This is a genomic window from Blautia sp. AM23-13AC (genome assembly GCF_003435675.1).
Taxonomy (GTDB): Bacteria; Bacillota; Clostridia; order Lachnospirales; family Lachnospiraceae; genus Fusicatenibacter; species Fusicatenibacter saccharivorans.
In genome coordinates, this window is the sequence record NZ_QTUL01000019.1 from 1 (window position 1) to 51369 (window position 51369).

The window sequence follows — 51369 nt, forward strand, 5'->3', positions numbered from 1 at the left end:
TTATGGCATAACTTGAAGTGAATAAAAAGGTACTCAGGTTCTACCGTTTACTTCCCGTCGTTGTGTCGATCAGCGCCGGAACGGTCGTTCTTCCCTGGTAATCATCATCAGCACGGTAATACGCCTCAGAGAGGAACTGATCGCCGAGCACCGGGTCGATGTGTTTTCATTGTAAACGTATTCCCAGCCAAGGTTTTTCTCATACGGGGCATGTTCTACCATATTGACGGAAATCTGATCTTCCAGGCCCTCCAGCTCTCTTACGATCGCCGCGCGGTTGGACCAGTGGCACAGCTTTGCCCAGCCGAGACGGTATCTCTTATTACCTTCTGCCTTCAGATCGTTTTCACCGTCGCCGAACGGAGTTGTGAAGTGATTCGGCTGTCTGCGGAAATAGCCGTTTTTGTCGATCTCCGATACGGTTTCTTTTGGTCTTACGCGGATTTTTCTTCCATTTACAATCTCATAATCATAATTCGCCATTGATTTTCTGCCCCTCTTTCGCGTGTTCTATCGAATGAATTTTCAAATAGGAAAGCTTTTGTTTTCCTATTATTCCGCTATGTTTTCTATGCAGTTATCATACCATATCTGTCTGGTTACGTCTAATTGCTAATTCTTTGGAGTGGCTATAGGATTTTCTTATATTAAAAGGCTAGTGCCGCATTCTCTGCAAATGGGCACTGGCCTTGTTTTCGGCGCTTTTTGTTTTTCAGATTTTTCCTTCCCGGCGCAGATACGCCAGAAAGCCGTTGCATCCCTCCACGACATCGCGGTACGTCGCCTCAAAATCTCCCGTATACCACGGATCCGCAATATCGCGGCCGGAACCGGTGAAGGAAAGAAATTTGTAAACCTTTCCATCCGGATCATTTTTCAGCATCCGGTTCAGATTGCGGATATTCGCGGTATCCATGCCGATGATGTAGTCGGCGCGCTCGTAATCCTTCCATGTAATCTGCTTTGCGTGATGCGGCACGAGCGGAATGTGCTCCTCGCGCAGTTTATTGACTGTCCCGTAGTGCGGCGGATTGCCGATCTCCTCGCGGCTGGTGGCGAAGCTGTCGATTTCAAAATTGTGGGCAAGGCCGAGGGAATTTACTTTGTGGGTGAATACGCTCTCAGCAAGAGTCGAGCGGCAAATATTGCCGTGGCAAATAAATAGTACTTTAATCATCTTTTCATATCTCCATTTAAGTCTTGTATTTCTTCTCAAACGCTTGATATTTCAGGGTTTTCCGACTTTTGAGTTTTCCTTTCTTTTCAAGGTATCTTCTCAAATCTTCTCGTATTTTCTTATATTTTTCCCTGCAATCTTGGTAAATCCGTTGGTAAAGCAAGCGTCCTTACCAACGGGCTTTTTTAACTATTCGCTATCCGATATACTTCTTCCTTTGCATCATCAAAATTCACATGGGTGTAAGTGTTCAAGGTTACACTGATGTCTGCGTGACCCATGATATACTGCAAGGTTTTCGGATTCATACCGGATTTTGCCATATTAGAGCAAAAGGTGTGCCTGCATACATGAGGGGTAACTTTCGGCATCTGGATGCGATAAATTTTATTATATTTCTGAATAATATGCTCCAGATACTTTTCCCAGTGAAGGGCAACCATCGGCATATCGTTTTTATCCAGAAACAAAAATCCTGCATATCCTTCCACCATCGGTTCAACTTTTGGTGTCTTGCGGTTGGCAATGATTCTGCGAAAACACGCTGCGACAGCTTCCGTCATCGGCACATAGCGGATGCCTTTGTCAGTTTTTGGTTCTTCAATTACATACTGCATCTGTGCAGTACGCTGTAACTGATGGTCTACCTTGATACGCATTTCTCCAAACTCGATTTCTGAAACCGTCAGCCCACAGAACTCTGAGATACGAAGCCCTGTGTGAAAAAGAATATAGATTGCATCATAGTATCTGCTAAAATGTTTATCTTCCTGAATAAACTTTAGCAAATCTCTCTGCTGCTTTCGGGTAATCGCTTCTCTGGTAACAGAATCATTGACAATGACGGATGCAAGCTCAAATTCAAATGGGTTTTTACGAAGCAAATCATCGTCTACCGCCATCTGAAATGCTGGTCTGAGGACTCCCCGGATAGAATGAATGGAACTGTATCCCCGCCCATCAATTTGTTGGAGCTTAATCAACCATGCCTTTGCGTCTGACAAACGCACCTTATCAATTCGCAGATTCCCAAAACTCTCTTTTTTCAGCATATTGATGACCGTTTTATATCCGGCAACCGTATTGTGACGAACTCCTGTTTTCAATGAAACGTACTTTTCTACCAGTTCCAAAACAGTATAGTTGCCACCGTTGGTTACGATACGGTCAAACAAATCCGCTTCAATCTGTTTTTCTTTCTCACGCAGGGAAGGCTCCCGCTTCTTCCCTTTTGGCATTGGGTCATTCTTGTCCAAACGCCAACTGTATACATTTTTCTCTTTTCCGTCCTCATCAATATAGCGGAACCGATACCTCCCATCTTTACGCTGGTACTCGCCCTCTCGCAAAATCCGATTACGGTTATCTCGTCTTTTCTCACTCATCGTGAACTCTCCTTTCAAAAAAGAGAGCCAGACTTGCACTCTTATCATAGCACAAATCCAGCTCTCCGCATAGTTATATCATGTGAAATCGGTAAATCTGTCAGCTCTGTTTACACAGCAGTAGCCTGATCCAGATACCGTTCAAATTTCTCACGCTTAATGAGGGCACGATTGCCGTTCATCACATAAAAATCCTCATTGGGATGTGTGTCAATAAGCGTTCTCAGTTTTCCTTCGCCGATATGATAATATCTGGCTGCTTCCTCAATGGTAAGCGTATATCTACGCCACACCGGAATATCTGAGTAATTATTTCCTTCCATGTTCATCTTATTATTTGCCATAGGCAGTTATCCTCCATACATGAAAACAGCCAGACAGAGGGTGTCGGCAACGAAGTCCGGCAACGGGCTTCAAAAGACCTTGCAAACAATCTCAATCTGGCGATGGTTACTATTTATACTTTTCTTTTATTTTTCTGTTGTTTTGGTTGTTATAAAGGAGAAAAGCCCGGAAATAAGGGATTTCCCCTGGCAACCGGCTCGGCAACGGGATAGCAACAGGGGGTGCAACGGGCTGTCCTTTTCAGAAGGGAAGCTCCATCTGTTCTGTGACCTCCACAAAACCGTCCATCGTTTTTTCAGACGGATTGCCGGATTCCGTTGCCGGGTTTTCACGCTCCCAGCCCTTTTGTCTGCCGTATTCGGAAAACATTCTTGGGTTCGGGAAGTACCGCCAGCCAGAAATGCACTGGTTCATAATCTCGTTGATTTCCCGGATTTCCCATTGCTTCGGCTCGTCAAAGGCATGGTTCAAGGCTTCCTTATAGAGCTGCTTGGAGCAGACCATGCTCCCGGTGTACTTATCAAGATACGCCTGTATCATCCCGGCTTTGGTGTCCTCCGGCATAAAATCCCGCTGGTGTTCTTTGAGATACCGCTGCATGGCAGGGCTGAAAGCCAGCTTGAACCTGCCGCTTCTGTAAATTTCCATCGCTTCTGCCCACATCTGCTCGATATAGGCTCTGGAAGCGGCTTCGTCCTCCAAAATGTGAACCTCGGCTTGCTCCGGGTACACCATGACGGGGATAAAGCGGCGGTTGCCGGAACGGTCAAGGGGCAGGAAGTCAAGGGCATTGGAAGTGCCGCCAAACACGCACTGACGGGGGCGGTCTGCTGGGTGGGTTTCATAGGGTATCTTGTAAACCTCTTTCTGTCGGCTTAAAAATGACTTGATTTCCTCAATGCTCTTGGCGTTGGCGGTTGCCATCATTTCCGACATTTCGATAATCCAGTGACCTTGCAGCTTGCGGTACACATTGTCATCGTCCAGCTTCCGCAAATCATCGGAGAACCACTCGTCCCGGACTGCCAGCAGACGGAAGAAAGTGGACTTGCCAGCCCCCTGACCGCCGACCAGACAGAGCATGATTTCAAACTTGCACCCCGGCTGAAAGGCTCGTGAGATTGCACCCAGCAGGAACAGCTTCAATGCTTCATAGGTGTAATCGTCTGCGTCAGCCCCCAGAAAGTGCCGCAGGCAGAAGCGGATTCGCTCTGTCCCGTCCCACACAAGGGAACTTAAATAATCCCGGATGGGGTGGTACTTGTTTTCATTCGCCACAATCCCGATGGCGTTATCAATCTTTTTCTCATTGGTAAGCCCGTAGGTTTCTTCCAGATAGAGAAGCAGATACTTCATATCTGTATCGTTCAGGGCGGTGCTTTCCCTGTGGAAGCCGATGGGCTTTATGATGTCCTTGCGGTCAGTCAGGATGTTGTATGCGATAGCCCCGGAAAGCAGCGGGTCACGCTGGAATACAGTCAGGCAGTTCCGTATGCTCTGACGGACACCGCCTTTCTCGGTAGTTTCCAGCCCCTCCTTGATTTCCTCAATGCTCTGGGGTGGCTGCATGGCGTTCATGGTGTTTTTTAGTTCTTGCTGCGTCTGCGGCGGCAAGCTCTGCCATTCGCTGTTCAAGCTGTATCACATCCTTTCCGTAGTCCGTAATCAAAGCCGCTTTTTCCTCTGTTTCCCCGAACAGCAGCACATCCAGCAGATACTCCACTTGGTCTTGCTTCTGTAAGGCTTCTATAAACCGGGGATGAAAGGCTTCCTCCGGGGAGTGTGGGGCGTAGTCCGTTCTCCATGCCCGAAGCAGATGGAGATAATCGGCAAGAATACGGAAGCAGCGGTTCTTTGCTTCCTGAAACTGTTCCTCCGGGGATTTCTGCCGGGGCTTTGGCTTTTTTTCCTTTCCCGGCGGTTTCCAGTCCTCATAGGAAAGCCCGAAGTCCTGTGCCAGCTGTACGGCGGCTTCTTTCTTTCTCAGCCCATACAGGGTGGCGGCAAAATCAATCACATCCCCATCCGCACCGCAGCCGAAGCAGTGGTAACGCCGATCCAGCTTCATGCTTGGGGTTTTATCGTTATGGAACGGGCAGCAAGCCATCCCGTTCCGACCTACATGGATTCCATAATGCTCCGCAGCCTGTCTTGTTGTGACGGACTGCTTCACAGCTTCAAATACATTCAAATCTATCCCTCCTTGAAAAAAGAAAAGCACCTGACATTCTCTGATTGAAAATGGCAAGTGCCTGTTAAAGTTCCATATCCTGTTGTCTGTGTTTCGTCTGTTCCTGGGCAGTTCTTTGTGCTTTTTTCTCGTCTGTCTTATCCTGCAAGACTTCCTTGATGGGCTGCTTCTTGGGCGGCTCTTTGCTTTCCTCTGTGCCGGGGGTGGCTTTCTGTACCCAGTAGCGGATATCCCGCAGCTTCTTCAAATCCTCCTGCACCTCTGTCAGCGGTACTTTCAGCTCTGCGATTTCGCTGAGAAGTTTTTCCTGCTCCTGTTGCAGTTCCTTTTGGGTGCTGTCCTTATCGTCCGGGTGCTTGGCAAGGTAGGCGGCGGCTTTCGCATACCGGGCGACCTCCGGGTGTTCCTGTTTGAATTTCTCCTTTGTTTTCTTGAAAAATATCTTCTGGTACTTCTCATAGACAGGCTTACATTCCTTGCAGTCTGTCCGGCTGGCAAGAATCCCGTCAATCACTTTGCTGCGGGCTTCCTTTGGCTTCATCTGATTGCGGTAATCTGCGGCTGATTTCCCGGAAGATTCCAGAAATACTTCTAAGTCCTCCACAGTAGAAAGCCCCTTTTGACGGAGATAGGACAGGGCTTCGCTGACTGCCTTTAAGTCCTGTGAAGTCCCCCGGTTCTGTCCAGCCCTTGTCCAGTCCTTCCGTTCTTCCTTTCGTATCTCCATATACTTCATCAGAAGATTTGGAAGAAGTGTTGCTTCCTCCGCCGCCTTTTGTGCAAGCAGCTCTTTCCGTTTTTCGCCCAGCTCGGTAATCCAGCCTTTGAGGTTTTGGATAAGCTGCCGGATGGACTTCATCAGATTGTTGGCAGCTCTGATTTCCCGGTTCAGGTTGCCGATATTCGTCTGGATACCCCGCTTTTCCATCTGCCGGACAGCAGCCCCCTCATGGACAGTAGGGACTATATCAAGCCCCTGTCTGGCATAGGAACGCAAGTCCACACGCTCCGGTCGGTCATTGGCTTCCAGATAGCGGTTCTGGATGACCTCCCATTCATGCCGCCAGATTTCGCAATACTTCTGGTCGTTCCAGTCCACCGTATCTTCTTTGTGGCTTTTCCACCTGCCGGATGGCAGCTTTATTCGTTCCCTGTTTTCATCAAGGGCATAAACCTTGCGGCTCTTGGGAAGCCATTTTCCATGTTCGTCCATTGCCCTCATAGTGAGCAGGACATGGGCGTGGGGATTATGTCCCGGCGGATGGGGGTCATGGATGGCAAAATCAGCAATCATGCCTTTGGAAACAAACTGCTGCTCACAAAACTCCCGGACAAGGACAGCGTACTGGTCGGGCGGTATCTCTCTGGGGATGGTAAGCACCCACCGCCTTGCAAGTTGGGAGTTCCATTGTTTTTCCACCGCTTCGGCGGCGTTCCACAAAGTATTGCGGTCTGCATACTCCGGCGGGGCATTGGCCGGGAGCAGGATTTCATTGTGGACGATGCCACGCTTTTCCGGGTAGTGCTTCACTTGCTGGTCGTATTCACAGAACAGCTTTTCGCCGCTTTGGTAAGCAGCGGCGGCAACAGCAGACTGCCGCTGGCTGCGCTGAACAATCGTGATTTCATTGTGTGGACAGGGCATTTCGTGTCCCTCCTTTCGGTAATTGGTGGATGGGGTGGCGTTTTGCCGCCTCATTTTGGGCAGAAAAAAAGCAGGAGACCTTTTTCAGATTTCCTGCTCGGTGTGCCGCTGTGTGGGCGGCGGGTATTTAGTTGTGAAAGTTCGGGACAAGCTGACCCGATGTGCGTAGAATAACAAACTGGATTTATTTTTCTTTACATTTTATGCCGTAATTTCCCCTACTACCATTTTCGTAGCCCCTATATATTTCATATCTTTTTCCATTTATCTCCACTTCGTCATCGTTAATAAACGTATAAGACTCACCATTTTCTTCACAATACTTTGAAATTGCTTCCATAGTTTTTGCAAGAGTTGGGTAATTGGCACTATCCTCATAAGGAACCCAAAAAGCTTTTTTAAACATATAAAATACCTCCTTCTAATTTGTTAAGTAATCCACGAATTTTCAAACCGTTATAAAATAATAGTATCATACAGCTTCGCAAAAATCCACTTATAACTTCAAATTGTCCCTTACTCTTTTCTATTTATCATGTAAGATTGTAAGCTTTTTTGACAACCCAGATGGCAAGTCCACAAAAGGGTAGCTGGTGGTAGCCAGCGCAGGGGAAGCGTAGCGTCCCCTGTATGATTTGGAGCAGACCATGACTGCGGAAAATCACAGCCCTCCGGCGAGGAGCCTTCGGAGAACGCAATGCACCAACCTCTGGGTGGTGTATAATTGCGCCCTTAGTAAACTAAGGGGTTTCCAGCTTCTCCCGTTCCAGCAGTTTTTTCAATAATTCCTGCGTGTCCTGCCTGTGAAAAATGAGTTTCAACAACAGCATGACATCATCATCTGTCAGACGTTCCGGTTCTTGCAGAAAACTTTCCAGCATACCGCCACGGGTACAGAGCCGGTGCGTCCGCTCCTTCCGGGTAAGCTGCTTTAGCTGGTACTGCAATGCCTTTTCATCATTGATGGCTTTCCGCAGTTTCTTTTCGCTTTTCTCCAACTCCCGGTTGAGTTTTTCCAGCTTTGAGGTATCAGGCAAGGGCAGCGTCCTCCTTTCCCGGTATCAGCACATAAATCATGTTTGGTTCTCCCACGCCCTGACGCACCCGCATGATAAGTCCGGCGGTTTCCAGTTCATTCAGAGAACGCTTGACCGTCATGGGGCTGCGAGACAGGACTGCGGCAATGCCTGTGATAGGGAAGCAGACAAACAGGATTCCGTTCTCGTCCTCCTGCCCTTTGGATAGCATAGCGTCCAGCATCCGGCAGTACATGACCTTTGCGGTGCTGCTGACTGGAAATCCTGTCAATGCTCTGGGAAATGGCATACAAGGCGGCAATGGTGTGTCTATCGTCATAAATTCAAAATTCATTCGGTGTGTTCCTCCTTTTTCTTTGCTCGTTTGGATAAATAACGGGGGCAGTCAATCACAACCGCCCGGAAGCTCTGCCTGCACCCATGCTGGCATTTCCGGCATAATTCGTTGTAAGTGACACGCCCCCGGTCATTGAGGTAAAAGGAAAGCTCATGCTTCCTCTTTTTGCTCATTCTCGGCATATTGCGCTTCCTCCCGTTTTAGTGTATGGTTTCGGGGCGATTTTCGGCAAAAACATAGCCATAGAGCCGCTTAAAATCTCCCGAAGTATCAGCGATAGGGTAGACTGTCCCCCTATCAGATTGTCGTGTTTCGGTATCATCTCGGTGTCAGTTCGCCAGTTCTCCCCGGTGTCGTTCCTCCCCTGAATCTCACAGCGGCGTATCGCTCCCTTTGGTACGCTCGTTTCGGTCAGGGTTCCTCCACATCCCTGCCAAAAGTCATGGCGCTACATCGCTGGGGAAGCATATCCCACACAGGCTGGTCATTCGATTGGAATAATCCATCGATGAACTACCTGTATCATAGAACATTTTTGTGCCCTGTGCCGTATGTCCACAAAGTAGGAATCAGGGGTAAAAATCAGAAATTTCCACGATTGCGGAATTGATATGGTATAATCAATTCAACGGTTATATATGTTGTCAAAAAGGGGGAGCTGCTTCAATGAACGGAGCTACTACAATACAGGAACGGCTAAAAGATTTACGATTAAACAAAGGATTAAAACTGGAAGAACTGGCAGAGCAAACGGGTATTTCAAAATCGGCTCTTGGCAGTTATGAAAAAGATGACTATAAGGAAATCAATCATGGCAACCTTATCCTGCTGGCAGATTTTTATGGGGTGTCCCTCGATTATCTCTTTTGCCGGTCAGAGAACAGGACAGAGATCAACACGCCATTAAGGGAGCTGCATTTGAGTGATGAAATGGTGGCACTCCTGAAAAGCGGTCGGATTAACAACCGCCTGCTCTGCGAACTTGCCACCCATAAGGACTTTATCAAGTTTCTTGCGGACATTGAGATTTATGTGGATGGGATTGCCACCATGCAGATTCAGAACCTCAATGCCCTTGTCGATACCGTCCGACATGAAATCATTGAACGGTATCGCCCCGGCGAAGATGACCCGCATTTAAAGGTGCTGCAAGCTGCCCATATCAGTGATGATGAGTATTTCAGCCACATGGTACGGGATGACCTCAATCTCATTATCCGGGATATTCGGGAAGCCCACAAAAAGGACAGCGAGAGCGCACCCCAAACTACCGTTGCCGATGAACTGAAAGAAAATCTGGAAGCAGTCGAAAATTTCAAGGGCAGTCGGGATGAAAAGCTGGTTGTTCTTTACTGCAAGCAGCTTGGTATCAACTATAAAAATCTGTCAGACGAAGAATTTCGCTGGCTGATTCGGATTCTCAAAAAATCAAAGAAAATGGGAACGCCTATCAGTCAGAGGAAAAAACGGTAAAGAAAAACCGCTGTTGCATGGTTTGTTAGCTTCCATGTAGCAGCGGTTTGTGCTGTGGTTATTCAGTTAAATTTTCAGAATAACAAGTTGGGATTTTTCTTGTTACTTATTTTTTTTGATTGTGGCGTTTCTTATTCCACAGTGAACCTACCAACATACCGATTGCAGAGATTATTGCTCCGGCTACAATCATTCCCAAGTCAGGGGCATTCAGTTTGTTAAAAGCAATGTTGTTTGCCATTTTGAATGTGCCATATTCAGCAAGCATATACATTACGCCAAAGAAAAGAGTGAATGCCCATTTTCCTTTTCCCCAAAAGTTATTTTTACCAATAACAATAGATACAATAAATGTGGATATAGGAAGAATAAACCAAAGAAACATCAAACTGTAACCCATAGCGTCACTTCCACTTGCAAAAAACCAGAACACTATCATTGCAAACGCCCAAATCAAGAGATAGGAGAGAATCGTAATAATCTTGTTTCTGTTGGCATTGCTTTTCACAACATTCGTACTTTCTTCAAGATAATCATAATAGCTTTTCATTTTTTGTTCTCCTTTCAATAGATAGTCAAGAGAGACATCGTAGCATTCGCTCATTTTAATGACGCTGATAATATCTGGATAGGATTTTTCATTTTCCCAATTTGAGATGGTCTGACGACTCACACCCAACAATTCGGCAACCTGTTCTTGCGTCAGCTTTTTTTCAATTCGGGCTGCCTTGATTTTGCATCCAATATCATGCTCCATGCCACTATACCTCCTTGCACTTTTATTGTAGGAAAAACACCCACTATTGTCTACAAAATAGCTTTGACATCACTTATTATGAGTGTCAAAATCCTTTTACATCTGCCAAATTCAAATTTACCTATTTCAAATCAAAGAGGGAGTTTTCATAGTCCTTTACATAGTATCGTACATTTTTACGCCCTTTTTGAATGATGGTGTGTCCTTCTGCTTCTAATTTTTCTTTTTGTGCTTCAATACCATTTGGGTATTTAGCATTTAGTTCTCCGTTTGCTTTCAATGTTCTCCAATAAGGCGTTTCATCTTCTGAACGCTGATAACTCGCCCATGCCACAATAGAAACAAAAATTCCTGCTGTAATCGGTTCTGTAAAATCTGCACTACTTAACTCCGCAAAGTATTCTCGTATTTTCCCGACGGTAATCACTTTACCATACGGAATTTTTTTCATTACTTTGTCATAGTCGATTGGCGGTGCAAAATACATTTTACTGCCACCATATTTTTCAATACTTTTCTGGTCTGTAATGATTTGAAATTTTGGCATATCCTTATTGTCGTGCAACATAGCATTAAAATCTTTCTTATCTTCGTTTGCCATTTCTGCCACCTCCTGCTTTAAGAATAATCTGTTTGTCATTTCTATGCAATGAGGCTGTTTGAAAAAACTTGACAACTTCATATTTGCTTAACTCTTAACATATCATTACGAATAAATCATCTCATGCAAAACAATTTCTTCTGCCCGGTTGTGAATGTTATTGCAACGCTGCACCCATTCCATTTGATGGGTACGCTTCAATTCCTCGGTTACGCCCTCGGCAGTTTTCATCTGTTCCATGATGATGTCTAACCGTTCCTGTGCCTGTTCGTTCAGGTCTGCAAGATATGTCCATAACTCCCCGGTCAATATCAATGTGTTCAATCTGGCTGGGTGGACTTCTCTTAAATATTCCTGATGTAGCCGTCCATACTTCCCAATGGGGCGGTGTTCCTCCGGCAGTTTCAAATCCGGGATGTAGTAATCTCCGACAAGGATATAATCAATTCCGTTTTCCGTTATTCTTGGTTTCAATTTGCTCATATTTTTAATCTCCTCATTCTGGTTTTGCAAGTCTGACTCTCCAGAAATATTGGTAAATCATTGGTAAAATTGAGAATGGAACACAAGAAATGCTATTTATAGAAGTATTTAAGACGATTTGAGACTTTTCATTCTGAACAGAAAATCCTGCCGTGGCAAATAAAAAGTACTTTAATCATAGTTTTATTTCTCCTTGTTTTGCCCTGAAACGCCCTGCTTTGCTAGGGTTTTCGGGTGTTTTATTAAATGCTCTGAAATTACAGATTGTGGCAAATCAGAGTAAGATTGAGCACGTTGCTACTACCTGTTAGTAGTAAAATTGGTAGTAAAATGAAGCTTCTTACTACTAAGCATTCTTGTGATATATCATCCTTATATTTTTAGAACCACATATCGGACATTTTTCTGGTTTCTCATGTATTGCCACATCATGATCTTGCATTAAACAATTTTCACAAAACAGATATTCTTTACTAAACAATGCTTTTCTTTTTGCCGCAAGTTGTCGCATTATTTCCCATTTGCTAGGATTTTTCCCTATAATAAAATCAGGCGTAATAAAAAGTGATGTTTTAACTTTCAAGAATGTATCATCCAATTCTGTTTCAATATATTCATAATCGTCATATAAAAAAATAACATATCTTCTTTCTCTTTCAGCTTTCCATTTGCTATCTTTAACAGAAAGAATCCAATATTGCAATATCTCCTGTAAAAACATTTTCTTATTATTGTCAGATAAATCAAACATGTCTATAACGCTAAATAAGTATTGTAATTCCGTCTTTGCTTCTTCAATGTCATATAAAACATCAAATGTTATTACTTGAGCTATATATGGTCTTTTCATAGTATCTGGCAAATCTGCGTCAGCGTCAGCCTTTTTTGTCAATGTATATAATCCAATAGGTCCAATCAGGTCCACAATTCTATCATTTTTATATCCATACAAACATTCTCCATAACCGTCTTGCATATGGCTATTATTTATTGACTTACTGAAACATGACACATAATAGTTTCGTGTCTCAGAAAAATCAATGTCTTTTATCCAGTCATAATGAATCCATGACATATCTTCAAACAATTCTGGAATAACTTTTTTCTCTCGCTCATCATTAAGCAGCTCTGTTTTCTTCATCCAAATTTGATGATTACTAATACTACTCTTTGCAACTTCTATTGGCAGATATTTACAAATATAATCATTGTTATACCCATTTCTCGATTTTAAAATGAAATTGCTTATCATCATCATAAGCACACCCTTAACTGGTCGAATGTTTGCAGGCTGCTTATTCATTCTAAGTAGTTTTGCTTCTATTGCTAATAATTTGTATAATTCTTCTCTTGTAAATTCCCATAACTTTTCTCTTTTACTTCCATGCATATTACTAATATCCAGTAACATAGATGTATATGAATGAGTCAAGGTATCAATCTCTTCTTCCGTTTGGCAGCTTTTTAACGTTTCCTCTACAATTTCTATTAATTGTTCTGCAAATGACTTATTCTTTTCTATTGTGAACTTTTGATACGCTATGTGATACAATCTCAGTGGGAACATAAGCCCCTGTTCATATGGTATTACACGATATGTATTTTCTTCATCACAATTAATCACAGGATTAAACCAAGAAGTAATTTTCTGTAATCTAGTTACCTGCGTTATAATATTGTATATATATGTTTTTAATGAAGATATTTGATATGCATTACCAACTAAATAGAGAAAATTCAGTATCCCAACTTCATACTCGGTTACACGAACCAATCCAGAATTCTCATTCAAATTCAAATCATGCTCACACGTTAAAGACAAAAGGACTTCTCTTGTCTTATAAGACGGATTTTTCCTAAATTCTTCTACACATTCACATAATGTATCTAAAATCTGTTCACGAGCATTCGCAGGCCATTTTTCTGGCTTCTCCGCTGTTTTTTCATCGTAATACATTTCACAACCATTCCTTTCATATGAAATCAAAACCGCTTTTCCCATCTTCCTAAATCACCCTGATTATATTATATCCTCTGAACCTACTTTTTTCCACAAAAATAACGCCCCAGTCTATACCAGAGCGTCATCCCATTTCCATATTATACAACTTTAAACACTTTCTGCGACATCGGTTTCTCCTTCTTCTGCTCAACCTCCGCCTGCGCCTTCCTAAACTCTTCCATACGTTTCAATTCTTCCTCAGCATCATCAAAACTGATATGCGTGTACACATTCATTGTAACACTTATATCCGAATGCCCCATGAGGTACTGTAACGTCTTTGGATTCATTCCTGATTTTGCCATATTGCTGCAATAGGTGTTTCGGCATACATGAGGTGTGATATTAGGCATCTGCACCCGATAGATATCATTGTATCTGCCGACCATGTGGTTGAATCGGTGCTGCCAGTGCATTGCCACAAGTGGCATTCCATTGTCATCGTAGAAAAGGAATCCACTGTAGCCATCAATGGATTTTTCCACTTTAGGAGCATTCCTGTCTTCGATGATTGCTCGAAACATTTCTGCCACATCTTCTGTTATCGGCAGCACTCTTGTTCCTGCATGTCTGCAAACATGAGGGGTAATATTGGACATTCATATTGGAGATTGCCAGATATGGTACCGGATCGGCATAGCCTTCCTGGTTTCTATAACCTACTCCCATAAGAATAGCTCCTTTCGTTAAATGGTAGAGATGTGTATTTATCTCTTCACTATCCCATGGACAGGAATCTGCGAATTGGGCGGCACTTTTTTTAATTTTTTTCCTTTGAGCGGGTTTCTTCTATATAAATGTAAAAATCCAATCCGACCACTTTAAATTTTTCTCCCGCCCTTTTTGGGATTTTGTGTCCATGGGATAGTGAAAGGAAAAGTCTTTCAGAAAGGCGGTGTAAACGATGGGAAATGTTACAGAAACAGATGCTGCCATAATCAGCGATGCAGAACTTGATAAGGAAATCTCAGATGTGCTGATTGCAATCAGTGTCATTACCAGACAGCTTGCAAAGAAAAACGCAGTCAACCATATGTCAAAGGAGGCAAAAGACGATGAAGGAAAAAGAATTGGCGAAGTTATTTAAGACCATTGCTGACAGCTTCACACGGCTTAGTGAAATCTACTCTTCCACAGAAGACGTGACACAGCCGAAAGCTCCAGCGAAAAAGTAAAAAACAGTCAAAGCAGAAAAAGTATCTGAGGCGGCGCAGGAAGTTTCTCCTGAAAAGGAATCCGAAACCATCACTTATACCAAAGAAGATGTCAGAGCAAGACTGGTTCAGAAGGCCAAGGCAGATGCCGGAAAGTATAAAGCGGATGTGAAGAAGATCGTAGCAACCTTTTCTTCCGATGGTACTCTGACCGGAGTTCCTGCTGATAAATACCCGGAAGTGATCGCAGCTTTGGAGGTGATCGGCAATGCCTAAACACGCATTGCTCTCCGCTTCCTCAAGTAAGCAGTGATTGAACTGCCCACCATCCGTAAGGTTATGTGCTGAGATCAGGGATCGGGCAAGTCCTTATGCACAGCAGGGAACAGATGCACATAAACTCTGTGAATACAAAGTTCTGAAAGCTCTTGGAAAATCCGGGCGTGATCCGACTGCAGATTTGGATTACTACGATGCGGAGATGGAAAACTGCACAGAGGAATACTGCAACTTCGTCATAGAACAGTTCGAAGAAGCAAAGAAACTTTGTAAAGATCCTCTGGTGCTTGTAGAACAAAGACTTGATTTTTCCAGATGGGTACCGGATGGCTTTAGAACGGGGGACTGCCTCATCGTAGCGGATGATGTACTTCACATCATTGACTCCAAATATGGTCTGGGCGTTCTATAACCTTTCCATTTTTCAAGTACATTTATATAATCCATTGATGGAAATTCTTTATCGTCAATGGTATATAACACATTTAATTTTTCTTCTGCCATTCCTACTTCCTACACTTTTCATCATTTTATAAGATTATAACATACAACATCTTTATCTGCCATTCCCCTTAGAGACTATCTATTCTATGCTAATTAACAAAGATGAAAAATTACAGGAATATAAATACCGCACTGATCCTCATAACAATAATTACTCTCTTCCTCTATAACAGAAAAACACACAGACCCTTATTACACTAACCATGAGTCTGTGTGTTTTTCTAATTTTGGTTTTCAATATAATTTGTAATAATTTCAGTGAGTAATTCATCGGGATTCCTGCCAAGCTTTTGAGCATGTTCGCGCAAACATTTAACTAACTCTCCAGGAATATGAAAAGGTTTAAATTTTTCAGGATATGCCCAACAACAAGTTTCACAATCTAACTGGCAATCTCTGCAAGCAGTACTTTTAAAGTTATTGCATTCATCACACAATGGTTGCCAATTTGAAATTTCATCACTTCCCCCTCTAAGTCTCGGCACTTTATGATCCTGCTGAAACCCTGTATCTTTCGGGGTTCTTCCACATGCAGCACATACATGGTTATATTTTGCAAGAAGAGGTTCAGAACTACCTTGCAACAAAACCAGAAGGACGCTACATGTTTGTATTTACACAAACCCATAGTTCCTGGCTAAATTTGATTGAAAGCTTTTTCAGCAAGATGACAAAGCAGATGCTGAAGGGAATTCGAGTTAATACAAAGCAGGAACTTGAAGACAGAATTTATAAATATTTCGATGAAGTAAATGCAGATCCAGTAGTCTATCATTGGACTTATAAGCCCGATGAAATTTCACCAGAAGACGTTTCGTAAAATGTAGCCAGTTATTTATTATTTGATCTACTAGATAAATTGACATAGTAATAAAACTATATTCTGTTCATTTTCTTTCTTTCCAGTTTATCCCAGTTCAGTTTGTTCTTCTTGTATCCCACAAATGCAGTCACACGGACAAACTCCAGATAAAAGCGGAGAAAAGTTGTTTCAAAAAAACAAGCAGTAATAGCAAGGATCAGCTCTCGAAAAGAAAACCTCTGGTCAATGGTATAGATTCTTGAAAAATATGCAGTTAATGTGAGTAAAATACCATACAGGGCATAGTATGCAAGAAATACCAGCATAAATTTCACATTCAGCATATCCATCATCACAGATAAAACCATTGTAAGTACACCCAAAAGTTCAATAAATGGTGACAATAATTCGTAAAGCAGAAAATAAAGATAGGATAAAAGTCCTACGGCTCCGTACCGTGGGTTTGCCAGCATTTTACGGTGTCCCCACATACACTGGAACAATCCTCTCTGCCATCTTTTCCGCTGCTTGCCTAATTCACTTAATTTTTCCGGAGTCTGCGACCAGCAGATGGCATCCTGTGCAAAATCAATCTTATATGGCTTACGATTCATGCGGCTGAATTCATGAAGTCTGACTACCAGTTCCATATCCTCGCCCATTGTACTGTTGTCATATCCGCCTACGGCAATCACTGTTTTTTTCTCAAATAATCCAAAAGCTCCGGATATGATCATGTTTGCATTGATTTTATCCAGCAGGATACGTGCTGCCAGAAAAGAACGGGCATATTCCAGGGATTGCATTCTTGCTATTATATTTCTGGGCAGCCTGTATTTTATCACATGACCTTTTTTTATGACAACACCATTGGCTGGGCGGACACTTCCACCAACGGCTATTACATTTTCGTCCTCCAGAACCGGGCGAACGATTTTCTCCAGCGAATCATGCTGTAAAATAGAGTCCGCATCCATACAGATAAACCAGGGATACCTGGCTGCATTGATTCCGGCATTTAAGCTGTCTGCTTTTCCTCCATTCTTCTTGCGGATCAAAGTAATGGGCACTTTCTGGTTCGGGCATTCATAAATTTCTTCCTCAGGCTGACATTGGATCAGATGACGGATCGGGCGTTCCACTCGCTCCATATGAAATGCATCAATCAGAACCTGAGATGTTTTGTCTTTAGAACCATCATCTATTACTATAATTTCATATAGTTTATAATCCAGGTTGAGAAGTGAAGTGACTGTATCCTTCACCGTAACCTCTTCGTTATAAGCCGGAACAAGAATGGAAACCGGTATGTAATAGCTTTGCCACAGTTTATTGTGCATCTGTTCAAGGCGGTATGATCTGTACAGCTCAATTGCGCCTGCTACAACCGACAAAAACAAAAAGCTGGAATATCCAATCAGGTATATAATAAAAAACAGATTGACACATTCCAGAAAAAAACGAAATGCATCGGTCATAAACCCGCCCTCCTTTGTACTTTTACTTCATCCAGCTGGTACTCTAACATTTCTTTTGCGTAGCGGTCATTTCCCTGTAAAATATCAGCTAATGCATCCCTGTCTGTATTCAGAACTGCAAGGCTTTTTGCAGCATTATAACGGACATACCAGTTTTTACTGGAAGTCTCTTTTTTCAAGATTTCCAGTGTCTGCGGTCCGGGATACACAGCAAGAGCAGAAATACAGGCATTCTGCAATTCCCAGAACCCTTCCTTTTCTTCTTCAGCGTGATGAAGCAGAAAAGAAACACTTCTTTCATCCTGATATCTGCCAAAATAGCGGACACATGCGATTTGAATTTCCATATCCTGGCTTGTTTCCAGCATAGACAGCATTTCATCCTTCCAGTTTGACGATGCATATCGAATATAATCCAACAAGCTTACCTGCATCCTTGGATGAAATTCACTCAATTTTTTCCAAAGAAGTGGTATCAGTTCTTCTTTTTTATCGAAGGAAAGAAGTCCATCTGCAAGTATTTTTTTATGCGGAAGCAGCTGCTCATTTGCATCCAGAAATGTCAATGCCTGCATAACCGCTTGTATATCTTCTGAACTGTATAATGCCCGCAAAGCATTCTCCCTGCAATAGAGACTTTTATTTCCAAGCAGGTCAAAAAGAAATGGGAAAACAATTTCCTTAGCCTGGAATTTCGTCATATGAAATATGGCAAATACATAAGCCAGGCAGGCCTTTTCCATATCCGGTTTTCTTTTATAAACCGGTATCAGTTCTTCCATCAGCCGACTTACAGATGCTATTCCCTGCTGGAATTGTTCCGGCATACTGTTTTCAACTTTAGATAATGCTTCACTGAACGTCAGAAGTCTGCTGGCTGAATGAAGCTCTTTAACCAGCCTTTTTTCCTGCTTTTTATTTTCCGTTATATTTTCTGAAAACAACTGTCTGTATTCTTCGCAATATCGTTGTTCCCTCCTTTTCAGAACACAGGAACGATATCTTGAAATTATCTCTGTAAAGCAGTTAAAAATGATAATCCCCACACAGACAATAAAATAAAAAACAATCACAAGCTGCGCTATCATTCGTATTCCTTTCCTGTCCAGTATGTCTTCAGAACCTGGTATGCTTCTTTTAATCTTTCATGGTAGGATACTGTATTCTCCCATCCTTTCAGTTTAAGGCCTCCCATCTCGATTGTATTTCCTTCTCCGCCAAAACCTATAAACATCTCTTTGATCCCCACTGATTCAATGCCATAATTTCCGTCATAATAATCATCATGGATCTGCATTCGGGACGGATCAGAAAAATTCAGCAGCTGCCATGGGATTCTAATTTCCACATCATCTCCATTACAGATAAAATCTGCCCTGGAATCATAAGCAGATGCAGATGGATTTCCATTACCATAATACAGCTTTCCACTTTCAAAGGTTTTTAACGGTGTGGCAGCATCCTGATACTGACCAATAACATCCCGTAATACCATGCTGATATTTTCGAATACAGCGCTGTCCCTGGCTGGTGGATCAATATAAGGATCTTTTCCTGTAATATCTTCCTCATAATTGGCATGAATGGGATTATACCGATCCTGAACCAACAGACGAGTATTATCTTTTCCATTTAAGATCAGTACAAAATCTGCAGGTCTTTCAAATTCTGCTGTACAATTTTCCATACGGGTACTGCCTGTTTTTTTGGTCGTATCAACCGGAACATACAGCGTGTCATTTTCCAGATCAAAGTCCTTTTTATGGAGATATAAATAAACACCGGAGGCATCATACTTCACACTGATGAAAGAGCCGTCTTCATATTGGATCACCCTATCTTTATCCGTCCATTCGGAAGTATCACCGTCCACGTAACAAACACTTTCTTTTTCCCCACAGTCAAATGCCAGCAGGCCAAAATGCTGGTCATTTGTCTGAGCATCTTCCCAGTAAATATTACGGCTTAAATCTACAGCATACATGGTATTCCAGGTATGCTTGAACCATTCATCCTGCCAGGAATAGACACAGCCTCCGGAAAGTCTGGCAGCCATAATGTCTTCATAACAATCTACCAGAATCTTTCCCTGTTCTTTTTCAGAATAGTATCCAAGTCCTCTGCTGGTCACCTGATTCTCATGAATCTCACCTCGTCCTGTGGCTGCACCAAATTCAACAGCCAAAACCGGCATTGTATGATGTTCGTTTAAAAGTCTTAAATATGCCCGATAAGTATTCCGTTTTCCGTCAGGAGTGATACAGTCACTAAAGTCAATCTTTTTATCAGACAAGCTGTTCCATGTTGTGTATTCCATACAGGAAAAGTAATCCTGATCATATGGAGATGCACTGTAGCTGGCAAACTGACCTGATATAAATTTATCAGTTGCAGTTATATGTTCTGTGTCGATCCGGGCACATTTTCTGAAATATTCTGCAATCTCTTTAGGATAATCAAAGGGATCTGTTGCATTTCCACTGGAAAAGGAGATCAGACGCTGCTCATCATATCTTGTTGATTCATAGTGCAGCATCCTGTCACCTATTTTGGCAAGCAGGGATTCAAAGGCAGAGGCATCTTTTGAAGCAGTAAGATAGGTTCCTTTATAAGGTTCCATATCCGGATATTTCTCATCTGTATATGCAACTGTTGTATCTTCCCATCCATTTCCGATAATATATCCCAGCACCCATTTCGAGACATCGTGTAAATAAAGTCCTGTACTTGTATCTGCATCATTATTGATGATAAGTCGTTTTCCATGGATCACATCTACAGTGACCAGGCAATTATCCAGAAGCTTTCCTGCAAAGGAGTCGGCATATGCATCCACTCGGGAGTTCTGTATATAATCATTTACCCAGATTCCCTGAAGTAAATATAACGGCTCCTCATGTTGGGAATTGTATTCATAGAACGCTTTATAAAAAGACGGATTCTGGACAGAATAGACTCTCAGCGTATTTGCTCCTGCTTCCTGGATCAGCTGAAACCAGTGCAGATAGGTTTCTTTGGTGATCGCATAATCTGTAGACCATTCACCAGGAATACCGCTTCCCATATCAATTCCCCTGACTTCAAATGGTTTCCACTTATCTTTGTCCTTTATAAGTATCTCTTTATTCTCAGTCCGGACAAATGTGTTTATATGATTGTCCCGGTCTGAGTCCATATAAAATCCGCCATAAAACACAGCTATAAATCCAATAAATAGAAGCAGAATGATGGCAGATATGCTGATAATAAATCGTTTCATATTTTAATCATTAACCTCATTATACTGCTTTACACGGGAGGATGCTGAATACTGACGCAGAGTCTCAATGTTTTCATCCAACCATTTTCCTCTGTTTCGCAAGTAACCTTTTAACTGTCCTTCAGCGGCAGATCTGCTGTCCAGATTTCTTGATACCGGAACCAGAAGTCCCTTTGCCTGCTGTTCTACACTTCCCCATCGTGCATCGTTTCTTGCAAGAGCTGGTGCGATAAAATCAAGGGTTTCATCGATATAACGATAAAGTGATTCCTCACTTAACAGACCTTTTCGCAAGGAATGATATCGCTGGATGATCCGTTCAGTAAAATCCTCATCTTTGATAAGCATTTCAAACCATAATCGGTTGTTCAGGAAAAATCCAGTATAAGGAAGTTCCTCCTCGAAATAGTTATTACAGGCATTATTAAAATCCCATACACACATATGATACAGATTATCTGTTCCCTTATAAATATAAGTGGAATAGTTTCCGGCATCTGCATTACTGGAAAGCTCATTGATAATAAAGTAATCTACAAAGCTGTCTACATCTATCATAGAAGTGTAGCCATGTTTTTCCCTGTCATAATCATATGAGTACAGAGTTTTTTCAAAATTTGAAAAATCCTGCCGGATTTCTTCTATCAGTCTGGCATCCCTGTTCCTGCTTCCGGGATATTCTATCTGCAGCATGAAGGGGGTTTTGTAGGTATACGTTGTAAAGCTGTTTAAAGCTTCTTCGCCCGCATGCTGATGATCCAGGCGAAGCAGGTATCCGGAAAATGTGCTGCGCTTGGCATTTACACGAAGTCCCAGCCTGGCGCCATCTTTTCCGCCGGTTATCATTTCAGTCATTACATATAGACCTTCATATTCACCATTAAGAATTACTTCGCAGAATCTTACATTTGGCGCATAAGACATCATTTCTCCGGCAAGATTGTAAAACATATAATTTCGTATGGCTGTTTTATCGAGCCAGGGACCGTATAATACCCATTCATGGTGCGCATCCATTCCCATAATGGAAAGCGGATTGTTTTCCCCTTTTTTATCTACAAGTCTGATGGCATAGCTTGGCTTATCAAACTCTCTTGAGGAATTACCTCTCATTCGTATGCGGATTGCAGAAGATACATCTGCCGTTTCATTTGCATGATGGTACTCTTTGCTGTCATTTCCGATTATATCCATCTGAGCAGCAATTGTAGTTTCCCCATCAGCAGCACGTGTATAAATGCGGTTGTTTCCATCATCCTTAATGGGTCTTCCCGGGATTACCACCCCATCTGTATCAATTTTGACAATCGGAAGATATGTACACAGACCGCCATCCGCAGGATCCGTACATGGTTCCTGGGGAATTTCCTGTTCATGCTGATGAATTCTCTCTGTTTTTCGGTAGTCCTTATAAAACAATGGCGCAAAAACGGCAATCAGAATAACCGCAAAGCAGCATGTAAATCCTATTATTTTATATTTCATATCAGTTATAAATCTCATCGCTTTGAGCTACAATATTAACACTTTCAATTTGTCCAAGGTTATAGAAATCATCTGTTAAAGCCGGATGCTGTTTCTGAACTTTTTCCAGTATTTTTCTGGATAATTCATAAATGTACTCAGCATTCTCCTCTGTCGTATTTTTTACCCGAAGAACGGCACCAGTCCCAAAATAACGAAAGACCTGGGATTCTATATTTTCACAGCGGCTTCTTTTTGCACGGATGATCAAAAGCATACGGTTATCACTGCGGATTGCTCCCATGATAAGAAAGATAATAAAAATAGCAGAACTGCCTACTGCAGCAACCAGATAATCTCCAACTCCACAACATATTCCCACAATGATCGTCCAGAAAATATATACAGTATCTCTGGAATCTTTTATTGCAGTTCGAAAACGCACGATAGATAATGCACCGACCATACCAAGCGACAATGCAATATTGTTTCCTATGACAGTCATAACTGTTCCTGTCATAACAGTCAGAACGATTAGTGTTACTCCAAATTTTTTACTGTAAATCGTTCCCTTATGTGAGATCACATATGAAATAAAAATAAACAGACCAATGACAGCACTTACCAGAATATGCATTGTAATTTGCTGCCAGGTCATATCCCCCTGCTGGGCAAGCAGGTTATAAATCGTCTCTTTCATTTCCTTTCCTCCTAAAATCTGTAGTCACAGCCAATTTGTCTTGCCATACAGTATTTGCTCACAGAAAGCTCGCTTTTCTGAACGGGCAGAAGCATATGCTTGATATAGCTTAACAAAAAACCGTTATATTTTACTTCCAACACTACAGCAAAAGGAGACATTACACTGTTTAACACCAGATTTCTATCAAATATATTGAAATTTACTTCATTAGCCCGTATTCCAGAATCAAAAGTTATTCGAATAGAATTTTCCGGCGCGATAAATGCAAATCTGTCATATTCTACAACTGTTTTAGGACGGTATGCCCACATTTCCATAATTGAATAACATTCCTGTCCAAACTCACTGCCACTGTTTAAAAGTACAGAATAATCACCCTCAATGAGAGCCTGCGCTTCCCTTCTGGATAATCTTAATGATCGCTTCCGCTGATAAGGTCCCTGCTTCTGCTTCATTTCAAACAGTGCAAAATCCGCATCAGGACTATATACCCGCAAACGAAACTTCCTTCTTAACTCCAGACCATCTTCCTTTTCCTGAAAATCCCGATTTGACAAAGAATCAAAGTACAAAGAACGTACCTGATAACCATCCGGTCCGTTATGTGAGTCAGTATGAACCACATTTGACAAATAATTCCGAAGTTTTAATGCTTCTGCCTGATTAAGTAGAAATTTCTTTTCTTCCCGCAGTACATCGCGCACAGTATTATTTCCTCCTGCTTTTGCTTTTTAGTAAATACTACAATAGTATACATCCATAATTTTTTTTGTCCATATATGGAATAAAACTTTGTAGTATACAATGAACTCTCGATAAAATCAACATTTATTGACAATATATACCAAAAGATATGATATTTTATAAACAAATATATAAAAATCATAATGGAAATGGGGATTCCTTATGAAATGGGGATGTTGTATGATATCAAACTACCAAAAATATCTTGAAATACTATTAACATTTATCTGTGTGATCGTACTGTATCCACAATCGCCCTATGCCACCGAAGCCATTTCACAGCGTGAAACCATACGCGTGGGATTCTTTGAGATGGACGGATACCATATGCAGGATGAAACCGGAAAACGAAGCGGCTATGGATATGATACCTTACGTCTTATGGCACGCTACTGGAATGTTCATTTTGAATACATCGGCTACGACAAAGCTTGGTTTAATTGCCTGTACGGATTTACGGGAAGATAATCCTTTCAGCTTTGACTTAAACTTCTTCCATGACTACTCCATTCTCCATTACACCGCTTTTCAGATAACGCTTAATCAGCTGCACCACTCGTTCATCCTTTTCATTCCTGCGAAGTAAGTTCATGAGAATTTCATGATTGAGTGTGTCAAAGTATTTTGATAAGTCCAGCTCTGCCCATTCTGTGTCCGATTTTAACGCCCTTATTGCCTCCGTAATCATTTCTTTAAAATCCTGAAGAAAGGCTTGTTTCTTCTCACTCACTTCAGCAGTTCTCTGAGTCTCCTGATATTCCTGTATGACCCCTTTCATATCAATCCGATTGGACTGCAGCTTATTCTGCAAAGCTAACATTTTCTGTATATCGTTGATCTGTGACCACCAAAGAAATATAGACCACACGAGATTGGCTACAGCTTCCGGTGCCTGTCCCCGGAAAAAAATGAGGAGAAGGTACTGTAAGAAATAATTGACTCCCTTAGGAGTAAATATGTAGTAGCAATAATTCATACCTTTTTAGCTGTATTTTGTATCGTAAACAGAAAGAAAATGCACTATAATCCAAGGCAATGAAAGTACTTAAAAAAGTAGTTTCGTTGCCTTGGTTCCATTTTTAGAAAGAATAATACTTAGGTGGGAAAATTCCCAGGCGCTGTGTGGAGTTTTCTGTAAGAAGCCGGGGACAGACCGCACTGTTTCTTGAAAAAGGAAGAAAAGTGGTGAGGGTCTAAGAACCCAAGCTGTGTGGAGATGGCAGAAACAGGAAGAGTGGTGCGGCTTAGCATGGACTGGGCCAGCTTGCATTTCTGGGACAGGTAATACTGGTAGGGAGCAACATGATATACCTCCTGGAACAGGTGGATGAGCCTGGAGCGGGACAGGGAAACGGTATCTGCCAGATGATCCAAGGACAGACTTTCTGTTAAGTGCATATCGATATAATTGCGGATCGCCAGTGCAGTAGGATTGATGGGAACTTTGTTTGCCAGAAAATCCGCAAGCTCCTGAATATATTGATGGAGCAGTACAGCCAGCTTGTCAGCAGAGTGTACAGGGTCGGCGGTAAAGGCATCAAGGATCCGGGTCAGAGGTGTTTCGTTATGGAAGCGGGGGATCAGGGTGACACCGTCTAAGCCGTAATCGGAGAGAAGATGCTGTACCAGACTGCCGCTGACATTGAACCAGATCTTGGTCCAGGGATCAACTTTGTCTGAATAGTAGTGGTGGTAGGTGCCGGCAGTAAGGATATAGGCATCTCCGGCATTTACAGTGAGGATACTGCCGTTTCGCTCGATATGTCCACGGCCGCTTAAAACGTATTCAAACACACACAGGGGTCTGCGATAAACCAGGATCTCATAGGCAGGATCCGGGTAAGTGATACCGGCCATGATGGGAGAAAAGCTTTCCGCGGTAGGGCCGGTGTAGACAGTGTATTTTTCAATCTGTGTGCGTGTAATTTCCTGAGGCATGGTGGTTCCTCCATTTTTTGAAAGCAAATTGCAATAATGTAATAACAGCATTGTAGTAAAAAGGAGCAAGCCTGTCAACTATGGCTTTCACTATATAAAATAAAAATGAAATCAACCCAAATAAATGATCACAGGAGGACAAAATTATGACACAAATACCCAGACCGGAGCATCCCCAGCCCCAGATGAAGAGGGAGCATTGGAAAAACCTGAATGGAGAATGGGATTTTTCCTTTGACTTTGGATGCAGCGGCATAGATCAGAAATGGCAGGAAGGAAAGACAGATTGGGAGAAGAAGATCCTGGTGCCCTTCTGCCCGGAAAGTGATCTGAGCGGAATCGGCTATAAGGACTTTATCCCCGGCGTATGGTATCACCGTACCATCACATTGACAGGGGAGGAGCTGAAGGGAGATCTTCTCTTACACTTCGGCGCAGTGGACTATGATGCAAGAGTATGGATCAATGGAGTAGAGGCAGGCAGACACCAGGGCGGTTATGTTTCCTTTACGTTTAATATTACAAAGCTTGTAAAGGAAGGAGAAAATGACATTACGCTTTTTGCAGCAGATGATGTGAGAGGCGGAAAGCAGCCCAAGGGAAAGCAGAGTCATTTCTTCTACTCCAGAGGCTGTGATTATACCAGAACGACAGGTATCTGGCAGACGGTATGGCTTGAGTGGGTACCGGAAAGCTACATTGAAAAAGTGCAATATTATCCAAACCTGGCAGAGGCAACTCTGGGAATTAAGGCGGTAGTAAAGGGGCAGGGCACACTGGAAGCAAAGGCCTTTTATGGGGGAGAGCCCTGTGGCAGCGTAAGCGCAAAGTCAGAGGGCGGCACCGTTACCATGACACTTCCTTTGTCCCGTCTGGAAAAGTGGGAGCCGGGTCATGGCAGACTGTATGACCTTACATTAACCTATGGAGAAGATAAGGTAGAAAGCTACTTTGGTATGCGTGAGGTAAGACTGGATGGAGAGAAATTCCTCATCAACGATAAGAGCGTGTTCCAAAGACTGGTGCTGGATCAGGGCTTCTATCCGGATGGCATTTACACAGCGCCTACAGAGGAAGCACTTGTCAAGGATGTGGAACTGTCCATGGCTGCAGGCTTCAACGGCGCAAGACTCCATCAGAAGGTATTTGAGCCTCTGTTCTTGTATCACTGCGATAAAGCAGGCTATCTGGTATGGGGCGAGCAGGGCTGTTGGGGACTGGATTACAGCAATCCCGCAGCATTAAAATATTTCCTGCCTGAGTGGATGGAAGCCTTGGAGAGAGACTTCAACCATCCCGCCATCATCGGCTGGTGTCCGTTTAATGAGACATGGGATTATGAGGGAAGAAGGCAGGATGACAGCTTACTGGCCAATGTGTATAAGATGACAAAGCTATATGACACCACCAGACCCTGCATTGATACCAGCGGAAATTATCATGTGGTGACGGACATCTATGACTTACACAATTATGAGCAGGATCCGGCAAAGTTTGCAGCAACCTACGAGTCCTTTAAACAGGGAGGTGATTTGGAAGATAATCATGGCTACAGGCAGACACCTGTAAAGGGCATCCCTACCTTCATCAGTGAGTATGGCGGTATCAAGTGGGACGAGGAAGGTGTTGAAAAGGATGGCTGGGGCTATGGTGCAGGTCCTGCTACCAAGGAGGAATTCCTGAACCGATATAAGGGACTGACCGATGCCCTTTTGGACAATCCCCATATGTTTGCCTTCTGCTATACCCAGCTGTATGATGTGGAGCAGGAGTTAAACGGTCTGTATACCTATGAACGTAAACCCAAGTTTGATATGGATGTGATAAAGGCAATCAATGCCCGTAAGGCAGCAATCGAGGATTAAAAGCATCCCGCAGAGTATAAAAGAAAGCGTGTGAGAGACATTGGGGTCTGACCCTCTTACAATTTTCTTGGTGAGATAAAAAACAAGTGCAAAACTTTTAAATGTATAGCTATAAATGAGCAAATTTGAAAAACTGTACAAACAAATCTGCTATACACGGACATTAAGAGGATTAAACAATTTATTGTCCGCTACACTTGGCGGTAAATACCCGTGACTGGACTTGCACCAGCAAGATTAGTGCCATGCTCGGCACACAAAATGACTGCCCCGCCTGCTCAAATGCAGGCAGAACAGTCATCTGATATTTTTATTCACTTTTTATGAAACAAATTTTCCAACGATCAGGCAGATTACAATCGTAATCACCATATCCGGCAGAGTGTTTCCCAGCGGCATGTCGATGTTCATCAGAATTCGGTATACCACAAATCCAATCACCCAGATGATCAGATTCGGAATATGTACGGCCAGGCTGCTCTTGTCCCGTTTCAGCAGGAAAAAGTCGGCAATCTGGATTGCGATCATCGGTGCAAAGACCGAGCCGATCAGATAGAGGAAATCTGTGATGTTGTCCATCGGATATACAATCGCTGCGATGGTTCCAATGACGGTGACAACGATGGCCACATGCTTTCCATTCCATTTGCTTACGACGGTCTCGCTGGAAATTCCTGCGGAGTAGGCATCCAGAAATGTCGTTGTTACTGTTGAAAATACAATAATCAGAAGGCCCGCAATGCCAAGGCCTGCCTTCAGCATGATCTGCGCGATGTCATATTCTCCGGTGATGATCGCTGCTCCCATTCCAATCACATACATCCAGCAGCTGACGATTCCATAGACAACCGCGCTGATGGCCGTTGCTTTGACCGGTTCTTTTGCTTCTCTTGTGTAATCGCTGATCAGCGGCAGCCAGGATAACGGCATCGCAACCGCAAGTTCTACTGCTGCACCGAATGTCATACTGTCATCCGATGGTGCTCCTGCTCCGCCTCCGGCAAAGATGACCTTGCTCAGGATCAGGCTAAGCAGAAATAATGCTGCCATGGCAACCGTGTTGATTTTACCAAGATTCGTGATTCCGATCACAATCCATAGAATAATCAGGACTCCGATCACAAGGCACCAGATCCATCTGCCCGTATGCATTACGCCGTCTGCGGCGAGCGCTCCGTCATAGATCATGATGGCGGTCCAGCCAACGAGCTGCAATACATTCAGGACAGCAAAAAGGATGCTTCCCTTCTGTCCAAAACTCATTTTTACAGTTTCCATGGCACTTTTTCTGACCCTTCCGCCGATCACGCCCGCCAGAAACAGCATCAGGCATCCGATGATATGGCCGATAAGAATCGCTGCCAGACCTTTTCCCATGCCGAGCGGTGCAAGGTAGGTTCCGGTCAGGATTTCGGCAATCGAGACACCTGCCCCAAACCAGATCAGGCCATTCTCGAACAGGCCGGTACGTTTTTCGTTCATTTTCATGTTCCTCTCTTTGCTTAAATTTTCATACCGGAAACCATTTTAGCACAGAAGGGAAAATGCGGCAATGAATTTACTCTATCCGTTCATCTGACTCCCAATCTTTCTCCAATCATCCCAGCTTTTCAGACCATTCTGCTTCCTTAAAGCCGATCAGCACGGTATCACCATCGATCAGCAGCGGGCGTTTCACCAGCATACCATTCGTGGCAAGAAGCTGCAGCTGTTCCTCTTCGCTCATGGCAGGAAGTTTGTCCTTCAGTTTCATTTCTTTATAAAGAAGGCCGCTGGTATTAAAGAACTTTTTAAGTGGAAAGCCGCTCTTAGAATACCATTCCTTTAACTCACCGCAGGTTGGATTCACATCCACGATGTTGCGCTCGGTATATTCTATTTTCTGTGCATCTAACCATTTTTTCGCTTTCTGGCAGGTTGAGCATTTTGGGTAATATATAAATAACATTTCTCCATCTCCAATCAAATATAATTTATCCATAATCCTGTATCTTTTGCCGGAATCATTTCAGCACAGGAACGGAGGATCGGCAATTATTTTCCTTCTTCCAAGATCAATTCCAGCACCTTCATCAGCTTCGGAATCCAGCCCATCTATCTTATATAGACGAGCTGTTTGAGCTCTTTTGGTCTTTCCTTTTTCACAATTATGCAATAATAATCTATAACTTTGCACATACCAAATCATACAAAGCACTCATAAGTTCTTCCCCGTTCCGGCATTCTGCGACCATCGAAATAACCGCATTCTTGTCCGGAAGGATCATGGAAATCTGAGAATATTTTCCATCCGCCCGGTAGGAATTATATTCTCCTCTCCAGAAAAGATAACCATAATTGTCTGTATCGGATGCTGCTGTACTTTCTTCTATCCATTTTTCGGATAAAATCTGTTTTCCATTCCATTTTCCCTTATTCAGGTAAAACAATCCGAATTTATGAAGTTCAGAAAGTGTAAGGAACAATCCACCTGCGCCAAAACTGTTTCCAAGAGGATCCGTCTCCCATGTCGGCCGCTTGATTCCAAGATGTTTAAAAAGCCTTGGTGTAAGATAAGAGACCAGATCGCATCCGGAACGTCTCTGTACAAGAATGCCTGCCAGGTAGGGACCAACATTATTATATACAAAATGTGTACCTGGCTTATATTGAAACGGAATCGCCAAAGACATTTTTACCCAGTCATCCTCCTGGTATAATGGCCGCTGTTCTCCCATAAGGCTGCCCTGTTCCTGTCCTAAACACATCGTAAGCAGGTCTCGAACCGTCGCCATTTTCAGATTATCATCGATCACATCGGGTAAATCTTCGGGAAAGGCATCCGTCAGTTTTTCATCTAAAGACAGTAATCCTTCCTGGACAGCAAAACCAACTGCACAGGATGTGAAGCTCTTCGTTGCAGAATAGATATTTCTACGGCATTCGGGTTCGCTGTACCATTCATTTATGAGGTCGCCATCTTTTGTAACCTTTATTCCAAGGACGTGAAAGGTTTTTGCAGCTCCTATAAAATCAGATATGTCCATAGCTAGGTTCCTCCTTTATTTTTACTATAATAATTTGTAGTATCTTTGCCATGTTGTCTTTCTGAAATTTTTATAAACCTATGTATATTTCCTCCTCATCAACCACTTCTGATCAATACATTTCACCTCACCATTAAACCGAATATGAAGATGCACTCCGCCTGATCTCAGATTAATCTTTTCTACGATTCCATCTCCGAATTTCGGATGTGTGACATTGTCTCCAATTTTATATTGAACAACTTCATCCTTCTGCTTCTGTGCTTTCTGCTGGCGCTGATACGTATCTCGAATCGGCACTGTCTTATCATGAATCCGGCTTTTTAATACTTTATCATAGTTATGATCCAACAGCGCCTCTCCTGCCTTATAATAAGGTGTCGGTGCTGCACCTATAAGAGAACAACAATATTTCCACGCACTTCCATGTGTTCCAGCCTGCCATTTATACTTCTCAGGTATCCGCATATTGTACTGCATGTAATGCGCATATTCATGCTTGAATAAATCGATACGGTCCTCTTTTGACAACGGATTGTTGACTCCGTACGCAACAAAGAGCAGGGAAAAATGAAAATGTTCCTTTTCATGAGCACTCTGCCTTGTATAGGATCCCAGAGAATCGGTCTCAAATCCAAATGTTACCGGTATTTTTGCTCCATTCAAATGAAATTTCCGGTCCAGTTCCTGATATAAATTCTGAATTAATGCTGTCAAAATTGGGATTTCTTTCTGCAGCCGCTGGCGTAAAAACTGGTTTTCTTGATCATAATAAGTCATTCTTTCATGTTTCCTCCCAGCTTTTCTATTGCCACTTCTTCCATATCTCCGGCTGATAACCGAGCGTAGAAAGTTTTCCATTTCTGACCACTGGTGTCTTAATTACAGATGGATTTTCCATCACTTTCTGAAGCTTATCCTCATCAGCAATGTATTTAATCAAAGCTAATAAATCCTTGTCTTTGCCATCCCAATTAATCATATTTTCCAGTCCACCATTTGCCTGAGCTACAGAATTAAATTCTCCTTTGCTCATGCCTTTTTCCTTCATATCTACAAACTGATACTTGATGCCGCGCTCTTTGAAAAAACGCTCGGCTTTCTTTGTATCGTTGCATTTCTTTGTTCCAAATATTTGTATATTCATTGTAATATTCCCTTCTGGATCCAAAATTGCCGTATGCCATAATCTTGCGTATTATCTTACATACTTTCTTCCTTGATTATACAAGATTTCAGTTCTTACTTTTTAATTCCGACCTTTTGAACCTTTATCTGCCTAGAATCAGCTTTACTGCATCAATCAGATCCTCACTAAATCCTTCGAGCTCATCCATCGTAATAACTCCATCTCCGACTAAATATGCAATATCCCAAATTGCCGTAGATTTCCGAATTTCAATCAGAACTCCCGGATTTTTCTTATCCTGCCTGATACGCTTCTCAAGTGTCCAGAAATGATCTGATGCATTTCCTGTGTTCGCAGGGTCAGGTACCTGTTGCAGATGTCGTCTTGTATAGGATCCCAGAGAATCCGTGTCAAATCCAAAAGTTATCGGGATTTTTGCTCCGTTTAAATGAAACTTCCGGTCCAGTTCCTGATACAAATTCTGGATTAATGCCCTCAAAATCGGGATTTCTTTCTGCAATCGCTGGCGTAAAAACTGGCCTTCTCGATTATCATAAGTCATTATTTTATGTTTCCTATTGATGTAAGGCGCTGACCCCAATGCTATGAATCTTCTGTGTTCTCGGTCACTTAATTATATATTTTGTTCCTCTGCCTTTTCCTTCAACTGCAACCACACCCTTTTCTCCCATAGTTTTAAGTAAATGTGTTGTTTTTGATTTTCCAAATGGGACATATGGTGCAATTTCACTTATTGATTTTAACATCGTCTTACTTAATAATTTGTAAATTACTTTTTCATCCTCAGTCAAATTAACATTCGTTTCAAATAGCGGCAGCACAATTTTTATAGCATTTTCTGATACCTCAAAATCTGGTTTTATCAGACTCTCTGCATACAGTTGTTTTATTCGTGTAATTCCCGTTCCAAATATCTCTACAAATCCCAATCTGTAAAACACATTTGCAAGATTTCTATTCCTTAAAACAGAAAGTTTACCTGATAAATATTCTTCGGCTGTTATTCCAGCTGGCAATCCACCAGGAGATACAACCTCTATTCTATCATCAAACATAGAAACTCTGATGTGTGAATCAATATCCCATACCCTATGAATTAAAGCATTTGCAATTGCTTCTCTGAAAGCTGCTTGTGGTATTTTCTCCATCGTTTTTCTATCAGCGCCCTGTATGACTTCATATTGGTAATAGTCTTTAAATACAGCAAGTGTTTTTTCATATACATCTAAAACTGATACATTTTCAAAGGTTACTCTTTTTTGAATAATACTGATGTTCTCACCGAACTTAACAAGATCAATTCCGGAAAAATGATTTTTATCTGCCAAAAGTCCTGCTGCATTATTAAAACCATTTGCATTGTCATACAGATTCAGTGTCTTTAAAGTATCCTGATTGAAACTTTCAATCTGAATATTTTCTTTTAGTTTATGCTGTAAAAAATCAAAAGATAGCTCCTGATCTTTACACTGTAATTCTTCAAAGCTAATATTTTTTCCTTCTAATACAAGCCTTGAAAATTCAAGTGTGTCTACCTCTATCGTTGCTGTATCATTTCGTTTGTATGCTTTCGATTTATATAAATATGGCTTCTGAAGACCACTTTTTACAGTAAGTTTTATCGTTTGATCATTATTCTGTAGTTCAAGCATATAATTTGGCTGAGGCGAAATACTGTCATTGATTTTATTTTCGATATCCAGGCAAGCCTGCTTTACATCTGGCAAGCCTTTTACATTTCCATCATCATCTACGCCAAAAAGAATCATTCCGCCATTATAATTCGAAAAGGCACTGACTGTTTTCAAAAAAATATTCGTAATCGTTTCCTTGAATTCCAATATTCTTGTTTCACGCATAGCAATCATTTCCTTTCCCAGTCTTAATGGTTATATTATATGTTTAAATACGCGAAAAATCAATCGTAAATTTTTACGATTGATTTTTCAATTGATTTTGAGTGTGTTTTTCTGTTATTCTTCTTCATTTCAATTCACGTCTTCACGGGAGACGACCAATGCCGCTTCACTTTATAGTAAGTGTTCTACCGGTTGCGATTTTTCTGGGCTGGTATAATTTATTTATGTTTTTTTAGATTTTTTTATTTTCTCTTTCGAGTCCCAGACATCCTGACAAATGCTTTCATCATTATTTTTATTTTTTTCTTTCCTGAAACCTGGAACTTTAAATATGCTTTATAAGTTTTTTCCAATATTTTCAAGTTCTTTTATAGAATCCTTATTTTTTGCAAGTTCATCACTGGCTGTTGCATAATATGATTTTTGGAAAATCATATCCCATGAAAGATATTTCGCCATGCAGTCGAACTGTTTGTCAATTAACTCATACTGGATACTGTCCACCGGGGATCCTCCCACAACGATTGTTCCAACTTTTTTATTTTTCAGCTGCAAACCGCGGCAGTAGCACTTATCAATGATAAGTTTCAACTGCGCAGACATTCCCCACCAATATACCGGAGTAGCAAAAAGAATCACATCTGCAGCAGTAATTTTATCAATCGTGGGATTTGTATCATCCTGATCAATACATCCTTTATAACATTGACAGACCCCACATCCCTTACAAGGTGCTATATGAAGTCTGTCTGGTTGGATGATTTCAATCTCATTCTTTTCTGATGCCCCTTTTATAAATGCGTCAATCGCCGTCAGCGTGTTTCCCCTTCTGGCACTTCCGTTAATAATCACAATTTTCATGTATGTTTCCTCCAGCTTCTGATTTCATGAAATCATTATACCTTTTTTCGCTTATCCTGTCATCACATTTCATCAGATCAGAACCTGTCAAAACCTTTCTCCTTCGCGATTGTCGCACGTGTGCGGCGCTTTGGACGATATGGGCGATACAGGTCTTCTACTGCCACAAGCGTTTCCGCTGCCAGAATCTGTTTCTTTAATTCTTCTGTCAGTCTCTGATTAATATCCATTCTTTTTAGTTCTTTCCACTTTCATAGGCGTTCTGCACCCGTTCGGTCAGCACTTTTCCACCGTTTGCATACCATTCTATCACAAAAGTATCAAAGTAATCCACTGGTTTCTCCCCACTAATGATCTGAAGAAATGCTTCCTGTTCCAGTTCCTGTAATTCTTGCGGAATTTCTGCATTTACATTTTCCAGAGGCAATGTCGATGTACTTGTTATTCCTGCCTTCTGCAGTTCCCCCACAGCCTGAATTCTTGACGCATACGCCGCCCATCCATTCGCGGTTGTCAGCTGTCCATTCAAGTAAGATTTACATGTATTAAAATAAGACTTTTCCAAACCGCTAAGCTCTGATACATCAAGCGTCTTATCCAGTGCTGCCTGAATATGTTCTGTCGTACGGTAAAGTGCATCCTCATAATCCACATTAATATTCAGTGGCCGGGCCGTCGGATCTACATTAATAGAAAAATAATCATTCACTTCTCTTGCCGCACTATCATTTGCATATCTAGACTGATCAAAAATCGCACTCACATACTTTGCTACAATTTCCGGATGCTCATATCCTTTACGCACCACCACATACATCCACTGGTCATACGATTCAAAAACTGATATCTTCTGCGTCTCATTTACCTGTTCTTTGTCTAAAAGATACGGTTTCCACTCTGCATTTGAATCGACATTATATGCTGCACTCAACGGGTTATTCGGAGCCCACCAGCGTCCATAGATAGCACCGCAATGTCCGGTTTTTAACAGATCATCTATGTTTTCCGTCTTTCGTAGCAGGAATCTCTGGTCGAGTATCTCATCCTCATATAGATTGTGAAGTTTCAAAAGCGCTTCTTTTGTTTCCTGTGTTACTGACCCATAAACTACATTTCCATTTTTATCCAGGATCCAGTGACATGGCATTGCACCGGCATGTATAAAAGTTGCATCCACTCCATAAGTCTGATCCGCACCGGCAACCACGTCTGTACTACAGGCAAGGCCGATTGTCTGACCGTCTCCTGCTGCATCCTGTTCTACAAATGCCCGGATCACTTCCAACGCTTCTCCTACTGTTTCCGGTTCCTTTAATCCCAACTTCTCAATCCAGTCTTTCCGCAGCCAAAGAAGCGGAGTTCCATCGTCAATCACCGTATTCGGAAATGCATATAGCTTTCCATCCACGGTTGCAGACTGTAAAAGAGAATCTCCATAACTTTCATACATTTCTTTGATCGTATCTGTCGTACACTCTTCATACGTTTCTGTAAGTTCTTCGATCAGGCCTGCTTCAATCAGGCGGAGCAGGTTATCTCTTCCCTTCACAACAAGCACGTCTGGAATATCACGATCTTCAATCGCTACATTGACCGCCTCTTCATAAGTATTGCCATCCTGCAATTCAAAGACATCTTCATTCTGAATATTAAGTATTTTCTTCAAATATCTCGTATATGCATTATTTTCGTACGTATCTCCTACAGGAAGATTCGAATTATTCGCCCCTGCAATCTTGCCAAGTGTATAGGTAACAGTCTCAGGATATTTCCCAAGTGGTGTATGCATCGCTTTATACATCAGCTTTCTTTTCACTTTAACTGCATTGTTTGCACCAGACTCACTTTGAGATGCTTTTAACTGTTCCATCTGTCTTTGACTTTCCTTCGTCTCAAAATAGGTTCCGCACCAAAGCATCAGCAATAAAATTAATGCAAGATGGGCTGAGAGAATTCGCTTTTTCATATCGTTTTTCATAACACCTTCGCCTCCGTGTTCTTCGGAATCCGGATAAAGACCCGCGTTCCTTTTCCTGGAGTACTTTCTATCTTCATCTCACCTTTTTCTCCATAAAGGACATGGATTCTGTCACAGACATTTCGCACACCATAACCGGAGGACTGATATGTCAGAATCTGATCCGCCTTCTCCTGCGTCATTCCCGCACCATTGTCCCTGATTTCAAAGAAAATGTGCTCAGCCTCTTCACGAATCGTCAGCCACAACGTCGGATTCTCATTCTCTGACACATCAATTCCATGATCGATTGCATTTTCTGCAAGTGGCTGCAGGATCAACTTCGGTATCAGATAATCATTAAGACCATCCGAAATCTGTTCAACCACACCGAACTCGTTATCATGCATAACAAGTTGGATTTTGAGATATGCACGGATGTTATCAATTTCTTTTGCCACTGTAGTCATTGTTTCACCACGATTCAGGCTTGTCCGATAATAAGTAGACAGTGCCAATGTCACATGACTGATTTCATCCTCCCCCGCTTCAATTGCTTTCCAGTTGATGATTGAAAGCGAATTATAAAGGAAATGTGGATTGATCTGTGCCTGCAGTGCTCTCATCTCACTGTTCTGAAGCTGGATCTTACTCTCATATACTTCTGAGATCAAATGGTTCATCTGATCCATCATGCGCCGAAATGACTGGATCAGCACACCCACCTCGTCTTTGGATTTACTCTGCACGGTAACTTTACGAAGTCCCATATTGATCAGGTTCATATTTTCAGTCAATAACTCCAATTGCGATACCATACGGAGGGAAAAAACATATCCCAGAAAACTCAGAAGAAGAACACTGATTAAAATAATCGGAATATTTTTGAGCAAAAGCTTATGGATTGCGTTTTCACTTACTGCCTTTGGACGATAGATATAGAAATTCCATCCTGTATCCTTCATTGTCCGCCGTACCAGATAATAATTCTCACTGATACCTTTCAGACTCTCAATATCCTTCGGACGATATTTCTTATCCATAGAACACTCGGCATAGACAATATTTCCATTATCATCCTGAATCATGCCTCCTGTATTATCTGTGAGCTGGCTCATGAATGGTTCAAGAACTTTTTCATAATCCAGACGCATCTCCAACACCGCTTTGATCGTATCATTGTCATAGAATTTCCGACTGGCAATGATTGATTTATTCACACCGCGAGTGATGCTCCACTGCATTAATGTTCCCTCATTCAACCTGGAATACCACTGTTGATTCTCCGCTTCCGACATTGGAAGAAGTGTATCTCCATGTGGCACTTCTATATTGTCAGAATATAATGTAATGCTCTGGATCTCTTTGTGATAGATCGTCGGCATCTGCAACAGTGGATCAGCCACCTTCACATATTTCAAATACTTCTCATAATCCGACTCTGTCTCCACATCAAAAATATTCCTGAGATTTTGAGAATAAGACAGATAATCAACCAGGTTCTCATAGATCTGAGACTGATTCTCAATCGAACTCACTGACTGTTCCAACATTTTCTCCAGATTGTACTGTTCCTTCTCTCGCAATTGATTCATCATGCCATACTGCATGGAAAAAGCAAGGAATCCTACCGGAACCAGTCCTGCAATCAGCATCAAAACAGACAGTTTTTTACGAAATTTCAGATTTTCAAATCGATGGATCAACTTCCGTATTTGTTTTTTCATCCGCCGCTATTCCTTTCCTGCATGCTTCCGGTGTATCTCCGAAAAACTCTCTGAAACTTCTGCAGAAGTATGAGTTGTTGGAAAATCCTACTTCTTTCGCAATTTGGGAGATTTTCATATTCGTTGTCTCTAAAAGCTCTTTTGCTTTATTCATTCGCACTTCACGGATAAAACGGTTCAGTGTCATCCCTGTTTCTTCTTTAAATACAGCGCTTAAATATCCCGGTGACAGAAAAACCATTGCGGAAAGTGTCTCTGCTCCCAGATCCTTTTCCTTATAATGGTGATAAATATATCCCTTCACGGTTGTAACTTCTGATCGGAACCCATCTTCCTGCTCTTGCATGCAATGTTCATATTCCTGAAGTACTTCTTCTACTATAGCAATCACATCATTAAGGTTTCTGCAGCGATATAATCGATCCACTCTCTTGGAAAGCATCTTTTCATCCAGCCCTTCCATCTGGTCGAGCAATTCTTTCATAATTCCAGAAAATACAAACTTTACATACATATCCGAAAATTGCTTATGCGCACGATATTTTTCTTCCAGTCTCTGAAAATCCTGACGGAGATGTGGCAGATCTTTATATTGAATATCTTTCGTAATCTGTTCCATGATTTCAGAATCTTCTGCCGGATCAGCTTTCTTCTCTTCCTGCTTCTCCCCGTGGAAAAACAGATGCTGACGTGGCTGATAGAACTGCTCTTCTAACATTCCTTCCAGCACCTTAAATTCCTCTGCCAGATTTTTTCCATCTTCGATTTCCTCACTGACTGCAAAATAACATTCACTGTCAAACTGGTGCGCAAAAAAACGATACATTTTCTCTACGATTCCATGATAATCTGCATATTTTTCCGTGAACAAAAAGATGGATTCGTTCGAATTCAGATTCACATAATGAAACTCTCTCTGCACCTCTTCCTTCAGGCTCATCAGGAAATGTTCCTCTTCCGTTTCGAAGAATCCATTTGAGGCACTGACAAGAACCATACGGGTAAATTGGGACAGATCATCTTCCATTCCATCTGTAAGTTTCTTAAACTGAACAAAATCTTCCTCTTTTCCCCCATACAGATATTTCAGTAAAAAGTATTTTTTCAGATAATCTTCTTTCTTTTCCTGCTGCTCTTTTTTCTCTATCTTAGAAGAAATATTTTCCATCACTCGTTGAAAAGTCTTATGGAATTCCTCCGGATCAACCGGCTTCAGAACATAGTCCACAACTCCATACCGCAATGCTTCTCTTGCATAAGAGAAATCATTATATCCGCTGAAGATCACGATTTCCATATCCGGATGATCTTCTCTCACTGCTTTCGTCAGCTCCAGTCCATTCATATAAGGCATCTTTACATCCGAAAATAAAATATCCACATGGTTTGATTCTAATACTCCCAGTGCATCCTTTCCATTCGTTGCTTCTAGGATCTGGAATTCTCCTTCCTCCCTCTTTAACAGAAAGCGGATTCCCCTTCGCTCCAGTTTTTCATCATCCACGATCAATATTGTAATCATTTCCCCACTCCTCCCACACGTTCACTTTACATTTTCACTATTCCTTTTATAACGTCCGAAAACAGCAGGGAATGTTCACTCACTCTCTGCTGTCTTTTTTTAATTTTTATAATTCTATTTTAATTCATTTTTTAGACAATGTCCACACTAGCCTTTAACCGCTCCGGCTACAACGCCTTCGATAATATATCTCTGGCAGAACAGGTAGAAGATGATAATCGGCACAATTGCAAGAACCAGAGTTCCCATCATTGCTCCCATATCTACAGAGCCGTATCCACCTTTCAGATACTGAACTGCCATCGGCACTGTCTTATATTTTCTCTGATCCAGTACAAGTGATGGAAGCAGGTAGTCGTTCCAAATCCACATTGCCTGAAGAATTGTAACTGTTACACAAGTCGGCTTTGCAATCGGAAGTACAATTCTGAAGAATGTCTGGGTTGGTGTGCATCCATCAATCATTGCAGCCTCTTCAATCTCCAATGGAATGGATTTCATGAACCCGGTAAACATAAAGACGGAAAGTCCTGCACCAAATCCAAGGTAGATCACAACCAGTCCCCACGGATTTCCCATATGAAGCATATTTGCGATCTTGGATAATGTAAACATTTCCATCTGGAATGGCACGATCATTGCAAACAGGCAAAGCATGTAAAGGATCTTTGTAAATTTTGTCTTCACGCGGCAGATATACCATGCACACATGGAGCAACATAAGATAATCACTGCTACAGATAAGATTGTGATAAATAAACTCCATCCAAATGCCTGAATCAGCTGTGTCTGCTTAATACCACGGATATAGTTCTCTAATCCGACATACATCTTTCCGGTCGGTATCTCGAACGGTGCTTTACTGATATAGGCTTTTTTCTTAAAGGAGTTGATAAATACCAGTATGATCGGATACAGATACAGCAGGCTGAGTAATGTAAAAATAACGGTTAATAATGTACCATGTTTTACTTTTTTATTCATTACTGCTGCACCTCCTTTGATGTTGTCAGTTTATTCTGGATCAATGCAATCACTCCTACGATAATAAAGAAGATAACTGCTTTCGCCTGTCCTACACCTTCCCAGCCAGTTCTTCCATAGAATGTATTATAGATATTCAGGGCAAGCATTTCTGACATCTTGTCCGGTCCACCGTTTGTCAATGCAAGGTTCTGGTCGAAAAGTTTAAATCCGTTTGTAAGTGTCAGGAAAGTACAGATTGTAATGGATGGCATAACCATCGGAATTGTAACATATCTTAAAAGCTGTACTTTATTCGCTCCATCAATCTGTGCTGCCTCGATCAGCTCTCCAGGAATATTCTGGATTCCTGAGATGTAGATGATCATCATGTATCCAACCTGCTGCCAGAGCATCAGGATAACCAATCCCCAGAAACCATATTTTGAAGAATATGTAAGTGTTTTCTGGAAATGTGCCAGAATACCATTTAATAACAGCTGCCATACATACCCAAGTACAATACCACCGATCAGGTTCGGCATAAAAAATACAGTACGGAAAATATTGGTTCCCTTAATATTCTTTGTCAAAAGCATTGCTACCGCAAATGCAAAAATGTTGATCAATAATACTGTCACAATTGTAAATAATGCGGTAAACCAAAGAGAGTGAAGAAAATCTCCGTCTCCAAGGATCTTTGCATAGTTGCTAAGTCCAATAAATTTAGCGTCTGTCACCGTTGTGAACTTGCAGAGCGAAAGATATACGCCTAACACAAACGGTGCAAGGAAACCTATCGTGAATGCAATCAGCGTCGGCAATACAAATACCGGAAAATATCTCTTTATTGCTTTTTGCATGTTCTTCTCCTCCTGTCTTTCTTTTCTGTAAAAAGCCTTTCTGCGCCTTTGCTTTTCACAATTCTAATTACATAATTTCAGCCTGCCCCGGTATGCTCGTTGGCAGGCTGTTTGATCTTCTTCTCTATTTCACAGCCTTTTTATCTGCCTATCCTGTGAAAAGTCTTTTTTATTCGTTTGCTGCTGCGTATTCTTCAGCCCATCCATCAACAAATGCTGTCTGTACACTATCCCATGCGCCTGTACCCTGTGCATAGTTCAGAAGAGCTCCACCAAGATTGTTTTTCCAGTTCTCAGATGGCATTGTTGTAAAGTTCCAGCTTACTGGTGTCTTTCCTGCCTCTGTATACTCAGCATTTGCTTTTACAAGCGGGTTGTCCGGAAGGTAATCTGAGAATGTTGTGAACGGTGTTACAAATCCCATCTCGTTAGCCAGCATGTCACGACCTTCATCGCTCTCAACTACCCATTTCATAAAATCAAGTGTTGCCTGAATGTCTTCTTCTGAAGCGTTCTTATTTACACACCAGTAGTTCTCAGATCCTGTACAAAGTCCCTGATTTTCTTCTCCATCAACTCCGATGTAGATTGGAAGCATTCCCATATCTTCATCTGCTACTTCATTATCTTTGATATCATTGTAAGCCCATGTACCATTCTGATAGAATACTGCTTCGCCAAGTGCAAATTCACTTGCTGCGTCATCTCCTGTCTTAGAAGAAATCATAGATGGCTCACATGTAGAGTTGTTCAGATACAGATCCCAGATCTGTTTGTAGTTGTCAAGGTATGTTCCTTTGATTGCATCTGTGCTGTCAATTCCGTCTGCCTTATACTCATAGTAGATTGGAAGATTTGCAAGGTGTGTCTTGAATCTCCAGTCAGAGGAAGAATCCATTCCTGCTGAAGTAAAAGCTCCTTCTACTCCAAGATCATCTTTGTGTGCCTGAATCTCTTCTGCAACTGTCTTAAGTGCCTGGAAGTTATTCAGATCATCAATTGATTTGATACTGGCATCCGGCAATTCGAAGTATTTGTTCAGAAGAGCTTTGTTGTAGATCAGACCATAAGTCTCAATAACATAAGCGATTCCATCTACTGCGTCGCCATCTTTTAATATATAATCGTCAGACTCGACATCTTTATAAACATCGCTGTCTGAAAGGTCATAGCAATAATTTTTCCATGTAGCAAGTCCAACCGGTCCGTTTACCTGGAACAATGTTGGTGCCTCATCTTTTGCCATCTCTGATTTCAACTGTGACTCGTAAGTTCCTGATGCTGCTGTCTGTACATCAACCTGAACACCCGTCTCATCTGTATACTCTTTTGCAAGTTCTACCCACTGGTCAGCCTGCTCTGGTTTAAAGTTCAGATAATAAACTTTTCCGGATGACTTATCTCCTTTCGCTGTTTCATCTCCGCTTGATGTGGCTCCACATCCTGCAAGCATTCCTCCTGCCATTGAAGCTGCAAGTACAAGTGCAAGAATCTTTTTCTTCTTCATAATTGAATCCTCCTTTTATGATTACTTTTCTTTGTTTTTCTTGATGATGTTATTATAAGAAAAAGTTCCAAAATAAGATATAATAAAATTCCAAGAAACATAACACTATTTCAAGATTATTGTAATTTTTGAAGATTTTGTGTATGATACAAGAGTTCGCCAAGAACCAAAAATGAAGTTTGAAACAAATAAGTAGAGAACAGCCACGAAATAGAGGGCATAGCAAACAAACCACCGGATTAGCTGGTTTTGAAAATTGAATATATAAACGCAACACCTAATTAGGAGACCGGCGAAGGCTCATCTTTAATGAGATACCCTCGTTGCCTTAGAAGATTAAGTGCCTGTGAAGTTGTAAGAACTTTTTCTTTTTTCACAGGACGTGATTCAAGAAAACCATCGGATGTATAAGGTTTTAAATCTGTGAGTATGTGCCAGATAGCGGTCAGGATCATACGGCAGCGTGCAATAATGGCTTTCTTGTGGCCACGACGTGTTTTGATACGCTTATAGCGGGTGGTAAATTCAAAATGTTTCTTCGATTTGATTAAAGCATTTGCAATCTGTACCAGAACTGGTTTAAAATAAGAACCAGCACAGGAAATCCGAGTGGATTTGATTTTACGGTCGCTCTTATCATTTCGGGGACAACATCCAGCCCAGGAGACGAGGTGTTTTGCTGTGAGGAAGACAGACATATCACCACCAATCTCTGAAAGCACCTGAATTGCAGTCATTGGATTCTTATCGAATCCAGGAACCGTTCTTATTAAGTTTAAAGCAGCCTCGTATTTATCACTGAGACGAAGGATTTCCTGTTCTACTTCTGAAATGTGCTTTTGAAGTTCGTCTATGTGATCAAGGCACTGTCTGAGCTTTACATCCTGTTCTTTCGAGATATTACCATCAACGGCCGCCTGAATTTCTTCTATTGGAGTTTTACAGCGGCTGTCAACAAAGGGTGACACATCAAATTTTTCCCCAGGGTGCTGCAAAATCTGTTCCGTAATGGAACGGGAAGATTTCCCGAATACATCAGAAAAGACATCATCAAGCTTCAGATTGGAAACAGTAAGACAATTTTGGGCACGATTCTTCTCACCGGTAATCATACAGGTGAGTTTGAAACGGTATCTTACGAGATCCCTGAGTTCTCTGATGTCAGCAGGTGGAATAAAAGAAGGTTTCACCATGCCGCACATGTATAGATCACAGATCCATTTGGCATCTTTGCGGTCGGTCTTGTTTCCTTTCATGGGTTTGGTGTATTTCGGATGGGATAGAGTAACCCGGATTTTGTGTTGCTCTAAGATATTGAAAACAGGGATCCAATACTTGCCGGTAGATTCCATACAGACATCGTTACAGTTGTATTTAGCAAGCCAGACACACAGCTGATGCAAACCTTTAGAAAAGGAAGAAAAGCGAGCCTGCTTATACTCTGTACGATTATTGGAATCCGTGATACCGATACAGGCATAAATCCATGTTTTGTGGACATCAAGTCCACAGAAGTTAAATTTAAAAATTTTAAAAGACAAGTAACTACCTCCTGATAGCATAATGATAAAACGGACAGTGACTGGTCATCCGGCGAGATCGAGTCGACTTCGGAAGAGATAAGTTTCCGGGCTACAGTTATGCGCCACTCATTGATGCCTTAACGGATGACCGACAACATATAAATATGCGAGGTTGCCGCTATACAGCCCCGCCACTCACCTCCACGTGTTCTGTAGTGTGTCAGTCTTATGGAACCATCATATCAGAAGGGAACAAAAATAGAAAGTGAAGGTAACCAACACGTTTCATGGCGCATTGGTGGCTTTCGCAGAAAGACGGGAAATAAATATGGATAAATCCATGTTCATAATAATTCTTTCTCCATAGTCAGATAGTGCAGCTAACCTAAACCAAAACAAAAAACTTCATAAACAACGTCATGGCGAAGCCCCCTTCGCTCTTTTGTTATGTCATTTTTTATTTCCAGCCCATTATACACTATTTCTGACGATTTGAGAAATTTCCTATAAAGCAAAAAAGGCTCGGTGGGTGCAACACCGAGCTTTCGTTTTTCTATTAGAAACTATCTGACAAATCAGAGCTTTAGCAGGTTGCAAGAAATAGATCGGCTTTAGGTTCTGCAACCGAACGGTTAATATAAACAAGATTGAATTCACCAGTGATCTCCATGTCCTCCACTCTAAATGTTGCCAAGTCATTTCGGCAGTGGCTAATTGGTTCATATGCAAAAGTAATCAAATGATCCATTGCAACCAAGTCGCAAATAATAGAAAAATTACTGATGGACGAATGCCGACTGAAGCTGTCCAGTGAATAACCTCTTGCGGCCACGGCTTGTTCCTGAAGCATGTGTGTTCCGGAACCTTTCTCACGCACAAGCAGGCTTTCCTGAAGAACTTCCTCAAGAGAAACGGTTCTGCCTGCAAAAGAATGACGGCGGCTGCATATGCCCAAAAAGCTCTCTTTTTTATAGAGGCGGTGCGGATACTTTTCTTTATCGAACACGCCTTCAATTATTGCAAAGTCCAATTCTCCTCGTTCGAGCATAGCAAGCAATGTTTCGGTATTGTCGACCAGCAGATCAATCTGGTGATTTTCTTTTTTTAGGAATTGGCGTACCGTTGGCACGAGAACATATTCTCCTATGGTTTTGGTGGCTCCCACCCGCAGATGCAGCATATCGGTCTGCGCAAATCCGGCGCGGAGGTCATGCTCTGCTGCCCGTGTGCTGTCGATATGCCGTTTCAGCAGCTCTGCTTCGGGCGTTCTAAGCAATTGATGCCCATCATAAACAAAGAGCTTTACGCCGTAATAATTCTCTAGATAGTGGATGTGCTGCGTTACGCCGGGCTGAGTCATTTGCAGACGCTCGGCAGTGCGACGGTAGTTCATTTCCTCGTACAGGGTCAGAAAGGTTTCCGTTCGATAATCAAGCATAACGCACCGCCCATAATTTGAGATTAACAGGTAATAATAAATGATAATTTCATTTTATCACACGGATGTGATATAATCAAGCCTGTTATCAAGCGAAAAGGAGATTCACCATGAAGATCATAAAGCTGCTACCCGGGATTGTGCTGCCGATCATCGTCGCGCTGCTGGTGGAGATGGGCATGGGAATCGTGTAAGAAAGCTACAAGATAATTGAGCAAAGCCACAGTTCAAAACAAAACTGTGGCTTTTGTCTTTGGATTGAGGAATGGCGTTACGTATTTGCTCGAATTACGCAGCTGATGGATGATGCAATTCTGAATTTCCGTCTTGGGAAATACAGCCCCAATCGCCGCAGAGAATCCCGTCAGGTTATCCGTGCAGGCAATGAAAATGTCCTCCACGCCTCGTTTTTTAGCCCGTTGAGTACCATTGCCCAGTACTTGGCACTTTCGTTTTCTCCTACCCACATCCCCAACACGTCTTTTTTAAGGGCACAACGCACATATCCTTGCTCACTCTTTTTTTCATTTTCTTGTTACGGTCTTTCGGGGCAACAGCCCCATCAAATCGCTTGTAAAGCGATTGTGTTTTCGAAAAAAGCATGATACGATATTGCCATAAGCAGTAATGTTGCAACACATAGCTACAATCTACAATAGTGAAAGGAGACGATCTCACCAATGCGATGCTCCCTTGTTTCCAACAAAATAATCCAAGCCCGTGAACGTTTGGGACTCACACAGCAGCAGTTAGCGGAAAAGCTTTGTGTAACCAACAAAGCCGTTTCCAAGTGGGAATGTGGCGTCACACTTCCTGACATCTCGCTTTTGGTGCCGCTATGCCGTGTTCTGGGTCTGACGGTGCAGGAACTGCTGGATGAATACGACGGCAAATTCGGTAATACCCCCGGCTGCCAGACCACGGAAGATCCTGCGCAGGACACGCTGTTTGCGGCGCAGCAGCACAGCCATTACCTGTATATCGATCTCAAAACCACCTCTACGGTGTCGCCCCATTTGTTTGGCCACAACCTGGAACATACCAGAGCCAGCATCATGGATGGTCTCAGCGCCCAGATGATCCGCAACCGGAAGTTTGCCGGCGCTGCGGCGCGCAACGGCGTAGCGCTGGACTGGGAAGGCATCGGCGAATGCGTGTACTTTGCCAATGAACACCGCCTTCCCGGTAGCAACGCAAACGAAGCTTATGTATGTCATTACGCGCACAACGGCATGTGGCGGCGTAACGAATGTCAGTCCCAGATGATTCAGAACCCAATTCCGAATCAGGTGAGCGGTATCCGTCAAAAAGAGCTCTTCCTTCAAAAGGACAGGAGCTATCCGTTTGCCGTCGTTGTCAAAGTACAGCAGCCGCTGGATGTGCGCGTCGCGCTCACCAACGCCGATGGTACGCAGATTTATGCGGAAACCGTTTTTCCTGTTCAGCCCGTTCTAGCGAAGGAGGATGCACAGGAAGAGGTGGATGAATGGCAGCGCTTTGAGACGATTCTGACCCCCGGCGTCGACGATGCGCATGCCGTGATAAGCATTACCTACACGGAGCAGGCACAACTGCTCATCGGCGCAGTTTCCATGATGCCGGACAATCATTTCCATACCATGCGCAGGGACACCGTGGAAAAGCTCAAGGAAATCGGCGTGCGTCTGCTGCGCTGGCCGGGTGGCAACTTTGCCGGCGAATATCGCTGGCAGGATATGTTCCTGCATCCCGACAGGCGCGCTCCCATGGAGGGCTACATGGAAAATGAAACGCAGCCCTTTACACACGGCTATGACATGCATGAAATAGACACCGACGATTTTATTGCACTGTGCCGTGAGATCGGCGCGGAGCCCTTCCTCACCATCAATGCCGCCTGGGATTCCCCCGAAGTATGCGCCGCCTGGGTGGAATACTGCAACGGCCCTGCCGAGAGCAAATACGGCAGGCTGCGTGCCCAGCGCGGTCATCAGGAGCCCTACAATGTCAAATGGTGGTCGCTGGGCAACGAAATGGGTTATGGCCACATGGAGGGCGCAAATACGCCGGATGGATACGCATCGCTGGTGGAAACGCATGCGCGTGCCATGCTGAAGGTTACGCCGGATCTGAAATTTGTTTCTTCCGGCCCCTATCCGAATCAGGAGTGGGTAGATGTTTCCATCAAGAAGCTGGCTCCCATTGCGCCATACGTTTCTCTGCATACGTACAATTCAGTCCATTGGGACTTCACCTCTCCGGAGGGCATGGAGCGCTGCTATAACGAAATGATCCGCATGCCCATCCACAATCTAGGAATCCTGCGCAGGCTGCATGACATGCTCCCGGAAAAGACATTCATCTCCTACGATGAATGGAATCTGTGGAAAACATGGTGCCGCAATCCTTCCTCCATGGAGGGCATCTTCACTGCGCAGATGCTGCACATGTTCATGCATGAAAGCGAAAAACAGCGCATGCCCATGGCCTGCTACTTTGAGCCGGTTAACGAAGGCGCCATGCAGGTGCATCCGGATCATACCGAGCTGACGGCAACCGGTCAGGCCTTTGCGCTGCTCTCCCGGCATGCGGGCGGAAAGCTGTGTACGGTAGATGGTGTAGAAGACTTTGAAGTCGTTGCCACCATCGATGATCATCATGTGCTGACCCTGACGATGCTCAACCTGAACTGGCAGGAGGAAACTACTTACTCTCTGAATAAATGCGGAACAATTCTGGAAAACAAGGTACTTCAGGCCGAAAATCTGTTGCCTGGTACCCCGTTTACGGAAAATCCCCTGATGATTCATGTCGAGGATGATATTATCAAGGCGAAGCTTCCACCCCGCAGCGTTGCCTGTATCAGTATTTCACTCGTCGAATAACATACACGGAATGCAAAAAGAATAAAACGAAAACAGCAAGTCGCTCACAGCATGAAAGGAGTAATTTTATGAAAAATGGAAAGTTGACGGTTGCCATCGTGGGCATGGGGTTCGGCAGCTGCTTCCTGCCCATCTATCTGAAGCATCCGGATGTGGAGCATGTCATTATGGTGGATACCAATCCGGACCAGCTGAAGGCGCTAGCAGATATGTACCTGCTGGACGAAAGCTACTACACCACCGACTTTGAAGCGGTATTGCAGAACCCAGATGTGGATGCGGTCCATCTGGTCATTCCGCCCGCGCTGCATGCGCCCATGTCGGTTCAGGTGCTCAACGCAGGCAAGCACTGCGCCTGCACCATCCCCATGGGTATGTCCATGAAGGAGCTGGAAGACGTTATCAAGGCGCGGAAGGCTTCCGGCAAACACTATATGTTCATGGAAACTTCCGTCTACACCCGCGAGTATCTGTATGTGAAGGAGCTGTACGAATCCGGCGCAATGGGCAAGCTGCAGTATATGCGCTGCGCCCACTATCAGGATATGGAGGGCTGGCCCTCTTACTGGGACGGCTTCCCGCCCCTGGCACATCCCACCCATGCCATCGGCCCCTGTTTTGCTCTGGCAGGGCAGCGTCCGGTCAGCGTCTTCGGCAGAGGCTCCGGCAAGGTCCGTCCGGAACTGGAAAAGCAGTACGGCTGCCCCTTCGCCTTTGAGTCTGCTCTGGTGGCCTTGGAGGATGGCGAGACGACCGTTGAAATGGAGCGCTTCCTGTACCATGTCGCCCGTGGCTACAGCGAATGCTTTAATATCTATGGTGAAAACAAGTCCTTTGAGTGGGATCAGCTCAACGGCGACAAACATGTGATGTTCAGCCGGGATCTGGTTTGGGAGAACGAGAACCGCGGCGGCAAGATCGATGAGGAATACGTTCAGGTCCCCGATTATGCCCATCTGCTTCCGGACGTCATTGGCCGGTTTACCTACGAAGTGGCCTATGACGAGGTCAATCCCCATCTGTCCTTCAAGCAGGGCGGCGGTCATGGCGGTTCCCATCCGCATCTGGTCCATGAGTTCGTTACCAGCATTCTGGAAGACAGAACTCCCTTCCCCTCCGATATCGATGCGGCCTACTGGACCGGCGTTGGTCTCCTGGCCCACGAAAGCGCCATGGAAGGCGGCACCGTAAAGTCGCTGCCCAAGTACGAAGAGCTGTAACGGGAGCCGGTAAAAACGCAGTCTCCCCAAAAAAGCCGAACCAATCGTTCTGCCTCAAATTGTCCATACAGCCAAGAGGGCTTGCCTTGATTTTGCCCAGCAATGCATCTTCAGCAAAGACCGCGGTCAAGGCTTCTCCCACAATAAAAAAGTGTCTGCGACACTCTCAACTCCCCTAACCCCTCATTCATGAGGGGAAGGGGTTTTCTTATCTCCTTCTTTATTGTAAAATTCTATTATGAATATATTACAATCCATCTTTACCGATTATTATGAACTCCATCCTCGTCCTGCTGTCATTGAAAATGTCAACAAGATGATTCATTGTGGTGACCCTTCTTACGGTGGTGCCATGTATGGCTGTCCTCACTGTGGAAATCTTAAATTTGTTCCCTTTCGCTGTAAAAGCCGTTTTTGCCCTTCCTGCGGAAACAAATACAACCAGCTTCGTTCTTTTCATATGTCCTGTAAGCTTGTTTCTTGCGTTCATCGCCATTGTGTTTTCACTATCCCAGCGGAACTTCGCGTTTATTTTCTCGAAGACAGGACTCTCTTAGATTGTTTATTTCATTCTGTTCGTGATGTTGTTTTACGCATGTTTTCCAAAATGAATAAAACCGAAAACTTTACTCCTGGGCTTATCTGTATTCTTCACACTTTTGGGCGTGATTTAAAATGGAATCCTCATATCCACGCTCTCATCTCCGAGGGTGGGGCTGGTAACATCACTCCTTGGCGTCCTGTCAAACACTTTGATTACAGTTTCCTTCGTAATGCTTTCCGCAAAGTCCTGCTTGAACGACTTACCTCCCGCATTGGTCCGACTTTTCGCAAAGTCAAAAATGAAATGTACACGAAACACGCTGACGGCTTTTATGTCCGTGCAAAGCCAAATCTTTGCACTCCTGATATCACCATTAAATACATCAGCCGATACCTCGGCAGACCTGTTATTGCCACATCGCGTATTGATACTTATGACGGCAAAAATGTAACCTTTCATTACACCAGACACGAAGACAATAAAACTGTTACTGAAACCATTCCTGCTTTGAACTTCATTCAAAAACTCATTGTCCACATCTCCGAAAAACATTTTAAAATGCTTCGCTACTATGGGATATATGCCAAACATCATAAGCAGGAAATGAAGCTCCGTAAATGTATTTCTGCCGAAAAACAATGTTTCCTACATTCTAGTTAGCAACCACCTGTTCAACTGGTGGTTTATTATTAGCCCTCCAAAGGGCTATTGTTACTGCTCGC

The 51369-nt window shown here is 42.8% G+C and carries 47 protein-coding genes and 5 pseudogenes; 9 read left to right on the forward strand and 43 right to left on the reverse strand.

The annotated features are described in order from the left end of the window. Positions 1-69 precede the first annotated feature (69 nt). The 11 genes from DW642_RS14810 to DW642_RS14865 form a co-directional block, all read right to left on the reverse strand. Positions 70-483 carry a hypothetical protein gene (locus DW642_RS14810; protein ID WP_242991205.1) on the reverse strand — a complete coding sequence of 138 codons (414 nt, stop codon included), beginning with the start codon at positions 481-483 and terminating at the stop codon, positions 70-72. Positions 484-712: 229 nt separating this feature from the next. After that, the gene (locus tag DW642_RS14815; RefSeq protein ID WP_055228706.1) at positions 713-1177 is read right to left on the reverse strand and encodes a low molecular weight protein-tyrosine-phosphatase; all 465 of its coding nucleotides are present in this window, start codon (positions 1175-1177) and stop codon (positions 713-715) included. Positions 1178-1362: 185 nt separating this feature from the next. Continuing rightward, on the reverse strand, positions 1363-2562 hold the full coding sequence (locus DW642_RS14820; protein ID WP_109216664.1) for a site-specific integrase: 1200 nt from the start codon (positions 2560-2562) through the stop codon (positions 1363-1365). A 110-nt stretch (positions 2563-2672) separates the two neighbouring features. After that, positions 2673-2906: an excisionase gene (locus DW642_RS14825; RefSeq protein ID WP_055060291.1), complete on the reverse strand. Its 234-nt coding sequence runs from the start codon at positions 2904-2906 to the stop codon at positions 2673-2675. 241 nt (positions 2907-3147) lie between these two features. After that, positions 3148-4485 (reverse strand): virulence-associated E family protein, encoded by a 1338-nt coding sequence (locus DW642_RS14835; protein WP_117510819.1) that lies wholly within the window; start codon positions 4483-4485, stop codon positions 3148-3150. Next, the gene (locus tag DW642_RS14840) at positions 4454-5098 is read right to left on the reverse strand and encodes a CHC2 zinc finger domain-containing protein (RefSeq protein ID WP_117510821.1); all 645 of its coding nucleotides are present in this window, start codon (positions 5096-5098) and stop codon (positions 4454-4456) included. Before DW642_RS14840 ends, DW642_RS14835 begins: the two co-directional genes overlap by 32 nt. Positions 5099-5162: 64 nt before the next feature. Further along, a complete protein-coding gene (gene mobQ / locus DW642_RS14845) occupies positions 5163-6743 on the reverse strand; it encodes a MobQ family relaxase (protein WP_117510823.1) in 1581 nt (526 codons plus the stop codon). Positions 6744-6927: 184 nt separating this feature from the next. Beyond that, positions 6928-7149 carry a DUF4318 domain-containing protein gene (locus DW642_RS14850; protein ID WP_004612768.1) on the reverse strand — a complete coding sequence of 74 codons (222 nt, stop codon included), beginning with the start codon at positions 7147-7149 and terminating at the stop codon, positions 6928-6930. 334 nt (positions 7150-7483) lie between these two features. After that, the gene (locus DW642_RS14855) at positions 7484-7780 is read right to left on the reverse strand and encodes a DUF3847 domain-containing protein (RefSeq protein WP_117510825.1); all 297 of its coding nucleotides are present in this window, start codon (positions 7778-7780) and stop codon (positions 7484-7486) included. Next, positions 7773-8114 carry a DeoR family transcriptional regulator gene (locus DW642_RS14860; RefSeq protein ID WP_117510827.1) on the reverse strand — a complete coding sequence of 114 codons (342 nt, stop codon included), beginning with the start codon at positions 8112-8114 and terminating at the stop codon, positions 7773-7775. Before DW642_RS14860 ends, DW642_RS14855 begins: the two co-directional genes overlap by 8 nt. Beyond that, positions 8111-8299 carry a hypothetical protein gene (locus DW642_RS14865; RefSeq protein ID WP_005930722.1) on the reverse strand — a complete coding sequence of 63 codons (189 nt, stop codon included), beginning with the start codon at positions 8297-8299 and terminating at the stop codon, positions 8111-8113. The genes DW642_RS14860 and DW642_RS14865 overlap by 4 nt, the downstream gene beginning before the upstream one ends. A 484-nt stretch (positions 8300-8783) precedes the next feature. Here DW642_RS14865 and DW642_RS14870 point away from each other — a divergent pair, with 484 nt between their 5' ends. Further along, positions 8784-9590 carry a helix-turn-helix transcriptional regulator gene (locus tag DW642_RS14870; protein ID WP_055154162.1) on the forward strand — a complete coding sequence of 269 codons (807 nt, stop codon included), beginning with the start codon at positions 8784-8786 and terminating at the stop codon, positions 9588-9590. A gap of 106 nt (positions 9591-9696) precedes the next feature. On the opposite strand, the gene DW642_RS14875 is transcribed toward DW642_RS14870, so the two are convergent. The 5 genes and pseudogenes from DW642_RS14875 to DW642_RS14895 all read right to left on the reverse strand — a co-directional run. Beyond that, positions 9697-10347, reverse strand: a complete 651-nt coding sequence (locus tag DW642_RS14875) for a helix-turn-helix transcriptional regulator (protein WP_055060282.1) — start codon at positions 10345-10347, stop codon at positions 9697-9699. 121 nt (positions 10348-10468) lie between these two features. Beyond that, complete coding sequence (locus DW642_RS14880; RefSeq protein WP_055154158.1) at positions 10469-10948, reverse strand: MGMT family protein; 480 nt, start codon at positions 10946-10948, stop codon at positions 10469-10471. A 105-nt stretch (positions 10949-11053) separates the two neighbouring features. After that, positions 11054-11431 (reverse strand): TnpV protein, encoded by a 378-nt coding sequence (locus tag DW642_RS14885; protein ID WP_055060280.1) that lies wholly within the window; start codon positions 11429-11431, stop codon positions 11054-11056. Between the two features lie 346 nt (positions 11432-11777). Continuing rightward, positions 11778-13433, reverse strand: a complete 1656-nt coding sequence (locus tag DW642_RS14890; protein ID WP_117510829.1) for a hypothetical protein — start codon at positions 13431-13433, stop codon at positions 11778-11780. Between the two features lie 98 nt (positions 13434-13531). Further along, positions 13532-13999, reverse strand: a pseudogene (locus tag DW642_RS14895) (tyrosine-type recombinase/integrase); the annotation flags it as partial. Between the two features lie 338 nt (positions 14000-14337). On the opposite strand from DW642_RS14895, the gene DW642_RS14900 reads away from it, so the two are divergent. Further along, positions 14338-14520, forward strand: coding sequence for a hypothetical protein (locus DW642_RS14900; RefSeq protein WP_117510831.1), 183 nt, complete (start codon positions 14338-14340; stop codon positions 14518-14520). Positions 14521-14900: 380 nt separating this feature from the next. Continuing rightward, a complete protein-coding gene (locus tag DW642_RS14905; RefSeq protein ID WP_330410162.1) occupies positions 14901-15278 on the forward strand; it encodes a DUF2800 domain-containing protein in 378 nt (125 codons plus the stop codon). A gap of 313 nt (positions 15279-15591) precedes the next feature. Here the strand turns inward: DW642_RS14905 and DW642_RS14910 are convergent, their stop codons facing one another. Next, positions 15592-15855, reverse strand: a complete 264-nt coding sequence (locus tag DW642_RS14910; protein WP_242991206.1) for an HNH endonuclease — start codon at positions 15853-15855, stop codon at positions 15592-15594. 92 nt (positions 15856-15947) lie between these two features. On the opposite strand from DW642_RS14910, the pseudogene DW642_RS14915 reads away from it, so the two are divergent. Next, a pseudogene (locus DW642_RS14915) lies at positions 15948-16190 on the forward strand (IS630 family transposase); the annotation flags it as partial. A 56-nt stretch (positions 16191-16246) separates the two neighbouring features. Here the strand turns inward: DW642_RS14915 and DW642_RS14920 are convergent. The 6 genes from DW642_RS14920 to DW642_RS14945 form a co-directional block, all read right to left on the reverse strand. After that, on the reverse strand, positions 16247-17650 hold the full coding sequence (locus tag DW642_RS14920; RefSeq protein ID WP_117510833.1) for a glycosyltransferase family 2 protein: 1404 nt from the start codon (positions 17648-17650) through the stop codon (positions 16247-16249). Next, the gene (locus DW642_RS15765; protein WP_147326132.1) at positions 17647-18225 is read right to left on the reverse strand and encodes a HEAT repeat domain-containing protein; all 579 of its coding nucleotides are present in this window, start codon (positions 18223-18225) and stop codon (positions 17647-17649) included. The genes DW642_RS14920 and DW642_RS15765 overlap by 4 nt, the downstream gene beginning before the upstream one ends. Before the next feature lie 509 nt (positions 18226-18734). Further along, a complete protein-coding gene (locus DW642_RS14930; RefSeq protein ID WP_242991207.1) occupies positions 18735-20714 on the reverse strand; it encodes a hypothetical protein in 1980 nt (659 codons plus the stop codon). 198 nt (positions 20715-20912) lie between these two features. After that, positions 20913-22394, reverse strand: coding sequence for a CotH kinase family protein (locus DW642_RS14935; RefSeq protein WP_158555033.1), 1482 nt, complete (start codon positions 22392-22394; stop codon positions 20913-20915). Position 22395: 1 nt separating this feature from the next. Continuing rightward, on the reverse strand, positions 22396-23073 hold the full coding sequence (locus tag DW642_RS14940; protein ID WP_117510841.1) for a DUF4956 domain-containing protein: 678 nt from the start codon (positions 23071-23073) through the stop codon (positions 22396-22398). A gap of 11 nt (positions 23074-23084) precedes the next feature. Next, on the reverse strand, positions 23085-23780 hold the full coding sequence (locus DW642_RS14945; RefSeq protein ID WP_117510843.1) for a polyphosphate polymerase domain-containing protein: 696 nt from the start codon (positions 23778-23780) through the stop codon (positions 23085-23087). 220 nt (positions 23781-24000) lie between these two features. Here DW642_RS14945 and DW642_RS15770 point away from each other — a divergent pair, with 220 nt between their 5' ends. Further along, positions 24001-24288, forward strand: a complete 288-nt coding sequence (locus DW642_RS15770; RefSeq protein ID WP_118700397.1) for a hypothetical protein — start codon at positions 24001-24003, stop codon at positions 24286-24288. A 25-nt stretch (positions 24289-24313) separates the two neighbouring features. On the opposite strand, the pseudogene DW642_RS16690 reads toward DW642_RS15770, so the two are convergent. Next, positions 24314-24457: pseudogene (locus DW642_RS16690) on the reverse strand (group II intron reverse transcriptase/maturase); the annotation flags it as partial. A gap of 458 nt (positions 24458-24915) precedes the next feature. Beyond that, positions 24916-25758, reverse strand: a complete 843-nt coding sequence (locus DW642_RS14955; protein ID WP_055228666.1) for an AraC family transcriptional regulator — start codon at positions 25756-25758, stop codon at positions 24916-24918. Positions 25759-25904: 146 nt separating this feature from the next. On the opposite strand from DW642_RS14955, the gene DW642_RS14960 reads away from it, so the two are divergent. After that, a complete protein-coding gene (locus tag DW642_RS14960; protein ID WP_117510845.1) occupies positions 25905-27623 on the forward strand; it encodes a glycoside hydrolase family 2 protein in 1719 nt (572 codons plus the stop codon). A 321-nt stretch (positions 27624-27944) separates the two neighbouring features. Here DW642_RS14960 and cytX read toward each other — a convergent pair whose 3' ends face one another. From cytX to DW642_RS15055, 18 genes and pseudogenes are all read right to left on the reverse strand, one after another. After that, entirely contained in the window at positions 27945-29105 is a 1161-nt protein-coding gene (gene cytX, locus DW642_RS14965; protein ID WP_022462800.1) for a putative hydroxymethylpyrimidine transporter CytX, read from the reverse strand. Positions 29106-29220: 115 nt separating this feature from the next. Continuing rightward, entirely contained in the window at positions 29221-29571 is a 351-nt protein-coding gene (locus DW642_RS14970) for an arsenate reductase family protein (RefSeq protein WP_117510847.1), read from the reverse strand. Positions 29572-29785: 214 nt separating this feature from the next. Continuing rightward, a complete protein-coding gene (locus DW642_RS14975; RefSeq protein ID WP_055228665.1) occupies positions 29786-30649 on the reverse strand; it encodes a serine hydrolase domain-containing protein in 864 nt (287 codons plus the stop codon). Between the two features lie 78 nt (positions 30650-30727). Continuing rightward, a complete protein-coding gene (locus DW642_RS14980) occupies positions 30728-31429 on the reverse strand; it encodes a hypothetical protein (RefSeq protein ID WP_055268300.1) in 702 nt (233 codons plus the stop codon). Positions 31430-31454: 25 nt separating this feature from the next. Further along, positions 31455-31796: an arsenate reductase family protein gene (locus tag DW642_RS14985; RefSeq protein WP_055222169.1), complete on the reverse strand. Its 342-nt coding sequence runs from the start codon at positions 31794-31796 to the stop codon at positions 31455-31457. A 124-nt stretch (positions 31797-31920) separates the two neighbouring features. Beyond that, the gene (locus DW642_RS16830) at positions 31921-32340 is read right to left on the reverse strand and encodes a hypothetical protein (RefSeq protein WP_330410165.1); all 420 of its coding nucleotides are present in this window, start codon (positions 32338-32340) and stop codon (positions 31921-31923) included. 64 nt (positions 32341-32404) lie between these two features. Further along, positions 32405-33658 carry an ATP-binding protein gene (locus DW642_RS15000; protein WP_117510848.1) on the reverse strand — a complete coding sequence of 418 codons (1254 nt, stop codon included), beginning with the start codon at positions 33656-33658 and terminating at the stop codon, positions 32405-32407. A gap of 336 nt (positions 33659-33994) precedes the next feature. Next, positions 33995-34519, reverse strand: a complete 525-nt coding sequence (locus DW642_RS15005) for a flavodoxin family protein (protein WP_117510850.1) — start codon at positions 34517-34519, stop codon at positions 33995-33997. 77 nt (positions 34520-34596) lie between these two features. Then, positions 34597-34749 carry a Tex-like N-terminal domain-containing protein gene (locus tag DW642_RS15010; protein ID WP_330410166.1) on the reverse strand — a complete coding sequence of 51 codons (153 nt, stop codon included), beginning with the start codon at positions 34747-34749 and terminating at the stop codon, positions 34597-34599. 5 nt (positions 34750-34754) lie between these two features. After that, on the reverse strand, positions 34755-36497 hold the full coding sequence (locus DW642_RS15015) for an extracellular solute-binding protein (RefSeq protein ID WP_117510851.1): 1743 nt from the start codon (positions 36495-36497) through the stop codon (positions 34755-34757). After that, complete coding sequence (locus DW642_RS15020; protein ID WP_117510853.1) at positions 36494-38203, reverse strand: cache domain-containing sensor histidine kinase; 1710 nt, start codon at positions 38201-38203, stop codon at positions 36494-36496. Before DW642_RS15020 ends, DW642_RS15015 begins: the two co-directional genes overlap by 4 nt. Further along, positions 38166-39725: a response regulator transcription factor gene (locus DW642_RS15025; RefSeq protein ID WP_117510855.1), complete on the reverse strand. Its 1560-nt coding sequence runs from the start codon at positions 39723-39725 to the stop codon at positions 38166-38168. The genes DW642_RS15020 and DW642_RS15025 overlap by 38 nt, the downstream gene beginning before the upstream one ends. 147 nt (positions 39726-39872) lie before the next feature. Further along, positions 39873-40709 carry a carbohydrate ABC transporter permease gene (locus tag DW642_RS15030; protein ID WP_117510857.1) on the reverse strand — a complete coding sequence of 279 codons (837 nt, stop codon included), beginning with the start codon at positions 40707-40709 and terminating at the stop codon, positions 39873-39875. Next, a complete protein-coding gene (locus tag DW642_RS15035; protein ID WP_117510859.1) occupies positions 40709-41551 on the reverse strand; it encodes a carbohydrate ABC transporter permease in 843 nt (280 codons plus the stop codon). Before DW642_RS15035 ends, DW642_RS15030 begins: the two co-directional genes overlap by 1 nt. A 169-nt stretch (positions 41552-41720) precedes the next feature. Next, positions 41721-43058, reverse strand: a complete 1338-nt coding sequence (locus DW642_RS15040) for an ABC transporter substrate-binding protein (RefSeq protein WP_055222161.1) — start codon at positions 43056-43058, stop codon at positions 41721-41723. Between the two features lie 281 nt (positions 43059-43339). Beyond that, complete coding sequence (locus tag DW642_RS15045; RefSeq protein WP_117510860.1) at positions 43340-44599, reverse strand: IS110 family transposase; 1260 nt, start codon at positions 44597-44599, stop codon at positions 43340-43342. 565 nt (positions 44600-45164) lie between these two features. Next, a complete protein-coding gene (locus DW642_RS15050; protein WP_117510862.1) occupies positions 45165-46019 on the reverse strand; it encodes a LysR family transcriptional regulator in 855 nt (284 codons plus the stop codon). Between the two features lie 272 nt (positions 46020-46291). Continuing rightward, a pseudogene (locus DW642_RS15055) lies at positions 46292-46503 on the reverse strand (transposase); the annotation flags it as partial. Between the two features lie 196 nt (positions 46504-46699). Here DW642_RS15055 and DW642_RS15060 point away from each other — a divergent pair. The 3 genes and pseudogenes from DW642_RS15060 to DW642_RS15070 all read left to right on the forward strand — a co-directional run. Further along, positions 46700-48883 carry a helix-turn-helix domain-containing protein gene (locus DW642_RS15060; RefSeq protein WP_117510864.1) on the forward strand — a complete coding sequence of 728 codons (2184 nt, stop codon included), beginning with the start codon at positions 46700-46702 and terminating at the stop codon, positions 48881-48883. Between the two features lie 68 nt (positions 48884-48951). Further along, a complete protein-coding gene (locus tag DW642_RS15065) occupies positions 48952-50103 on the forward strand; it encodes a Gfo/Idh/MocA family protein (RefSeq protein ID WP_117510865.1) in 1152 nt (383 codons plus the stop codon). A gap of 238 nt (positions 50104-50341) precedes the next feature. Then, a pseudogene (locus tag DW642_RS15070) lies at positions 50342-51295 on the forward strand (IS91 family transposase); the annotation flags it as partial. Positions 51296-51369: the final 74 nt, after the last annotated feature.

Bases quoted from the DNA above. Each gene is read 5' to 3' on its own strand.
- DW642_RS14810 (WP_242991205.1), bottom strand. From the start codon at position 483: ATGGCGAATTATGATTATGAGATTGTAAATGGAAGAAAAATCCGCGTA.
- DW642_RS14815 (WP_055228706.1), bottom strand. From the start codon at position 1,177: ATGATTAAAGTACTATTTATTTGCCACGGCAATATTTGCCGCTCGACT.
- DW642_RS14820 (WP_109216664.1), bottom strand. From the start codon at position 2,562: ATGAGTGAGAAAAGACGAGATAACCGTAATCGGATTTTGCGAGAGGGC.
- DW642_RS14825 (WP_055060291.1), bottom strand. From the start codon at position 2,906: ATGGCAAATAATAAGATGAACATGGAAGGAAATAATTACTCAGATATT.
- DW642_RS14835 (WP_117510819.1), bottom strand. From the start codon at position 4,485: ATGAACGCCATGCAGCCACCCCAGAGCATTGAGGAAATCAAGGAGGGG.
- mobQ (WP_117510823.1), bottom strand. From the start codon at position 6,743: ATGCCCTGTCCACACAATGAAATCACGATTGTTCAGCGCAGCCAGCGG.
- DW642_RS14850 (WP_004612768.1), bottom strand. From the start codon at position 7,149: ATGTTTAAAAAAGCTTTTTGGGTTCCTTATGAGGATAGTGCCAATTAC.
- DW642_RS14860 (WP_117510827.1), bottom strand. From the start codon at position 8,114: ATGAATTTTGAATTTATGACGATAGACACACCATTGCCGCCTTGTATG.
- DW642_RS14865 (WP_005930722.1), bottom strand. From the start codon at position 8,299: ATGCCGAGAATGAGCAAAAAGAGGAAGCATGAGCTTTCCTTTTACCTC.
- DW642_RS14870 (WP_055154162.1), top strand. From the start codon at position 8,784: ATGAACGGAGCTACTACAATACAGGAACGGCTAAAAGATTTACGATTA.
- DW642_RS14875 (WP_055060282.1), bottom strand. From the start codon at position 10,347: ATGGAGCATGATATTGGATGCAAAATCAAGGCAGCCCGAATTGAAAAA.
- DW642_RS14880 (WP_055154158.1), bottom strand. From the start codon at position 10,948: ATGGCAAACGAAGATAAGAAAGATTTTAATGCTATGTTGCACGACAAT.
- DW642_RS14885 (WP_055060280.1), bottom strand. From the start codon at position 11,431: ATGAGCAAATTGAAACCAAGAATAACGGAAAACGGAATTGATTATATC.
- DW642_RS14890 (WP_117510829.1), bottom strand. From the start codon at position 13,433: ATGGGAAAAGCGGTTTTGATTTCATATGAAAGGAATGGTTGTGAAATG.
- DW642_RS14900 (WP_117510831.1), top strand. From the start codon at position 14,338: ATGGGAAATGTTACAGAAACAGATGCTGCCATAATCAGCGATGCAGAA.
- DW642_RS14920 (WP_117510833.1), bottom strand. From the start codon at position 17,650: ATGACCGATGCATTTCGTTTTTTTCTGGAATGTGTCAATCTGTTTTTT.
- DW642_RS15765 (WP_147326132.1), bottom strand. From the start codon at position 18,225: ATGCAGGCATTGACATTTCTGGATGCAAATGAGCAGCTGCTTCCGCAT.
- DW642_RS14930 (WP_242991207.1), bottom strand. From the start codon at position 20,714: ATGGGAAGCGGTATTCCTGGTGAATGGTCTACAGATTATGCGATCACC.
- DW642_RS14935 (WP_158555033.1), bottom strand. From the start codon at position 22,394: ATGAAATATAAAATAATAGGATTTACATGCTGCTTTGCGGTTATTCTG.
- DW642_RS14940 (WP_117510841.1), bottom strand. From the start codon at position 23,073: ATGAAAGAGACGATTTATAACCTGCTTGCCCAGCAGGGGGATATGACC.
- DW642_RS15770 (WP_118700397.1), top strand. From the start codon at position 24,001: ATGATATCAAACTACCAAAAATATCTTGAAATACTATTAACATTTATC.
- DW642_RS14955 (WP_055228666.1), bottom strand. From the start codon at position 25,758: ATGCCTCAGGAAATTACACGCACACAGATTGAAAAATACACTGTCTAC.
- DW642_RS14960 (WP_117510845.1), top strand. From the start codon at position 25,905: ATGACACAAATACCCAGACCGGAGCATCCCCAGCCCCAGATGAAGAGG.
- cytX (WP_022462800.1), bottom strand. From the start codon at position 29,105: ATGAACGAAAAACGTACCGGCCTGTTCGAGAATGGCCTGATCTGGTTT.
- DW642_RS14970 (WP_117510847.1), bottom strand. From the start codon at position 29,571: ATGTTATTTATATATTACCCAAAATGCTCAACCTGCCAGAAAGCGAAA.
- DW642_RS14975 (WP_055228665.1), bottom strand. From the start codon at position 30,649: ATGGACATATCTGATTTTATAGGAGCTGCAAAAACCTTTCACGTCCTT.
- DW642_RS14980 (WP_055268300.1), bottom strand. From the start codon at position 31,429: ATGACTTATTATGATCAAGAAAACCAGTTTTTACGCCAGCGGCTGCAG.
- DW642_RS14985 (WP_055222169.1), bottom strand. From the start codon at position 31,796: ATGAATATACAAATATTTGGAACAAAGAAATGCAACGATACAAAGAAA.
- DW642_RS16830 (WP_330410165.1), bottom strand. From the start codon at position 32,340: ATGACTTATGATAATCGAGAAGGCCAGTTTTTACGCCAGCGATTGCAG.
- DW642_RS15000 (WP_117510848.1), bottom strand. From the start codon at position 33,658: ATGCGTGAAACAAGAATATTGGAATTCAAGGAAACGATTACGAATATT.
- DW642_RS15005 (WP_117510850.1), bottom strand. From the start codon at position 34,519: ATGAAAATTGTGATTATTAACGGAAGTGCCAGAAGGGGAAACACGCTG.
- DW642_RS15010 (WP_330410166.1), bottom strand. From the start codon at position 34,749: ATGGATATTAATCAGAGACTGACAGAAGAATTAAAGAAACAGATTCTG.
- DW642_RS15015 (WP_117510851.1), bottom strand. From the start codon at position 36,497: ATGAAAAACGATATGAAAAAGCGAATTCTCTCAGCCCATCTTGCATTA.
- DW642_RS15020 (WP_117510853.1), bottom strand. From the start codon at position 38,203: ATGAAAAAACAAATACGGAAGTTGATCCATCGATTTGAAAATCTGAAA.
- DW642_RS15025 (WP_117510855.1), bottom strand. From the start codon at position 39,725: ATGATTACAATATTGATCGTGGATGATGAAAAACTGGAGCGAAGGGGA.
- DW642_RS15030 (WP_117510857.1), bottom strand. From the start codon at position 40,709: ATGAATAAAAAAGTAAAACATGGTACATTATTAACCGTTATTTTTACA.
- DW642_RS15035 (WP_117510859.1), bottom strand. From the start codon at position 41,551: ATGCAAAAAGCAATAAAGAGATATTTTCCGGTATTTGTATTGCCGACG.
- DW642_RS15040 (WP_055222161.1), bottom strand. From the start codon at position 43,058: ATGAAGAAGAAAAAGATTCTTGCACTTGTACTTGCAGCTTCAATGGCA.
- DW642_RS15050 (WP_117510862.1), bottom strand. From the start codon at position 46,019: ATGCTTGATTATCGAACGGAAACCTTTCTGACCCTGTACGAGGAAATG.
- DW642_RS15060 (WP_117510864.1), top strand. From the start codon at position 46,700: ATGCGATGCTCCCTTGTTTCCAACAAAATAATCCAAGCCCGTGAACGT.
- DW642_RS15065 (WP_117510865.1), top strand. From the start codon at position 48,952: ATGAAAAATGGAAAGTTGACGGTTGCCATCGTGGGCATGGGGTTCGGC.